Here is a 57,671-nt window from a genome sequence, read left to right as displayed (position 1 = left end):
AAAAACACGTTCTCCAATAACAGGCTGAAAAACATTTTCGATTGCATTGTCAAAAACTCCCAATCCCAGATTGGCTTTATATCCTATCCTGTGTTTTATACCATCAATACAAATGAGATTCATTTCGTCGCTAAAATCATAATGTATAATAAACAAGTTATTATCTGATTTAAGTCTCCTTAAATGTATGCTTTCATTAAATGTTATATCTAAAAGTACTACCGAAAGTCCGGGCGTTATTGTTGTGAAGAAAAATCCTCCGTCTCCCAGTTCTTTTGGTACAATCAGTAAATTTTCATCAATTAATTCTACCCCAAATTGTTCCGCGATTTCCTTTATCCAATCTGAGGACAAAGAATAGGTGTGGCTAATTTCAATCATCATTCTAAATGTTTAAGCTGGATTTTTGAAAAGGTTTCAAGAATCCGGCGACTCCTCTATAAATGGAATCTGTCTTTGTAAATTAAAGTATGAGAAAGCAGAACAATAGTCTGTCTGTCCCTCTCTACAGGTTAATTATTTAGAAATAAAAAAGTAAGAAGTCAGACATCAAAATGGTTTATTATTGATGGAAATAAACATAAACCCATTTTTAAAATTTGAAATTTCAGTAAATTGCCAGAGCAAAATAATTTCAATAAAACATTCTGTAATAATACAATCGCGGGTACGTTCTCAGAAGGTATTTCCGACCTTACTCTTAATTAAATAATCAACATACAAATAGACGCAATTTTTTAGCCTGAATACGTCATATAACTAATAGAATAAGGTTTTTTTAAGGGTATTGCAAAGGACTAAGAAAGTTTTATTACTAAAATTAAAGGTGGAAGTAAACACTAAAAATACCTGAACAGGTTTTAATAAAATTACTGATTAAAAGCTATTTATAGAAAGGAAAAGATTTTATTGCTGATTTAAAGCGCTGATTTTAAAAAATCGTCAGCTGGTTTTCTGCCAAATTGCTGAGAATAGGCCAAAGAGAACTTGCTAACTTTGGTATAATTTAGTTTACGGGCAACTTCTGATAGCTCATTAAAATTTTCGCTTTTAAGAAGCTCATTGGCTAAAATCATTTTTTGTCTGATAAAAAAATGATTTGGGGTTGTTGTAAACATTTTTCTAAATAAGGTCTTATACTTTGTAACGGACATTCCTGACATCTCTGCGAGCATATCGACACCGGGAAATCCTACAAGCAAATTGTTGAGCATATATTCCTTTGTAAGCTGCAAAGTCTCGACTTCTTTTTCAGGTATATGGTGCAGCATTTGGGCGAGATTAGAATACCTATCGATAAAGTTGGCCAACAATCTTAAACTTACTCCCTGTAAATAAATTTCGAACGCGGGATCTGAAAAAGATTTGTTTTTTATGGCATGCATGATTACTTTGCTTTCACTATCGATATGATCGTAAAAAAACAAGGTCTTTTTATCACCTTTTATTTTACGCTTATTCGTGTTTTTTAAATTTCTATTGGCAATCGAAGTGCTTAATAAATCTTTACTCACCAGTAAACGCATCGCAAAAATGCGTTCCCCGACAACAGGCTGAAAAATGTTTTCTATCGCATTATCTATAACTCCCAATCCCAGATTTGCCTTATAGCCTATTTTGTGTTTTACGCCATCGATATGAATTAGATTTATTTCATCGCTAAAATCATAATGTATGATATATAAATCATTGTCTGACCGAAGCCTTCTTATACGAATAGGTTTACTGAACGTTAAATCTAAAAGTACCACCGAAAGACCACGCGAAACCTGTGTAAAATAAAAACCACCCTGAGCCAGCTCCGGCAACACCGTTAGTTTTCCGTCAATTACCTGCGCACCTTTTCCAAGCTGTTTTACATTATCATATAGCCATTCAGAAGTTAACGTATATATATGACTTACCTCTTTCATTATTCAAGTTGTTTAACAAAATCCTTTGGTGACATTCCGAAAAGCTCCCTAAACTTTACAGCAAAGTAGGAACTATTGGTAAAACTTAAACTATCAGAAACCTCTGCAATATTAAGTTGTCTCTCTTGCAAAAGTCGTTTTGCTTCTACAAGTTTATTGTTCAAAAAGAAAGAATTGGGCGTCATTCCTGTAATCTTTCTAAACAATTTTTTATACTTAGACTCTGACATCCCTGCTTGCTGCGCCAGAAATTCAATACTCGGAAATAGGTTATTCAGATTTTCTATTAAGTAAGATTGAGACTTTATAATAAGCGATAAATCATTTTCATTAATCTTATCGATTACGAGCTCTTCAAAGGTCATTTTTTCGATATACTCTGCTAACAAATTTTGAACAGTACCTCGTAAATATAAGTCAAAAACAGTACCTCCAACTTCGTGACTTCGCAAATTCGCTAAAAGATTATAACTGTCATTGCTCATTCTGGTAAACTTAACTATCGTATTTAATTCCGGGTTAAGAATTACATCAGCATGTTCTTTTAATGAGGGATTGTTTTGAAAATATTCTTTTATCAGATCCTTTTTTATAAAAATGCAAAGGGCAAAAGTTTTACTGCCTTCTTTAACAATATAATCAGAATATAAAGTACTGTCTAATATAGCCAAATTATAATTCCATCTTCCAATTGGATTGGCTACGTCATCTGATAATAAAACGGCTTCTCCTTCGGTAAGATTATAATAAAGACCAACAAAATCATTCGTATTATTTTCCTGTCTTAAGTGAATTTCTGAATTGTATACAACATCTATATACATCACTGAGATGTGTGGACCCAGACTTAAAAAATATCTTTGTCCGGTATGAATATGATCCGGGACTACAATAAAATTGCCATGAACCTCTCCTTCAAATGCTAAAGCCAAAGGTTCAACCCAGTCCAATTCTACTCCATAATGGTGCGTAATTTTTTTCATCCCTAAATTAAAATGTTTTTTTGGTATAATTCTTACTAACAAAAATAAATGTTTTTTTATACACTTCTTCTATACATCTGTTATTATCGCCAATTAAATAAAATTTAGATTTAGAATAAAAATGGCATTGTACAATCAAAATAATTAATTAGGCTGCGCTATTTTCTTATAAGTATTTAGCATTATCCTTTTCATAAAATATACAATCCTATAATGGGTTTACTTTATTTTCTTTTCGATAACCTAACGGATTTATAGCTGTATGTTTTTGAAAAAATTTATTAAAATGACTTGAATCCGTAAAACCAAATTCTAATGCAATTTCAGATAATGAACACTCACTGTTCCTGATTCTGTTTTTGATCATTTCAATCTTCAGAGAACTGATATAGGTACCAAGAGACATTTCCATATTCTTTTTAAAAATCCCCCTTAAACCTGATTCAGAAAGTCTAAAAGTATTGCTTAAATTTTTCACCGTTAATTTTTCCGGAAAATGAATATGTGAATGAATATAATTTTGGATTCTCTCGATCTGCGTCATGCCATATTGAGCCGTCGTATCGTTGGCATTTTTCATTCTTTTATCAATCAGTAACAACAAACTTCTCAAAAGGTTAGTATGAATTTCTGTCACTTGCTGATTGTTATCCTGCCATTCAGAAATCATAAGTTGCATAATAGTACTGATCTTGTTTAAAAACTGTACGTCATTATTGATCTCCACAGCATATAAATGCCACTTTCTCGTTAAACTGGTTAAGAGATTATCCCAATAATCTGTAGTACTCGAATTAATACCTGCTTTTAATACACCTGGCAGGAATTTGATCACGCTAAATTGGCATTCTTCTGCAATATAAAAATCGTGATGATCTTCAGGAGCCAGAAAAAACATTGTATCTCCCTTATATTCAGTGCTTATTTTATTCAGTTCATGCGTACCGCTTCCTCCTGCTACAAACATAAACTCATAATGATTGTGATTGTGCAAAGGAAAAGGCCATACTGATGTGCTGAAATACCTTATAAAGAGCGGCTCAAACTGAACTAATTTCATTTTGCAAATATCGGCAAAATATACAAATTGTTTATCGCATTATACCATTTTGTACATTTTCAACTACCTAAGTTTGCATTATTAATACAAGAATAAATATGTTAATCAAAGATAAAAGTAAATACGCCATTCCGGTTATGGCTTTTTCAGCCGGCACAATTGTCGCAAATGTTTATTACAGTCAGCCCATTCTCCAAAATATCGCAGGAGCATTGCACAAGTCAGAAAATGCTGTTGGCAAGATTGCCATGCTTGCTCAGATTGGTTATGGTGTAGGAATGTTTTTTTTGTTGCCGTTAGGAGATAAAATGAACAGAAAACGATTAATTATCGGAATCTGTTTTTTATTAGTACTTACATTAATACTCATCGCCAATACCTCTCACCTTGAATCCCTATTGGTCCTTAGTTTCTTTGCCGGTATTTTTTCTACTCCCGCACAAATTATTCTTCCAATGGCAGCCTCTTTAAATAAAGAAAACCGTGGGAAAAACGTAGGCGTTGTGTTTAGCGGTATTTTATGTGGTATCCTTGGATCACGTTTAATAAGCGGTTGGCTTACTGATATTTGGGGGTGGCAAAGTGTTTATTGGTTCTCTGCTTTGCTAGTCACAATCAGTATTGTATTGTTATGGTTATTCCTGCCCGAAGTACCCGTTAAATTTAAAGGAAGTTATCTCAACCTCTTACGCTCAACCATGCAATTGGTAAAGCGGTATAAAATATTAAGACAAGCAGCATTATTGGGTGCTTTTTCTTTTGGAATATTCTGCTCGTTCTGGACCACCTTGACATTTCATTTAAGCGGTACTCCGTTTAAGTATTCATCGTCAACTATTGGGCTTTTTGGAGTCATCGCAATTGGCGGCGCTTTAGTTGCTCCTTATTTTGGAAAATTAGCGGACAAAGGACAAATTTTCAAAAATCTCGCCCTTACTATTGGCCTTATTATGGGCAGCATTATTGCCATGATCCTGTTTCCTGAATCTGTTGCGGTATTAATTGGCGCAATCTTCTTTTTGGATATTGGTGTTCAGGCAACACAAATCACAAACTTTACAAGAATTTATGCCTTAGACGAAGAAGCACATAGTCGTTTGAATACTGTATATATGACCACCTACTTTATTGGTGCAGGAATAGGAACATTTTTCGGATTAATTAGCTGGACTTTAGGCGGCTGGCACTTTGCATTGCTGCAAATGTTATTATGGAGTATAATCGCAGCTGCAATTGTATGGCTTTCCAGTAAAAATAAACTTTAAAAATAAACAGATCTAAAATCAACATTAGATGCTGTTTTGATCTCTTATTAAAAACTTAAAACAAATGATACAAATTGCAATAATAAGTGATATTCACGCCAATCTTATCGCGCTGAACGAGGTATTAAATGATATTAAAAACAGGTCAATACACCAGACTTATTGCCTTGGCGACCTGGTTGATTTTGCCCCATGGGGAAATGAAGTTATTGAAAAAATTAAAAATAAAGGAATCCCCTGTTTATTAGGGAATCACGACGAAAGAATCGCTTTTGATATTCCTATCGTGCCGTTAGTTCATCACGACCAAAAAGAAACCGCCAACAGACTCATCGCTATTAATCACAGTAAAACCGAAATTGCTGCAGCAAATAAAAATTGGCTGGCTTCATTGCCTTATAATTTAGAACTGACATACAGGATCAATGAGGTAACAAAAAAAATACTTCTCGTACATGCAGGTCTGCTCAGTAATGATACTTATATTTATGAATCAGATTTAAAAAATGATACTGCAAAAGAATTAAAGGATAAAGGTATAGATGCAGTTATAATGGGGCACACACATCTTTCTTACATACAAAACCATTCGAATGTATTATTTGTTAATTCAGGTTCTGTAGGACGAAGCAGAGAAACCGACAGAAAAGCCACCTATTGTATATTGACTATTACCGAAAAAGGAATTGAAGCAGAAATAGTAAAAGTAGACTACAATATAAACGAAGTGGCCCAACAGATTTACAAAAGTGATATCCCTGATTTCTATGGTGATTTTTTATTAAACAAGTAATTTTAGCATTGCCTGAGTTTATTTTCCATTCAATTTCTGTATTCAATTAAAAATGGCTGGATAATTTATAAATTTGTACTTTAATTAAAATCCACACTTATATAAAAATAAGATAATTAAAATTATGTATACACATTCCAAAGAAACTCAAAGCAACTTAACCCCAACAGCTGCCCTCGATTTTTTAAAACTGGGTAACGAAAGATTTGTAAACAATCTAAAAGCAAACCGTAATTTATTACAGCAGGTAAATGAAACTTCTAACGGGCAATTTCCTTTTGCTACTATTTTAAGCTGTATCGACAGCAGGACTTCTGCCGAACTTATTTTTGATCAGGGATTAGGGGATATTTTCAGCATTCGTATCGCAGGAAACATCCTCAACGAAGACATTTTGGGCAGTATGGAATTTGCCACAAAAATGGCAGGTACTAAGGTTTTAATAATACTGGGCCATACTAATTGTGGTGCTATTACCGGCGCTTGTAATCATGTTGAAATGGGAAATTTAACGACTTTACTCCATAAGATACAACCAGCCATTTTAAACGAAAAAACTACAAAAGAAAACAGAGATGGTTCGAATGCAGATTTTGTAAAAAATGTTACTGAAATCAACGTACATCTTACTATCGAAAGAGTAAGAAAAGAAAGTCCTATTATTGCTGAATTAGAGCAACAGGAAAAAATTAAAATAATTGGGGCACTTTATGACGTAGAAACAGGAAAAGTGAAGTTTTACGAATAGTTCAAAAAGAACCAAATCTCTTTTGGAGCTAGTGATTTTGGTGTTTTTAATAACCTGTTCCCTTTATTTTAACCTTACTTTGTATTTATAATATAAAGAGAGCAGGATTATGAATAAATTAATTGGATCGCCAAAGAAAAAAGCTAAAATAAACGAATGGCTGATACTTGCAATTATTATTCTTGCGCTTATTCCCGTAACCATAGATGCAACTATTTTGCATATAGCGATTCCTTCACTTACGCTTTCTTTAGGCGCAACAGGCAATGAAGTAATCTGGATTATAGATACATATCCCTTAATAATGGCAGGTTTACTTTTGCCAATGGGTGTATTGGGAGATAAAATTGGTCATAAAAAAATCTTGATTTTTGGAGTCAGTATATTTGCTTTAGCCTCTTTATTTGCCGGCTTATCTACCCAGCCTCTCTATTTAATTTTATCCCGCGCATTACTAGCATTGGGAGGTTCAATGATTATGCCCGTAACACTCGCTATTATCCGTCAGACTTTTCCGGACCAGGAAAAATGTGGCCGTGCTTTAGGAATTTGGGCTGCTGTAGGAACTATGGGAGCCGCAATAGGACCGTTAATTGGCGGGATACTTGTAGAGTATTATTCATGGGAAGCCGTATTTCTTATTAATATTCCGTTATTGTTAATCGTTATTCCGTTAATTTGGTTTGGTGTTCCCAATGGCATTTCAGATCCTAAAAAACCCTGGATTTTTAAAGATGCCTGTTTGTTATTAATTGGCGTGATTGTTTTCGTGTACGCACTAAAAAGTATTTTTAAAGAAAATCAGTCTTTATATGTTTCTGCGATAGCCGGATTATTTGGTTTTTTATTATTAAGATGGTTCTTCAAAAAACAAAAGAATACAGATACCGCAATGATCGATATATCCTTACTGCAAAACAAGCAGATTTTGTTTGCTATGTTATTGTGTTTTGTACCGATGGCTGTTATTGTTGGATTCGAATTTTTATTAGCACAAGAATTGCAGTTTGTACATAAGTTTAGCCCCATAAACGCAGGATTATTCATGATTCCTTTTGCTTTTTCTTCAGCTTTGGCAGGACCCTTAACCGGTTATTTAATTGGTAAAATAGGTTTTCGAAAACTAATTATTACGGTGCTTTTCATATCCTCATTTTCGTTTTTTATGCTGAGTACTCTAAATTTCAGCTCTTTGACCATTCCCGTATTTGGCTGGCTGGTTGTTTTAGGTTTTAGTCTGGGAATGATTTTAATGGCCGCTACAAATTCAATCATGGCGACTGCACCAATAGACAAAGCCGGAACTGCAGGTTCTATGGAATCAATTGCATATGAGCTGGGTACAGGTTTAGGAATTGCCTTTTTTGGAATCGTACTATCACAGGTTTTTATTAGAAAATTCTCTATAAGCAAAGATTTATTATCAGAGATTGGTAATAAGTCATATAATTCAATTAGCGATGTACTTATTATAGCCAATAACCTTGACGCTGCCAAACAACAGGAAATGAAAAATGCGGCAATGATCGCTTTCCAGGGCGCGCACAATATAGTATTAATTGTAGCAGGATCAATTTTAGGAATATTAGCACTTGCAATTATATTCTCCGGATCAAAGAAGACAACAAAACTAAATCTGTAACAAATTCAAAGCATCTGCAGTTCGTACCGCTTCAATAGAATTATTTACCTGAAGTTTTTCTAATATATTCTGTCTGTGCCTGTTTACAGTATTGATACTTATATTCAACTGAGCCGCAATTTCCTTGCTGATTTCGCCTTTACTAATCAATGATAAAATTTCTTTTTCACGCAGTGTCAGCAAATTAATACAGTTTATATACGTGTCAACATGAAAACTTTCCCCTGTTTTGGTATTCACGATCTTCCCGTCAATGCCGGTTGCAGATCCATTTTTTTCAAATAAATAATTGTAGAGACAAACCGCAAGCCACAAACCGCCTTCTGAACTGTTTTTTAGATAAAAACTACGATGCAAAATACGCTGGTATTCCTTTTTTGCATTCAAAGTCCTGATTTTACATTTAGTAGCATAAGCCAATCTCTCTTCAGGCGCTACCGTTTTTAAGAAATTAAAAAACTCCAATTCTAAAAGATGTCTCTCAAAAAGATCTTCAGGATGAATGCGCTGATAAATATCCTCTTCCCAAATAGAATCAATAGTTAAAAATCCCGAAGTATCCATTTCAAAAAAACTTCCAAAATCACCCGTAAAAATGTAACTTTTGTTATCTGCCAAATCAGATAGTACAGCTACTGAATGATCTATTTTTACATATTCCTTCATTGTATTAATAGCTTCTTCCAGCGCTTCTCTTCGCGTATCCGGGCTGTCAATAAATTCAAAAGAAAAATTATCTTCTAATTTCGAGATGGGATTCATAATAGTAATTCATTTATTTTCTAATAGTATCGAATTACTATAAAGATCGTTAAAAATAGAAAAATATTTCGTTCTGACGTAAAATGGTTATAAATAACTATTGTTAGAAAAATAACGAATCCCCTACTTTGTAAATTATTAATAAAATTCAAATTTAAGAAATCATGAACAGAATGCACTTAGTTTTAATCTTTATAGGCATTATGGCTGTAAAAGTAAATGCTCAAAAATTAAATTCAATGAACTGGCTCAATGAGCCGGCTGAGTGGGAAATAAAAGACAATAAGCTTACCATGCAGGTTACGCCGCAATCTGATTACTGGAACAAAAGCCATTACGGATTCACAGTTTACGACGGACCATTTCGTTATACAGAAAGAAGCGGCGAATTTGAAGTAGTTGTAAAAATGAGCGGCGTTTATAAAACCAGATTCGACCAGGTTTGCCTGATGTTACGAATAGATGAAAACAATTATATCAAAACAGGGGTCGAATATGTAGACGGTGTTTATAATATCAGTACCGTTCATACGATCGATAAAAGTTCCTGGAGTGTAATGGGATTAAAAGAAAAACCTAAAAACGTATGGATGAAAGCGGTACGCCGACTTGATGCGGTTGAAATTTTTTATTCAATCGACGGAATCAACTATACGATGACAAACACAGTATATTTTCCGGAATATAAAACCGTACAAGTTGGTATGATGGCGGCAAGCCCTGACGGAAAAGGTTTTACTGCTATTTTTGAAGATTTTAAAATTACCCATCTTCCGGACCAAAGACGTTTAGAATGGTTAAAGAATAATCAATAATTATTCGGGCAATATTTACAACGATATACAGTCTCTCCTTCAGTATTCATAATAATGATTCTTAACTAAGCATTTAATAAACTCTAATTATGATCACAAAATTTTTATTATACCTTTTATTAATAATCCTTGCCATTTGTCAAAAAGCTTTTTGCCAACAAACACAAGGCAGCGTAATTCGTGAATCTGTAAAAGAGGAAACAAATAGCATGTGGAGCAAGTTTGTTGATATTAGGAGAGATGAGCATCACAATCCGGAATTAGTATACGAAAATATTTTTCCTGTAAATGGCAATTCATAAAATATCAACCATGAACGGTAAACATTTAATGTATAGTTTTGTAAAAATAACAACTGCATTTCAAAAAAAAATAAAACGGATGAGAGATAAGGATAAATTTCTGGAAGCTTTAATAAAAAGTAACGGACATCATAATGTTATTGATCTTGGTATACAAATTGGTCTGGATGAAAATGCTACAATGGAAATAATTACGCAACTTCTGTCCGAATACAAAATAGAATATACTGTAAACGGGGTTTGTGATTACAGCTTAATGAGAAGTCAAAACCGAATGAAAGGGTCTGGAAAGTAAGTGACCTGAATTGGCAATTATACAGTTATAAAACTGATATAAGACCAAGTATTTTTTATTAACTATTTGTATGCTTTTTAGAAAATATCCGCATCACTTTTTATTTCTATCTATTGCTAAAAATAAGATTCTTAATTGCTGCTTTTCAAGTGACAAAAAAGAATTGCTACAGCTATTGCTAAATAATCAATGTACAATGCATTAATTATTTAGCAATATTTTTGCTTATTTTTGTACCAATACAAATCCCATCAGATGAAACGTTCCGGTACAGCAGATCTTCCCTTACATTATGGACACGTTCCGTTATGGCTTGCTGAGCGTATGTCTAAACTTGGTTTGGCTATTGTAGAAACAATTGCTATGGAATTTTCTACTTCTGAGGTAATCAGCAAACTAAGTAATCCCTTCTGGTTTCAGAGTTTTGGTGCTGTAATGGGCATGGACTGGCATTCGTCCGGGATTACAACATCTGTACTTGGAGCACTAAAAAAATCAGTAAATCCACATTCAAAAGAACTTGGAATATACATTTGCGGGGGCAAAGGCAAAAATTCTCTGCTAACACCTCAGGAACTTTTATTTGTAGGCGAAAAAACCGGACTTGATGGTAATAATCTCGCAAATTGCAGCAGGTTAACTGCCAAAGTTGATAATACAGCCATTCAGGACGGATTTCAATTGTACCAGCATAATTTTATTGTCGACAATAAAGGGCAATGGGCCGTTATTCAGCAAGGAATGAATCCCAACTCACAAACAGCCAGGAGATACCATTGGCATTCGCAAGATTTAAAATCTTTTATAAATGAACCACATACCTTTATTTATGGCGAAAATCAAGGCACTATTTTAAATCTTACTGCTCATGCTGCCACAAAATCCAGAGAAGGTATCTTAGAATTATCAAAAGAATCTCCAACAAAAATTATCAAGGAGATGCAATATCTTTCTATGCCGGCGCATCACGATGTCAGGATGGAAGATGTAAATATGAAAAGACTTGGTGCCATGCTTTGGGCAACACATGAAAATAAACCGGAGGATTTTGAAGAACTATTACTTTTAAAAGGAATGGGACCAAGAGCCTTGCAGTCATTAGCATTGGTTAGTGAAATAATTTACGGTACTCCTACCCGATTTGATGATCCTGCTCGTTTTTCATTTGCGCACGGAGGAAAAGACGGACATCCGTTTCCTGTTCCTGTAAAAATCTATGATGAAACAATAGACACTTTACAAAGAGCAATTAATCGTGCTAAAATAGGAAACAGTGACAAAATACAAGCCATTCAGAAACTATCTGAAATATCAAGAAAAGCAGAAGAAAGCTTTACGCCCAACACTAACTTTGATGCATTGATTCAGAGAGAACGCGATGAATCGCACAAATATGGCGGAAGAACTATTTTTGGAGATGCTAAACCTCCCAAAAAGAAACCTGCAAACCCTAATAATCAACTGGAATTATTCTAGATATTCTTTAAAACAAAAAAACCTCCTAATCAAATGACTTTGGAGATTTGTTTATTTTGATGTTCTTTATCTTCTAAATCGATCTCAATTTTCCTTACCGTTATTTATAAATACCGGCATAAAAATCCAGAATCAATTAATTGTGCAATTGATTTTTAAGTGCGTACAGCTTGCTTCTAAGATTATTTAATAATAAAGGATCAAACGCTTTACCTTTTCCTTCATTTAAAAAAATCTTTTCGCCTATTGTAATTTTCAAAATATGCCCTTGCTTATTAAAAAGTTCAGAGATTAGTTTTGAAGTCTGCAGCATAGGATGAATTGACTTTAGCATACTAAAGAAAAAACCATTGTTACCATGAAAGTATATAGGTAAAATGGGCACATTGGCTTTACTTATAATTTTACCAACTACAGGATGCCATTCCGGATCTGTAATCTGACTCGTTTTAAAATTATACGAAGAAACTTCTCCCGCAGGAAATATGGCAACCGGAGTTCCTTCTCCAAGAGCTTTCAGTGTCATTTTAAGTCCTGTAATACTTGCAGAATTTTGCACGTTTTCAAACGGATTTACTGCAATAATACATTTTTCAAGATTTGGAATTTTCTTCAATAAGAAATTCCCCATGTACATTGTGTCAGGACGTATTTTTGCAAGAGTACTTAATAATGCCAATGATTCTATACCTCCGTAAGGATGGTTTGCAACTACTATAAAAGCTCCTTCGGTGGGAATATTTAATAATTCGGTGGCATCTAACTGCACTTCTACACCAATTTTCTCTAAGACATGATTAGCAAAATCTGCACCTTCAAGATTTCCTGCCTCTTTTACAATCGTATTTAGATTGTTTATTTTCATTACTTTCATTAAATAAGAAGGTAATCCCGGAATAGGAATTTTAGAGAGACCAGCAATTTCAGAAAATTTTTCTTTGGATATCAATGTCATATAGTGTACAGTTGTTAAGGTTGAGTGTGGAACTAATTAAAGCCTAATAAGGGGTTTGAACTAATAATGAAGATTATTAATTCATTAAATTTTGTTTATGATAATATGTTGAATCAAAATGAAAATTCTGAATTGTAAAAAGAAGAGCCGGTAATATTCTTATTTTAATCATGCCCAAAGATACTCGGATTTTATATGCAAACATCTGAATATAAAAATAAAACAAATATCAGAAAAAATGGCTGTCAGGCTTAAATACACGATTGTATCTTATTAATTATGAACTAACAAAAGGAATAACGGATTCAGGGTTTATTTATTATATAAAAGCAAAAATCCCATTTCAAACGAAATGGGATTTTTGTTTTTCTTTTATTTCTATTGCTTAATTACATTTCATTCAATTCATTGAACTCGTGCAAAGATTTTAATGTATTTTCATAAAATAAGATGGCTGCGATAAGATTTCCTTTATCAGAATATGGCATCATCTTTCTCTGAAATTCTACTGTAGTATCTAAGAAAGTCGTAGTTCCGGCTGCCTGAGATTCTAATATCTTTTTGTGTACACCATCGTCCGGAATACCTAAGTCTGCCATTGTAACACCCGGTTTAGTAACCAAAGCAATATAAGGCAGGGTTTTTACTAAAACTTTAATACGCTCAATGTATAATTCTAAAAGTTCTCCTTTTTGCATACCACTCAATTCTTTTTGATCATGATATTTGCGAATTAGAGCTGTTGTACTGATAATACTTCTTGGAGCATTTTTTGCTTGTGCTGAAATAGCGCCAGTTGTCAGGAAGAAAAGGACACCTAGTAAAATAATCTTACTCTTCATTTTTTTTGTGTAATTGGTTGTTGATAAAAACAAAAATATATAAATTAACTTAAAATACAACTGTATTAAATTCTTTTTTTTTAAATTTAAAGAATTGCTATTCCCCTATTCCGTCAGCCTGCGTAAATAAGATACGATCTACAGGTTTAAAAAATGATTGCTAGGACTTGATTATTCTAAAACGTCCCGGATATTTTATCCATATACTTTTTTTGTTTCCATAATAATCCATAAACTCTTCACAAACAAAAACTGCGTGTGCTGTAGACCAGGCAACAACGCCGCAAAACTCACTGCCTGATTGTCGTTTTAGTTTTTCTATTTGTTTGCCTATTTTAAATCCTAAATATTTATAAATAGTTGGTGTATATACTGCACCATCCTCAAGATCCTCTAATGCCTTATTAAAAGTAGCCTCCTTGTCGATAATTTGCTTATATTTTGCCATCACAGCATAAGTCAATATTGCATAATCTGTTATTTTTTCACTTTCGCAATTGTCCTTTATAAATACAAAACCGGCAGAAATTTTAGCTTTATTGATTTCATCATTTTTCAAATTAAATGATGCATCATTCTTTAGTGTTATTTTATTTAAGCTGTCGTTTACCTTTTCAACTATAAAAAGATCGTTTAATCCGTAAACATTTAGAGCAGCCTTGATAAAAGCAATCGACGAACAGTTTGTGCGTTCTCCTTGTTTAAAGCTTTCGAATATTTTATCTGAACTCAGTTGTGCATATGAATTTGAATGGACAAACATTAAAAATAAAAAAATTGAAGTAACAGATTTCATTGTCTTTAAATTTTATAATTGTTTCCCAATCGGTTTTTGGGAATGTACAGATTTTACAAATCTATAAAAATCAACCGATAATTGTTTTTTCAGTTCTTAACTTTTTTCAAAAATAGCTAATAAGCACAATAATATTAAAAAACAGCAGCTGATCCGGCTGGTAAAAATAAAGCCTTACTGTTTTTTGAAAGATAAATACATGTTAAGTTTTTCCTTTACAGGCCATTTCATGCGAGATTTAAAGAAAATATCAATATTATTTCTATTTTTGTATTTTACCGCCCCAAATAATGAATAATCCTGAAAGTCCCCTACCGCATAATGAGTCAGAACGTCTGGCAGCATTAAAGCGATACAATATCCTTGATACGCTTCCTGAATATGCTTTTGATGATGCAACTAAACTGGTTGCCTACATCTGTAATGTTCCTATTGCGCATATTTCTTTTATAGATAAAAACAGACAATGGTTTAAATCTGAAATTGGACTTGGTGCATCAGAAGTACCACGCGAAATTACTTTCTGCCGATATACCATTATGGAATCAAAAACGGTTGAAATTCGTGATACGTATTTAAACGAACGTTTTAAAAATGATCCAAATGTTGTTGACGGTCTCAAAGTCAGATTCTATGCAGGTATTCCGCTAACCACGCCTGATGGCTATAACATCGGAACTATTTGTGCTATCGACCATGTTTCTAAAGAGCTGAGCGAAAACCAGCTCAATGCGCTCTCTATTGTTGCAAAGCATGTGATCAACCAACTGGAACTAAGAACTAAGAACCTTGAATTAGCTGCTCAGAAAAAAATTGTCCAGCGTGCTGTATTGGCAAAAGATAGTTTTTTAGCTAATATGAGTCACGAGATCAGGACGCCACTTAATGCGATAATGGGTTTTACAGATCTTTTAGACCAAACAAATCTAAATGCTGTTCAGCGCGATTATATTGAAAGTATGCAAATTGCACAGGAAAACTTACTCTTAATCGTAAATGATATTCTTGATCTTTCGAAAATCGAATCTGGTAATTTAACGATTGATGAACAGCCCTTTAATCTAAAAAACTCGCTTAAACACATCTATAATTTACTAAAAGTAAAAGTGCCTGCAGCGGTCGAATTTAATCTCTTTCTTGATGCTGATATGCCTGAAATCGTTATTGGTGATCAGGGAAGACTTAACCAGATTTTAGTAAACCTAACCGGCAATGCCCTTAAATTTACTGAAGAAGGCGAAGTAACTGTTTCCGTAAAAAATATCGAAGAAACTGCCGAACATTATTCGCTTAAATTCTCTATAAAAGATACCGGTATTGGAATACCAGAGCAAAAGCTTGAGCATATTTTTGAACGATTTACCCAGGCAGAAGAAAGTACTACCAGAAGATTTGGCGGTACGGGACTTGGCCTTAATATTGTAAAACAATTAATTGAATTGCAAAATGGCGAAATTCAGGTAAAAAGTAAACCTGGACGCGGTTCTGAATTTTTCTTTGTGCTTAACTATAAAAAAGCAAATTATATTGAGACAGTAAACCTGCCGTTATCAGATTATAATTTAGGAAAACTAAAAATCCTTCTTTGCGAAGACAATTTTCTTAATCAAAAACTGGTAAAAAACGTTATCCGTAATTTTGGTTTTGAATTGGATATTGCAGGAAATGGAGAAATAGGAATAGAATTTTTATCAAAAAATAAATATGATCTAATTCTAATGGATCTTCAGATGCCTGTCAAAGATGGTTATCAAACTACACAGTACATCAGGAATACAATGAAATTAAACATTCCTATTATTGCCATGACCGCGCACTCTCTTGTTGGCGAACAGGAACGCTGTTATAATGAAGGAATGAATGCTTATGTACCAAAACCTTTTAAACAGGAAGCACTTTTAGAGGCTATAAAAATGGCGTTGAGCAAAGATGTTACCCTTGTATTGAAAAGGAAAATAGATCTTTCTTTCTTAGAAGAAGTATCTTTTGGTGATTTAGGTTTTAGACAAGATATGATTGACCTTTTTTTAGAAAAAATCCCCAATGAAATAACCCTTTTAGGATTGGCAATTAATAATAATGATATAGATACCGTTAAAAGACTTTCGCATAACATGAAGTCAAGTCTTGATATATTCCTGCTTAAGGATTTAAGTAATTATGTATCTATTATTGAGAAAGAAGCCTTCCGCGGACAATTTAGTTCTGAAACCCTGGATAAGATTAATATTTTGCATAATGAAATCATTGAAGTCACTACAATTCTAAAAAAAATTCGATAAAATAAATATACCAATAGAAATCATCTGTTCAGGATTTTAATTTCCCAGAATAGATTTCAAATTCTAAAAAGTCCGTCTTTTTACAAATTTTCCAATCAGGATTTCGTAAAAAAACGGACTTTTTTATGCCTTCTGAATTTTATTCTCTCACTCCGACACAAAATTCAATGAATAACCAGCAAATCAAAGAGCAGCAATCCTGAATATTTGTGTCTTCAATTTGTTCCTTTCGTCTTAGATAGTATGTTTAGGATTATAAACCATCGCTGTACACAAACAGTTTTTTCTCTCTTTACTCATTAATATCGGGCAATTGATACAAGACTTACATCCTTCCCAAAAAACATCATCAGTAGTTAACTCTGAATAAGTAGCGGGTTCAAAACCCAGTTCATGGTTCATTTTCATAACTGCCAGCCCGGTAGTCAGACTAAATATCCTTGCGTCAGGATATTTCTGGCGGCTTAACTCAAAAATCTTTCTTTTAATCTTTTTTGCCAGACCTGTGTGTCTAAATTCAGGCGCTACAATCAATCCGGAATTAGAAACAAACTGACCATTATCCCAGGAAGAGATAAAAGAGAAACCTGCCCATCGCCCATCTGTTGCAAAAGCGATAATTGCTTCGCCTTTTTTAATTTTTTCCTCAAGCAATTCCGGAGAACGGCCGGAGATACCAGTTCCGCGAGCTAAAGCAGATGCTAATGTCATATCGCTTATTTCTTTGATCCACAAAACGTGGCTCGCATTCGTTGCTTCAATCGTAAAATCGAGCAGCTTTTCAGCAATCTGATTGTTGCTTAGTAAAGTTGTTTTATTTTGAAATGGCTCTGATAGCAGGAAATCCTTTCCTGCAAAATCTATAATATTCTGTTGGGTTTTCATATTTGGTTTAACGTATTTCCCGTTTTATTAATAATGTTAAGTATTGAATTTATTAGAAATACAGCATCTTATATTCAAATTAGATACCAAATACAACATCCTAAACAAGTCACACAAATTAACTACTGATTATCAAACACTTAAAAAAAACACAGTATTTTATAGACGATTAATACAGCTATCAAAATGATAAAATCTTCTCATTTTGATAACAAAACAATTATTGCTCAATAACTGGGATTTCGTCTCTTAAAATCCTCCGGAGACAATATTTACACAAATTCAAAACATTTATAATAAAAACTGAAAGTCCTTTTTCAACCTCCCGTTTAACTTCGCTTTATAAAATATTCAAACAAAAAGAGTACAGATATAAACGATTCAACTATGAAAAAAACCTTTAACCTATTTCTTGCCATTTTCACCGTTACCTTAAGTGCTTTTGCCCAGCCCAATCCTGATGATACTTCTTTGGCTTGGTTTAAAAAAACAACTGGGGTAATTCAGTTTCAATTAAACAAAGCGGCACAAACTTATAAACCGGGGAAAAATCCGCGTTCTGTAAATCCCGACGGAACGGTAAGATTAGCCGGCTTAACCGATTGGACAACGGGTTTCTTTCCCGGAAGTCTTTGGTACGGATATGAACTTACAGGAGACAAAACATTAGAAAACGAAGCAAAAAAGTTTACGCTCGCATTGGATTCTATTCGAAATATAAAAAATACTCACGATGTGGGTTTCATGCTTTTTTGTTCTTACGGAAATGCATACAGAATTACGGGAGACAAAATTTACCTTCCCGTTTTGGCAGATGGCGCTGCAAATCTTTATGCCCGTTTTAGTCCAACAGTGGGTACAATTCGTTCCTGGGACTTTGCATGGTGGCATTATCCTGTAATTATCGATAATATGATGAACCTCGAATATTTATATTGGAGTGCCAATCAATTTAACAAACCCGAATATACTGATGCCGCTACTACGCACGCTTTAACCACTATGAAAAACCATTTTAGAAAAGATTACAGTTCTTATCATTTGGTTGATTATGATCCAAAAACAGGCAAAGTATTGCGCAAAGCAACACATCAGGGTGTTACAGACGAATCGGCTTGGGCGCGTGGTCAGGCTTGGGGATTATATGGGTATACCTTGTGTTATGCCAATACTAAAAATCCAAAGTTTCTGGAACAAGCAGAACATATTGCCTCTTTTATTATGAACCATCCACGAATGCCAAAAGATAAAGTACCGGTTTGGGATTTTGATGTACATAATGCCTTAGATACTGCTGAACGTGCGCCAAGAGATGCGTCTGCAGCTGCCGTAATAGCATCGGCTTTATTAGATTTGAGCACTCAGGCAAAAGACGGAAAAAAGTACTTAAACTATGCCGAGGATATATTAAAATCGCTATCATCAGATGCTTATTTAGCAAAACCGGGCGAAAATAGCTTCTTTTTACTAAAACATAGCGTAGGTGCTTTTTTATACAATTCAGAGATTGATACGCCACTTGATTACGCTGATTATTACTATCTGGAAGCTTTAAAAAGATACGCTACAATCAAAAAAATTGATTTCTCGCAGAAATCGTAATTTAGCCAACTGAGATGAAAATTATAAAAACCACATTTATTTTTGTATTTATCATACTTCTTGCTCAAAACACTTTTGCGCAGGAAGCAAAAATCGATAAATCAAGTTTTGCCGCTATTAACTTAGAAAGTAAAGGGCTTGAAAAAGTAAAAGAATTAGTAGCAGCCAAAAAATATGACGAGGCTGCCAAAAAACTTTTGCAATATTACCGCACTCGAACCAATGTAAAACACTTGGATTTTAATCTTGAAGACAACGCCAAATTTGCCGGTAAAAAAGTGAATGAAAATACGCTGCAACTTGCCAATGATATTTTAGAACACAAATTCAAGCCCCATAAAGGTTATCCTGCGTATGATTATGGCAAGGATATCAACTGGCAATATCGTCCTGTACAAGATCAGTTGTTGACTACTTTTTTGCACAGAACTGCTTTTTGGGAATCTTTAGGAGTTGTATATCGCAGTACAGGCGACGAAAAATACGCCAAAGAATGGATATTTGAAATGCGTGACTGGATCAGCAAAAATAAACAAGGTGCTTACCCAGATGATAAAGACTATGCCTGGAAAGCGTTTGTAGTCTCGTTCAGGCTGAATCACTGGTCAGGATTTTTTAATTTATTCGTTAATTCTCCCAACTTTACTCCTGCTTTTTTAATGGAATTTTTAAATTCTTATAATGAACAGGCCAATTATGTAATGAACAATTATACAGATGTTGGCAATCATCGTTTGTATGAAGCGCTTCATTTAATGTATGCCGGAAGCTCATTTCCTGAAATGCCGGAAGCTACAGCGTGGCGTAAAAGCGGCATTACCGTTTTAAACGAAGAGATTAAAAAACAAGTATTGCCAGATGGTGTTCAGTTTGAGTTATCTACTTCTTACCATATTGGAACCATCAAAATATTTTTGGATGCCTTGCAAATTGCACAATTAAACGGATCAGAAAAAGAATTTCCTGAAACGTATCACAATCTGGTTGAAAAAATGGTACTGGCTGTGGGCAAATATTCCTTTCCGGATTATACATTTCCGTTGTACGGGAATTCGTTTTTAACCAATAAACCGCTTATGCTCAAAAATTATCAGCTTTGGGCAACCGTTTTTCCTCAAAACAAAGTGATCGAATATTACGCAACAGATGGCAAGTCAGGCAAACAACCTGATTATTTTTCGAGCAGTTTACCAAACGCAGGATTTTATGCTTTTAGAAACGGTTGGGATACAAAATCTACCGTAATGCAAATAAAAGCTGGGCCGCCAGCCGAGTTTCACTCTCATCCTGACAACGGCAATTTTGTCCTTTGGGTAAATGGCCGTGATTTTACTCCGGATTCCGGCAGTTTTATCTATGCCAATGTTGGCAATCAGGAAAATTCAAAAAGAGACTGGTACCGTTCTACTCAGGCACACCAAACCCTGACTCTTGATAATAAAAACATCAATAACGATGCAAAAGTAAATAAATGGCAACCGGATGGTGATGTTCAGCAATTTACTTACACAAATCCGAGTTACAAAGATTTAAACCATCAGCGAACTTTTCTTTTTATTGATAAAACTTTTTTTGTAATTATCGACAGAGCAATAGGAACCGCCAAAGGCAATCTGGGCATTCATTATAATTTAAAAGAAGACAGCAAAGCAACTGTAGATATTGGCAACAATAGCATTACAACCAATTATAGCGATGGCAATAACCTCCTGATACAAGTTGTAAACAAGGACAAAGTAAATGCAAAAGCAGAACCCGGTTTTGTATCCTATCAATACCAAAAAGAAACTGCACGTCCTGCTTTTGTTTTCGAAAAAGGTAAAAATGATGACATTACACAAGGCTTTATTTCGATATTATATCCTTACAATGACACTACTCCGCCCGTGATAAAAACAACGGAAAATGCAGGACATAATCTGGCCAAAGGAATAATTGATATCACGATAACAATAAATAATAAAACCAGTAACATAAAACAAAATTTAACTTTTAAAAAACATTTCAGGTTGCAAAATTAATTATGTTTAGTCCCTATGGGACAATTATTCTACTTCTAATGATTTGTTACCAATATATAATCTCTCCGAGATATAATTTTTAGATATTTATCTATTTTGAAAAAGAGTTCCAGAAAAATAGGACTTAAAAAGACAATCCGTTAGGATTTAAATATTGGTAACAAGACATCGACCGGATAAAATATCCCGTAGGGATTATATTTAAATATATTTTAAAACCAGTTCATTTGCTGAATTGTTAGATTAATTTAAAAAAACTACCACTAACCACATTTATATTAATTAGAAATATGATGAATAATTTAAAAAAAATCACAGCATTATTTTTCATGCTATTAGCAGGATATATAACCCACGCTCAGGAAATGCCTATTACCAAGGCAAGTTTTGATAATATCAACCTATTCTATCCGGGTTTAGAGAAAACAAAGCAGTTGTATACCGAAGGTAAATATGATGCCGCCGCAAATGAATTACTAAGTTATTACCGCAACCGTAAAACGATCAGACATCCTGATTTTAATGTAGGAGATGAAGCGCGTTTTAGAGGAAAAGATATTGGAAATGCCAATAAGGAAAAAGCAGATAATGCATTATTGCATAAATTTCAACCGCATAAAGGATACGGTTTTTTTGATTACGGAACAGATATCAACTGGGATTACTGGCCTATAAAAGACAATGAAGTGCGTTGGCAGCTGCACCGTGTTGCGTGGTGGACTTCTATGGGATTGGCATACAGAAGTTCTGCTGATGAAAAATACGCCAAAGAATGGGTTTTTCAGTTTAGAGATTGGGAAAAGAAAAATTATCTTGGACGTTCTGAAGAAAATGACCGTTTCGCCTGGCGTCCGCTAGAAGTATCAGAACGCATACAAAGTCTTCCGGGAATCTTTAATTTGTTTGTAGTTTCTCCAAATTTTACACCATCATTTTTGTTGGAGTTTTTAAACAGTTTCAACAAACAAACAGCTTATATTCCTCAAAATTACAGTAAGGAAGGCAATCACCTATTATTTGAAGCGCAACGTGTTTTGGGCGCAGGAGCATTTTTTCCGGAATTTAAACAAGCTACTGAATGGCGCAAAAGCGGAATCGAAATCCTGAACCGCGAAATAAAACTACAAGTTCTTGCCGATGGTGTGCAATGGGAACTTTCGCCAACTTATCATGTAGGTTGTATCGAAATTTTTACGAAAGCCTATAATGCTGCAAAAATGGCAGGTGTAGCAAAAGAATTTCCCGAATCTTATATTAAAACAATTGAGAAAATGATACTGGTTACAGCCAATATCTCTTTTCCCGATTACAATTGCCCTATGTTTGGCGATACTTGGGTTGTCGATAAAAATGTTAGAATAAAACAATTTGCTGCATGGTCCAAAATGTTTCCAGATGATGGACTTATTCAATATTATGCTACAGAAGGAAAATCAGGAAAATTACCCGATTATTTATCAAATGGATTCCCAAATGGAGGGTTTTATACTTTTAGAAACGGATGGAATGATAAAGCTACCATAATGGTTGTAAAAGCGGGTCCACCGGCAGAATTTCACGCTCAGCCAGACAACGGAACTTTTGAGCTTTGGATAAAAGGACGCAATTTTACTCCGGATAGCGGCTGTTATATTTACAGCGGTGACGCCGAAGTGACTAAAATGAGAAACTGGTACCGACAAACAAGAGTACATTCTACTCTGACATTGAATAATGAGAATATGATCATTACCAAAGCCGAACAAAACAAGTGGAAAACCAGTAAAAACCTGGACATCTTAACCTACACAAATCCTAGTTACAAAGATTTAAACCACCAACGTACAGTACTTTTTGTTGATCAAAAATATTTTATAATTATTGATAAAGCCATTGGCAAAGCCACCGGAAATTTAGGAGCTCATTTTCAATTAAAAGAAGACAGCAAACCTGTTTTTGATAAAACAAATAATAAAGTCTATACCACTTATGAAGATGGAAACAACCTTTTGATTCAATCTTTAAACACAGACAAAGTAACGCTGAATGAAGAAGAAGGAAAAGTATCTTACTCCTACGCAAAAGAAATTGCCAGACCTGCGTTTGTTTTTGAGAAGGCAAAAAAAGATGCTGCAACACAACAATTTATAAATATCTTATATCCGTTTGAGGGTAATAAAACTCCCGAAATTAGTATAAAACCAAATACTGGCAATGATTTCGAGAAAGGAATTATTAACCTGAGCATTAGTATTGATGGCAAAAAAAGCGATGTAAAAGCCAATTTACAGGATTAAAAAAAATTAAGAATTTATGTTTTCGCAGACGTCTAAGAGTTATTTTAGACGTCTTTTTTTTGCTCTTATTCAAACATTCCCTAATCTATAATTTATTGTTTTTCAAAGAATTATAACCTACCACAACCGCAATCTTTCATTTCGATCCCGAAGCTTCGGTAGAGAAATCTCCGTTTGAAGCTCGGCAAAGATCAGCGACACTCATTACGTCCCGAGGTTTCGGGATAGTGTGATTGCTTCGTTCCTCGCAATGACAAAAATTCGCGATTATCCGTGTTTTCGCTTGCGATCCGTGTCATCCGCGTACCATTTTTCACTCGTTAAAACATTAAGCTTTCCTATGCAAGAAAAATAATAAATCCCAGAGGGATGCCATATTTATAGAAAATTATAACAGTATTTGAATAGAACCCCAGCGGGGTGACATATAATAATATTAATTGAAACCGTTGGGTGTAATTATTTTTAACACATAGAAACATAGAATCATTGAACTTAAAAAAGGCGTTTCACTAGCATTAACAAACATGGCTATGTGTGAGAAACGAGTTTCTTTTTATTTTACTTTTTTCACAATCATAAATGCTATGTTTCTATGGGTGCCAATTAAAACATTTAGACATTTCACCAAACGGGGTAATTGAACTAATATATCGCTCCGCTGGAGCTCTTTTCCCTTATCCTTTTATGATTTCTATAAATATATCGCTCCTCCGGAGCTTACCTCATTTAAAAAAAACTAAGAATATCACAGAGGAAATCCGTGATCATCCAAGTTTTCGCTTGCAAATCCGTGTCATCCGTGTGCCATTTTTCACCCGTTAAAACATTCAGCTTTACTACAGAATAAAAGAAATAAAATCCGCGATTATCCGTGTTTTCGCGATAGCAAATTCGTGTCATCCGTGTGCCATTCTGCAATATGTTTTTATGAATTCTAAACTAATTATTCAAAATAAAAACCATTTTTAAAATTTAAATTTCATTTCCTAAAGAATAAAACATTCTGCCAATTTTAAATTAATAAGTTTTATCTGAAACATCAAAATAAATCAACAAACCATACCATAAAAAGGTCCTTAAAAGACAACTATTAAACTTAACAATTTCCTGTATTTCGCTTAACTTTTAATCCTACTACCCTATTTCAAAATTGATTAGTAAATACGGTACTTCTTTAGAAAAATATTTCAAAAAAACAACATCAAAACCTGATTTCTCCTTTGTTTTCGGGCAACTAAAACGTTGTATTAATCAAAATCAATAGCTTTTTGGACGTATTCAAAACTGTCATGTATACCCGATTTCTATATTTGTTTTAATTAAATCCGAAAAAAACATGACCAATCAAAAAAAAACCAACCGACCGCTTCAAAATCTATTTTTATTTACCCGTCGCAAAATTCCCCAGCCCCTTTCTCAAGTTAATTATTTGTTATATTTTTCTCCACAACATCAAAAATAGTGGCTGATTTATTACACAAAACCAAAACCAATTTAAATAACACCAATAGGAAATAAGCATAAAACTTATTCCGGTTTAAACAAAAATTATGAAAAGGACTATATTTTTATTTTTGTTACTTATAACTTGTAAAGTTACTTACGGACAAAATATTACCGTAAATGGTACCGTTACCGATGGGCTAAAATTGCCTTTACCGGGAGCATCTGTTTATGAAAAAGGAACCAAAAATAGTACGACAACATCAATTGATGGTGCTTATCAAATTAAAGTAAAACCCGATGCTATATTGGTTTTTACTTTTATGGGAACAAAAACTACCGAAATACCAGTTAAAAACAGAACTACTATCAATACCAAATTAATAGACGATACCAACAATCTCGATGAAGTAGTTGTTGTAGGTTACGGAACAAAGTCAAGAAAAAACATTACCGGAGCCATATCTTCTGTAAAAGGAGAAGAAATTGCAAAGATGCCGGTGCAAAACGTGGCGCAAGCCTTGCAAGGCCGTATCGCAGGTATGCAGGTTACTATGCCTGACGGAACTCCCGGAGCTGAACCTACGCTAAGAATTAGAGGCGGTACTTCTATCACACAAAGCAACGAGCCTTTGTATGTAGTTGACGGAGTGGCGCAAACAGGTGGATTGGGCTTCTTAGACACCATGGATATTGAATCTATGGATGTATTAAAAGATGCCTCATCAACCTCTATTTATGGTGCTCAGGGTGCAAACGGAGTTGTTTTGGTTACGACCAAGAAAACAAAAAGCGGTAAACTAACTATTGGTTACGATACTTACGGGGGCATTAAAACAATTGCCAAAAAACTTGACGTAATGAATCCGTATCAATACACCCAATTAATGTATGAAGGCGCTACAGATGATGTAAGATTACAGAAATTTATAAAAAACTATGGTACCTGGGATGAATTAGCTTCTCTTTATCAAAACAGACCCGGAATTAACTGGCAGGATGAAATTTTTGGAAACGCAGTTCAGTCTCAATATCACAAGATAAGCATGAGCGCCGGTGGAAACGAAACCAGATTCAATGCATTTTATTCTGTTAACAATGATCAGGGAATTATGCTTGGCAGCGAATCTGTAAAACATATCGCAAAATTAAATGTAACTCATAATGTAACCGATAAACTTTCTGTTAATGCCATCGTCAATTATTCTAATCAAAAAATAACAGGCTTAGATACAGGTGAAGGCGGAAATGCCAGATTGAGCATGTTACAGACTTTGCTGCAATACCGACCAACCATTGGAAAAAATGGCGTAGATGAAGACCTAAAAACCCTTGTCGTTGACCCATTAGACAATCAGGATTCACCTATCTTTCAAAGTCCGTCGATTACGATCGACAGTCAAAAAAGAGAAGCCATTACCAGATCGATCAATATGAGTTTGCAGCTTCAATATAACATTACACCTGAATTAGTCTATCGTGGATTGGTAAGCTATACAGATAACAATAATAACAGTAAATATTTTAATGATGCCCGAGGTATTCAGGCGATCAGAAGCGGCGGTCCTAATGGCGGAGTTACCAATAATATAGCTACACGCTTAAATTACAATAATGTACTGACCTATAGTAAAACATTTTCTGCAAATCATAAATTTGATGTTACCGCCGGTCAGGAATATATTTACAATTATTCCGAAGGAATTACAGCAACTGCAAGTGCTTTTCCTGATGTAAATTTAGGTTGGGACAAGCTGCAATTGGGTACCATTGCAGGTATTCCAACAACATTTGCTGAAGATGATAAAATGCTGTCGTTTTTTGCTAAGACCAGTTATTCGTTTAAAAATAAATATCTATTTGCTGCAAGTATAAGAGCAGATGGTTCTTCAAAATTTGGCGCTGATAGCAGATGGGGATATTTCCCGTCAGTATCTGCCGCTTATCGAATTATTGAAGAAGATTTCATGAGAAACCTTCCGGTATTTTCAGACTTAAAATTTCGTTTAAGTTATGGTGAGGCAGGAAATAACCGAATCGCCAATTATGCTGCATTAGGGGTTTTTAATTCCGGATCTTATCCTATTAACAATCAAACCAATATCACAGCGTATCAAAACAATATTCCTAACCCGCTATTAAAATGGGAAGCTACTAAATCGACCAATATCGGTTTAGATTTAGGATTTTTTAAACAAAGAATCTCGCTTACTACTGAGTTATATGAAAATCGTTCTAAAGATTTACTTTACAACACCCGTGTACCGGCAAGTTCAGGCTTTAAAAAACAATTTCAGAATATTGGTGCCACATCAAACCGTGGTATAGAATTTACGCTGAATACCATAAACGTAAAAAAGGCCGATTTTAATTGGAGTACCAATTTTAATATTGCTTTTAATAAAACCAAAGTACTGGCTTTAAGCGAAGGAGAAAATTCATTAATAACCAATAGTTACACAACTTCAAACGACTACATACTACAAGTAGGAAAACCGGTTGGCGTAATGTATGGCTATGTTCGCGATGGTTTGTATCAGGTAAGCGATTTTGATTATAATGCAACTAACAGTACTTATGCCTTAAAATCAGGAGTAGTTAGTGATAATGTCGCAGTACAGCCGGGATTTATTAAATTTAAGGATATTAGCGGTCCAAATGGCAAACCAGACGGAGTAATCAATGACTTAGACAGAACTATCATAGGAGATTCTAATCCTAAATATACAGGAGGTTTAAACAATACTTTTAGTTATAAAGGATTAGATCTTAGTATCTTCCTGGATTTCTCCGTAGGCAATGATATCTATAATGCCAATGTACTTAACAATTCAAAACTGAATCAGGAAAACCTAAACACATTTGCCATTTATGCTGACAGATGGACAACGATTAATGCAAGCGGACAACGTGTAATAGATCCTACAGAATTAGCAGCTTTAAATGTTGGAAAAACCAATCCTGCCTTCAATGGTAATACAACAGGCCGTTTGTACAGTGATATTATAGAAGACGGTTCGTTCTTACGTATTAATAACATAAGTTTAGGATATACACTGCCAAAAAAATGGCTAAGCAATACTAAAATTTCAAACCTGAGAATCTATTTTACAGCTAATAATGTATATGTATTTACCAAGTATTCCGGGTACGATCCGGAAGTAAGTGTAATTAATAGTGCCATCACCAGAGGAGTTGATTTTAGTGCTTACCCAAGAAGCAAATCCTTTCTTACGGGTTTAAATATTTCGCTATAATTTAAAGTTTAAAAAAATGAAAAAATATATATTTTCCTTTAAAGCAATTGCAATAGTTGGAATAACTTGCCTGCTATTACCGCTAAATTCATGTGAAAAAGAACTGGAAGTAACACCTTACTCCTACTTTACAACTGCTAATTTTTTTACCAATGCCAAAGAAGCCAATATGGCTGCATTAGGTGTTTATGAACCTATGTCGTCTCTGGATAGTTATGGGTGGAATATTTCGTTGGTTTTTGATGCTGATACTGATATTAGCCAGATCAGCGGTTTAAGTTCTGATGACTGGCGAACAGTAGCACATTATCAGGGAATTTCGCAAACGACTGCTTTTTATAGCGCATGGAGTAAATTGTACGAAGGTATCGATAGAGCCAATGTCGTAATTGAGAGAATCCCCCAAATGGATTTGTACGCAAATGGAACCCAAGCCGAAAAAGATCAGTTAAACAGATATATTGGCGAAGCTAAATTCCTGCGTGGTTTTTATTATTCAGATTTAGTACGCTTATGGGGTGATGTTCCTTTTAAAATAAAAAGCTCACAAGCCGGAGATAATCTTAAAGGAGCGCTTGTTGACCGCTATGAAATTTATACCCAAATAATAAAAGACATGCAGGAAGCAGCTGTCCTTTTGCCCGAACAAATACCTACAGACGAACGTGTTAATAAATGGGCTGCAAAATCGATGCTTGCCAGAGTAGCGCTGTTTGCGGGAGGATACTCATTAAGTGCTGACGGAACTATCAAACGTCCGGCTAATTATAGAGAATATTACACGATAGCACAAAAAGAAATCAATGATGTTATGGCACAAAATCCATATAAATTAAATCCTTCTTTTTCTAAGGTATTTAAAAACCAATGTCAGCATGTTTTAGAACCTACAGAAAATATTTTTCAAATTGCTTTTTACAATTCTGCCGGAGCTAAAGAAAACGGATCTTATGTGGGGTATTTCAACGGGGCATTAACATCAAACGGACTTTATGCCACAACTGTAGGAAGATGTCTGGTACCAAAACCATTCTATACTAGTTTTACAGAAGGAGATCAGCGAAGAGATTTCTCGATAGCAACTTATACCATTAATGCACTTGGTAATAAAGTAGCACTTTTAACTACCAAACAAGACGAAAGCTGGACAGTAGCAAAATGGAACAGGGAATATCAGACTAATGCTGTTCAGGAAAGACAGTATACACATATCAATTGGGTTGTTATGCGTTATTCTGATTTACTTTTAATGCGCGCTGAAGTAGAAAATGAATTAAACGATGGCCCTAATACTATCGCTTATGATGCCATTAATCAAGTTCGAAAAAGAGCATTTGGTGCAGACATTCAAGGAAGTAGAATTGCCATTGATATAAAAACCAAAGGAACAGGATACACAACGCCAGCCAATACTATTATTCAAATTACAGGTGGCGGCGGTAGTGATGCTGCGGCAGCGGTGATAACACTCACAAGCGGCGGAATTGGCACAATTGGAATGTTACGTTCCGGTGACGGTTATAGTTCTGCGCCAACTGTAAACATTACAAGCACGGACGGAAAAGGTACAGGAGCAACAGCAACAGCCAGACTTTTGCCAAAACCAACAGCGACAGAAATAAATTTGCCAACAGGTCTTAGCAAAGAAAATTTCCTAAAAGCTTTGCAACAGGAAAGAGCCTGGGAACTTTCAGGTGAAGGTATGCGAAGAGCAGATTTAATAAGATGGGGAATTTTAGGAGATAAATTAACAGAAACAAGTACAGCTGTCAAAGCAATCAGAACTACTTACTTCTACCCTTCTATTACCAATTTTGTGGCAGGAAAACATGAATTATATCCTTTTCCACAAAACGAAACTGATGTAAACAAAAGCATTACACGCCAGAATCCGAAGTATTAAAAAATAAAATTAATACCTTTTTGATTGCTTATAAAACCAGCTGCTTTTTATAACCAATCAAAAGAAAAATCGAAAATTTAAGAGCAAAAAACACAAGAGTAAAGCAATCCTAATAGCGGAAAAAATTGAGATTTAAAGAGATTTTGCAAAATCTGTAAATAAACCTCAGTCATAATAGGGATTAGGTTAAAATAAGTGATTATTATTTTTAGAAAATCAATCAATTTTTGGACATTAATGCAGAACTTGCCGTTCTGCATTAATTGTTTTTAAGAGAAGATAAAATAATAAATTAAAGTTAAGATTATGAATACCTTAAACGATACACAAATATCAAAATCCTATGCAATCGGAATTGATATTGGTGGTACTTCACTTAAATGTGGCGTTGTGAATGAACTTGGAGAAATCCTGTTTTCTTTTTTAGTTTCTCTAAGCGGAGCAAAAACCGAAGCCGAAATTATAACCTCAATTGTCAATGCAATTACACAATGTACGGATCAGCTAAACGAACCTATTGTAGGTGTTGGTATTGGTTTTCCCGGACTTATTGAAGACAATGTAATTGTGGGCGGTGGCGTTAATTTGCCTGGTTTTGAACAATTGCCATTGGGTAAAATTCTAAAAGAACGAACGGGACATGATATTGTAATTGATAACGATGCCAATTTAATGGGGCTTGCCGAAGTAATGTACGGCGCAGCCAAAGATAACGATGATGCTGTTTTTCTAACCATAGGTACCGGAATTGGTGGTGCTATCCTTATCAACAAAAAACTTTTTGGAGGCTACAAAAATCGTGGCGCCGAATTAGGACATACGGTAATTCATCATAACGGAATACAATGTCCTTGTGGCGGACGTGGCTGCTTAGAAACCTACGCTTCTGTTACCGCTTTGATTGAATATTATAAATCTCAAAACAAAACCGCAGAGGAAAATACGGACGGCAAAGCTATTATCGAAAAATATCTTGCTGGTGAAGATCATGCTCTAAAAACAATGCAGCACCACTTTGATTATCTCGCATCAGGAATTGTCAATTATGTAAACATATTCAGTCCGCAAAAAGTGATTATTGGCGGAGGAATCAGCGAAGCAGGTCAGTTTTATATCGATGAACTAACAAAAAGGGTAAAAAAACATGCCCTTCCTGTTTCATTTTCAAATACAAAAATTGTAGCCGCAACCTTAGGCAACAAAGCAGGATTATTAGGTGCGTGTGCCAACGCCTTTCAGAAATTTCAAAAGACAGAATACGCGATATAAAAAAACGTTGTGTCTTCCTTATCTCCCAAACTAAACCCGACAGGTTTTAAAAACCTGTCGGGTTTGATAAGTATTGTTTCAGAACATTATTGAATAGCCTCCAGCTTTAGCGGGATGTAAAAAGATACGACGTAAACAGGCTTTAGCCAAACCAATACCATTTTGGCTAAATTTTTTTTTTAAAACATAAATCCCCCTAGCTGAAGCTAGGCGCTATGCAAAAAAACTTTGCGGCTTTGCGACTTTGCGCGAGAAAAACTTCAGCGGCCTTAGCGCAAAATTTTGCCACCCTTACGGTTAAATACGCCATGAATCTACTTTGTGTCTTCCTTATCTCCCAAACTAAACCCGACAGGTTTTAAAAACCTGTCGGGTTTGCTAAGTATTGTTTCAGATGATAATTGAATAGCCTCCAGCTTTAGCTGGAGGTAAAAAGATACGACGTAAACAGGCTCTAGCCAAACCAATACTATTTTGACTAAAGCCTGTTTTTTAAACCTAAATTCCCCTAGCTGAAGCTAGGGGCTATGCAAAAAAAACTTTGCGACTTTGCGACTTTGCGCGAGAAAAACTCTAACCTTGCCATTAAAATCACCACAAATCAATAAATAATAAATCTTTTAACCTACAGTCGACAATTATTAAAGGTTTTAGATAATTTTAATATCATTTTGCACAAATTCAAAACCTAATTACAACATTGATTACTAAATTCGTTTTGCATTTAAGACTGTACAAAACAAAGAATAATCTATTAAAATAGGCAAATATGATGTTTCAAAAAAACATAATGTTTATATGGCTTTTCGTGGTATTGAACATCCCGTTTTTGAGCGATGCCCAAACCACACAACGCCCCAACATACTCATTATCATCACCGATCAGCAAACTGCCGATGCTATGAGTATTGCCGGAAACAAAGATTTGCACACACCTGCAATGGATAAACTGGCACAAAACGGAGTCCGTTTTACCAAAGCTTATTGTGCCCAGCCATTATGTTCACCATCACGATCTGCAATAATGAGTGGAAAAATGCCTTTTGAAAATGGTTTTATTGGCAACGCTCCCGAAAAAGACGGTCAATGGCCTGATGATCTTTTGATGATGGGAAAAATATTCCAAAACGGAGGTTATAAAACCGGTTATGTAGGCAAATGGCATTTACCGGTTCCTACCACCAAAAAAAGTCAGCATGGTTTTGAATATATCGAAAACACCAATTTTCAGGATTACAATGATGCGGCAACACCATCTTTCTGCGCACGTTTTATTAAAGAAAATAAAAACACCCCTTTTTTACTTGTTGCTTCTTTTTTAAATCCACATGATATTTGTGAATGGGCTCGCGACGAAGATTTAAAAATGGATATCTTAGAAAAAGCACCACCAGCAGATCAATGTCCGGCTTTGCCTGCCAATTGGAAAATCCCCGACAACGAACCTAAAATTGTTCGCGATCAGCAAAAAGTAAGTTTCAGAACTTATCCAACCGTAAACTGGACACCTGATCAATGGCGTCAATACCGCTGGGCGTACAACCGTTTAGTCGAAAAAGTAGACGGTTATATCGAAATGGTTCTGGCATCATTAAAAAAATACGGCATAGAAAAAAATACCATTATTATTTTTACAGCTGATCACGGTGATGGCTACGCAGGCCACAGTTGGAATCAGAAACAAATTCTATACGAAGAATCAGCTAAAATTCCTTTTATCATTTCGAAATTAGGCGAATGGAAACCTCGCACCGATGATATGCTGGTTTGCAATGGAATCGATATTATCCCAACAATCTGCGGTTTTACAGGAGTTCCAAAACCAGCGTATTTAAAAGGAATAGATATCAGTAAAAAAATAGAAAATCCAAATCAAATGCTTCGTGACACTTTGGTAATTGAGACTGATTTTGCAGACAATGAAGAACTTTTAAACATTAGCGGACGTGCTGTAATTAGCAAAGATTTTAAATATATTGTTTACAATAAAGGCGATTTAAAAGAACAGCTTTTCAATCTCACAACAGATCCTGGTGAAATCACCAATCTGGCAGTAAATAAATCATATAAGAAAGAATTAATCGCCATGCGCCTCTATTTGAAACAATGGTGCAAAAAGAACGGAGATCAATTTGCATCAGGATTGTAAACACAAAATGTCGCAAACCTGCTCCATTGCAAATCGTTGATAAAACAGTACAATCAGTAGTAAGTTATTGTAGTTTACTATTAAATTTGAAGAAGAAAATTAAAGACACAAAACATCTTTAAAAATACCAGTACCTGCAAAATCAGAAAAAGACATTGCAGGATAAAAGATAAACATGAGAAAAAAGACTGTTATACTAACCCTTTTATGTATGTTGTTTTTTACAATAAAAAGCAACGCGCAAGCACAAGACCGTTATTTTCGGAACATATCCGTAGATAAAGGTTTGTCGCAAAGTTCGGTTTTTGCCATTCAGCAAGATACTTTAGGTTTTATCTGGATTGGAACTCAGGACGGACTAAATCGCTACGACAGTAAAGGTTTTAAAGTATATCGCCCCGTAAAAAATGTAAAAACGAGTTTGCAATCTTATTATATCCGAAGCTTGTTTACAGATCATAAAGGGCAATTATGGGTTGGCGGAAATCAAGGAATAAGTGTTTATAATTACAACACAGACAGCTTTACCAATTATGCGCTTCCGCGAAGTATTGGCGAATGGTATATCTCATCAATAACCGAAGATACGCAGCATAAAATCTGGGCAACCTCTATTACAGGAGAAGTTTTTGTGCTTGCTCCGGATGCTAAAAATTTTACTGCAATTAAGTTTAATGCATCTTCACACGAAATTAAAAAAATTGCCTACATAGGGGTTTGGCAAAAGCAAATTATTCTGGGTACAGATGTTGGTCTTTTTATATTAAAAGCCAATACGCATCAATTACTTAAAATTAATTTAGGTGCAAAAAAACCATATATCAATGATGTTTTTATTGACGGAAAAAAATTATGGGTTGCCACTGAAGGCGATGGCTTAATTCGATATAATCCCGAAAACGGACAAGCTTCTGCCCTGCTTCATAATACCAGTACAAATAGTATTGCTGATAATAACATAAGATGTGTGGGAAAAGATACAGAAGGAAATATTTGGTTAGGAACCTTCAAAGGGCTTTCTATTTTTAACCCAAATAATAATTCTTTCAACAATTATTACCATCAAATATCGCAGCCTTATACGATTAGTCAAAACTCCGTACGTTGTTTTTTTAAAGACAAACAAAACGGAATCTGGCTTGGAACGTATTATGGAGGCATCAATTATTATCATAAAAATGATATCAAGTTCAATCTGTTAAGTCAAAATTCAGGGAAACCCTCCTTAAATGATGAAGTCATTGGTGTTATCAAACAAGATGCGAAAGGCAATTTCTGGATAGGAAGCAATGACAAAGGTTTAAATTATTGGAATAAAAATACCAATACGATTACCTATTTTTCGAATAGCGAAAACAATCCCAACAGTTTAAGTTCAAACAACATCAAAGCTATTGAATTTGATGATAATGGAAATGTCTTAATTGGTACACACAATGGCGGATTGAATTTGCTGAATCCTACTACTGGTTTGGTTCAGCGTTTTCGCCATGACGAGAATAATTCAAACTCAATTGCAGGTGATCTGGTTTATGGTCTTCTAAAAGATTCAAAAGGGCGAATTTGGGTGGGAACAAGATCAGGATTAGATCAGTTTCATCCGGAAACCAAAACATTTACACACATTCATCTGGACAAAGCCGGAAAACGCCCGACATCAGACGATATTACTTTTCTTTTTGAAGACAGCAAACAACGCATCTGGATTGGAACAACAAATGGCGTAACGCTTTTTTATCCTGATACAATGTTATTTGGAAATATCGGACACGGAAAACTAAGTGATGATATTGTAAATTGTATTACAGAAGACCCAAAAAACAGAATCTGGATTGGTACCAGAGAAGGTTTGCGATTGTACAACGAAAGCCAGGAATCCTTCATTAGTTTTAATGCCAGAAAAGACTTTGTTAAAGAAACCATTTACGGAATAATTCCTGACAATGATGGCAATCTATGGATTTCGACCAATAGCGGGTTAATTAAATTTAATCCGGACAAAGGTTCCGTACAAACTTTTGACGAGAGCGATGGTTTGCAAAACAAGCAATTTAATGATTATGCCTTTTGCAAAGCTCAGGATGGCATGTTGCTTTTTGGCGGTATCAAAGGGATTTCGTATTTCTATCCTTCGATGATAAAACAGCGACCGCTTCCTTTAAAATTGAGTTTTACTGCATTAGAAGTGCTTAATAAAAATGTAGCTGTAAATGATGAAACAGACATTCTCGAAGAACATATTGACCAGACAAATGAATTGGAAATTGGACCTGAATACAAACAATTCAGTATCTTTTTTAATACTTTCAATTATATCTCTTCCAATCGTACTTACTATTATTATAAGTTAGAAGGAATCGATAAAGATTGGCAGCGTACTGACGAACTAAAAGTGAGTTACAGTAATTTGTCCGCCGGAAAATACAATTTCCAAATCAAAGCAATTGGTCCAAATGGTGAAATGAGTGCCATTAGAAACATAAAAATTACAATACTTCCACCCTGGTACAAAACGATTTGGTTTTCCTTATTATTATTCGCAATAATTAGCGGCGCTATATACATTGGTTTTGAAATTATAAAAGGCAGAATACAAGCTGTTCAGCAATTAAAATTAGAGAGAATCGACAAAGAAAGAGTGAGTTACATCAATCAAATCAAAATGGATTTTTTTACTAATGTTTCACATGAACTCAGAACACCTTTGACCCTGATATTAGCGCCTTTAGAAGAATTATTAAAAATGCCGTTTGCAGATAAAACAACCAAAAAGAAACATGAACTGATGTTTATCAATGCCAAAAGACTTTACAACTTAGTCGATCAGCTTTTTGAGTTTAGAAAAACCGAAATGGGAACGCGACAACTTAAAGTAGGCAAAGGCGATATCGTAAGTTTTACACAGGAAATTTTCGAATCATTTAAACCCCTTTCAGAGAAAAATGGTATTCAATATAGTTATCATTCCGAAGAATCGCAATTGCTTTCTTATTTTGATAAAGATGCAATGGAGAAAATCTTATTCAATCTTTTATCCAATGCTTTTAAATATACTAAAACCGCTCAAAGTATTCATGTTGAATTAGTCAAGAAAAATGACAGCATACAAGTAAAGGTTACTGATACAGGAGTAGGAATTAGCGAGGAAGATTTGTCTAAGGTTTTCGACCGTTTTTATCAGGTAAACAATCGCGAAATGAATTTGGGTTCCGGCGTTGGCTTAGCATTTACAAAACGTTTGGTCGAATTGCATCATGGCGAAATTACGGCAGAAAGCATTATGCAAAAAGGAAGCACTTTTACCGTAACGATTCCGACCTCAGATCAGGTTTACAAAAATGATCAGCAAGTTGAAGAATCTGCCTACGACTTGTCTATTATATCTGATAACGAACTCGAAACAGATGATTCGCTATTGCCTGAAGAAAATGAACTTGTTGAAAGAAATCAGCCTGTAAAACTTTTAATTGTAGACGATAACAAAGAGATATTAGATTATTTACAGGATTATTTTAGTAAAGTATACGACGTTACTGTGGCTTATGATGGTCAAATGGCATTAGATTTATTAGAAATTCAGCCCTTTGATCTTATTATAAGCGATGTTATGATGCCGGAATTAGACGGTTTACACTTTTGCAAAAAAGTAAAACAAAACATCAATACTTCGCACATTCCGTTGATGCTGTTAACGGCAAGAAACGAAACCAGTCAGCAGATAAAAGGACTGGAAATGGGCGCTGATGATTATATTACAAAACCATTTTCGACACCATTATTGGCGGCAAAAATCACCAATTTGCTTCGTTCACGTAAACGATTAAAAGAGTATTATTCAGTTGGTAAAGAAATGGTTCCGGAGAATATTGCTTTTAATACGCTTGATGAGGAATTTCTAAAACAAGCTATTCAGATTGTCGAAGACCACTTGGCCGATTCTGAGTTTTCGGTAGATCTGTTTAGCAGGAAAATAGGAATGAGCAGATCAAACCTTTACTTGAAACTAAAGGCCATAACAGGCGAATCTGCAATGGATTTCATAAAAAGAATCCGATTTAAAAAAGCAGTAGAACTGATGCAAAGCAAACGATATACTATTGCACAAATCACGTATATGTGTGGTTTCAACTCGCCATCGTATTTCTCTACCGCATTCAAACAGCATTATGGTTGTATGCCGAGCGAATATTTGGCAAAATTAGAAGATTCAAAAGAATAACTCATCTTAACCAACACAAACTACTATACAATGAAAAACTACATTAGTCCGACTTAAATAAGATTCTATAAATCAAACTTTTAAACAACCTGAATTAATCCCACATTTCGATTTTTTAAATAATAATCTCACCTAAATAGTAAAGCCATTTAGAATTGAGAAGGGACAATCATGTCTTTTGAGAAAAGATTTACAAGACCTATTTACATAAAAAAACAGCAACAATTAAAATAAAAAACAACTCTTATGAAATTAATAAAACGTCTCTTTTTACTCGTTTTCATTTTGCCCATAGCTGCAATTGCGCAGACAAAAGCAACTATAACCATTCAGAACAATTCGGCTTTAGACCGAAAAGAAACCATAGCAGAAATAAAATGGGCAACTGTACTTTCCTCCTATCCGCAACTCGATACTGCGAATTTTGTCGTGATTAATTCGAATACTAAAAAACAAGTTCCTTTTCAGTTAGAACATCGGGGAAATAAAGCTATTCAGAATTTACTAATTCAATTAGATGTAAAAGCCAAATCGTCTGTAGTTCTTTCTATTCAAAAAGGAAAACCGGAAGCATTCACGGCCAAAACATACACTCGTTACGTGCCGGAACGAATGGACGATTTTGCATGGGAAAACGATAAAATTGCTTTTCGTGCTTACGGAAAAGCTTTAGAAAAAACCGAAGGAGATGCTTATGGTTTTGATGTTTGGGTAAAAAGAACCGATAAATTAGTCCTGAACGATCGTTATAAACGTAATGAATACCATATCGATCACGGCGACGGATTAGACTATTATCACGTTGGCTACACGTTAGGCGCTGGAAATATTGCACCTTATATAAAGGATACTATTCGTTATTCGGCAAATTATCATCAATGGAAAGTTTTAGATAATGGTCCTTTACGCTCTACATTTCAACTGACTTATGATTCCTGGAATGCAGGCGGAATCAAAGTTACCGCTGTAAAAACCATTTCATTAGACGCAGGTTCTCAACTCAACAAAATTGAAAACACTTATACTTTCAACGAAAACAAACCTATACCTGTTGTAGTTGGCATCATCAGACGAGAAAAACCCGGAGTTATTACGTTAAACGAACAACAAGGTATTTTAGGTTATTGGGAACCTACTTTTGATAAAGACGGAACTACAGGAGTTGGTGCAATACTAAGTACTCCGGCAAAAAAAATGTGGGTTGATAAAGAACAATTATTAGCCCAAACAGAGGTTAAAAACAACGAACCTCTTGTCTATTACACCGGAGCAGCCTGGGATAAAGCAGGAAAAATTACCAATGCTAAACAATGGCAGGATTATTTAGACCATTTTAATCAGGAATTACAAAATCCTTTGATTGTAAAAGTGCAATAATAATATCCTGCAAGGTTTTTTCAACCTTGTAGGTATAATATCGTTTTGAAGATAAATACCTATGTTCTTATGCGTTAATTTTTTTAAATATTCCAATAAAGAAATTACCAAAAAATATTAATTAATTCAAGTTGCTAATTTAACAATGTAGTAAAAGAAATAGTTTTAAAAGGTATTTAAGTGTAATCTCTACGGGATATTTTTTATCTGGCAGCTGTCTTGTTACCAATATTTAAATCCTAATGGATTATCTCTTATTGGTCTTATTTACAGGAGCTTTTACAGATAAATACTTAAAAATTATATCTCGTAGAGATTATATATTGGTAACAAATAATTAGTAGTATAAGATTGTCCCGTAGGGACTACACATAATTAACTAGGTACTTGAATTAATTACAACTACTACAAAAATACCTAACAGGTTTTTAAAACCTGTTAGGATAAAAAACAACAAATCAAGATTACTATTAACCAAAAACTTAAAAAAAATGTCAATTAACTTATTCGATTTAACGGGAAAAACAGCGCTTATTACAGGAGGAGTTCATGGTCTGGGAATGGCTATGGCCAAAGGACTTGGAAATGCAGGAGCAAAAATTGTGGTCAACGACCATTCTTCGCAAGAAGCTGTTGATAATGCAATTGCCGAATACAAATCTGAAGGAATCGAAGCTTACGGATATTTATTTGATGTAACAGACGAAACTGCTGTAATCGCAGCAATCCATAAAATAGAAAATGAAGTTGGTCCAATCGATATTTTAATCAACAATGCCGGAATTATCAAAAGAACGCCAATTATAGAAATGGAAGTTGCCGATTTTGAAGCGGTAATAAAAGTAGATTTAACAGGTCCTTTTATTGTTTCTAAAAATGTAGCCAAAGGAATGATCGAACGTGGTGGAGGAAAAATCATCAACATGTGCTCGATGATGAGCGAATTAGGAAGAGATTCTGTAAGTGCTTACGCATCAGCAAAAGGCGGACTCAAAATGCTGACCAAAAATATGGCAACGGAATGGGCGAAATTCAACATTCAGATTAACGGAATTGGTCCGGGGTATTTCGCAACAAGCCAAACCGCTCCTATCAGGGTAAACGGACATCCTTTTAATGAATTTATTATAGGAAGAACTCCGGCCGGACGTTGGGGAAATCCTGAAGATTTGCAAGGGGCGGCCATTTTTTTAAGTTCTAAAGCAAGCGATTTTGTAAACGGACATATCGTGTATGTCGATGGCGGAATTCTGGCTACAATAGGAAAACCATCTAACGAAGAATAGTTTTTAACCCATACGATAATTAATACTTAAACACATAGAAAAATAGCTTTAGTAAACTCAAAATAGACGTTTCGCTTATTCGAAACACATATAAGTAAGCTATGCGAAAGAAACTTATTTCTTTTTAAATTCCTTTTTTTAGAATTAGAAATCTATGTGTCTATGTGTTTAAAAATACCCCCACCGTAAGTTTATATAAATTTCATAAAGAGATTAAATTAAAATAAAAATGATAAAAAGTACCATCGATAAAGCAACAGGGTTTGAGAAACGATTTGAGAATATCAATACCGTTGTTTTCGAAAATTCGACTGAAGCTTCTAAAGCTGTTGCCAAAGAAATAGCAGCACTTATCCTATCAAAGCAAAAAGAAAATAAATCCTGCATTTTAGGTTTGGCAACGGGTTCTTCTCCAAAAGGATTATATACTGAACTGGTTCGTTTACACAAAGACGAAGGTTTGAGTTTTAAGAATGTAATTACCTTCAACTTAGATGAATATTATCCCATGGAGCCGGATTCTATCAATAGTTATGTGCGATTCATTAAAGAACTATTATTGGATCAGGTCGATATTTTACCAGAAAACTATCATATTCCAGACGGAACTTTAACCAAAGAAGAAATTGCACAATACTGTCACGATTATGAAGCAAAAATTGAAGCTTTGGGTGGAATTGATCTTCAGATTCTCGGAATTGGAGGAAACGGTCATATTGGGTTTAACGAATCAGGTTCGCTGCAAAACTCAAAAACAAGATTAGTCGCTTTAGATCATATTACAAGAGTGGCGGCAAGTGGAGATTTTTCGGGTTTGAGCAATACGCCCAGAACTGCAATTACGCTTGGGGTAAAAAAAATTATGGAAGCCAAACAAGTTATTTTGATGGCTTGGGGAGAAGGAAAATCGAATATCATTAAAAAATCGGTTGAAGGAGAAGTTACAAATCAAATTCCAGCTTCGTTTTTACAGGAACACAATAATGCTGTTTTTGTTTTGGATAAAGAAGCGTCTTCAAAACTAACCCGAATCAACAGACCGTGGTTGGTGGAGAAAATTGTCTGGACGGATAAATTGATCCGAAAAGCAGTTCTGGGATTGGCATTAGACTTAAAAAAGCCAATTTTGATGCTGACAGATGCGGATTATATCGAAAACGGAATGAGTGATTTATTAGCTGATTCTGGACCTGCGTACGACATCAATATCAAAATCTTCAATAAACTTCAAAACACAATCACGGGCTGGCCGGGCGGAAAACCAAATGCAGATGATGCTAATCGCCCTGAAAGAGCTGAACCAGCCAGAAAACGTGTATTGATTTTTAGTCCGCATCCTGATGATGACATTATAAGTATGGGAGGAACTTTTATACGTTTGCAGGAACAAGGTCATGAAGTGCATGTTGCCTATCAAACCTCAGGAAATATTGCGGTTGCTGATGATGAGGCATTACGTTTTGCTAGTTTTGTTTGTGATTACAACGATAAGTTTGGGATAAAAAGTACTGAAGCCGAAGACATTTATAAAAAAGCTTTAACATTTTTAAAGAACAAAAAAGCCAGTGAAATTGATATTGCTGAAGTTCGATATTTAAAAGGTTTAATTAGAAAGGGAGAAGCTCGCTCTACAAGTCATTTTGTAGGTTTGCCAGATGAGCAAATCCATTTTATGGAACTCCCTTTTTATGAAACCGGAACTATTGAGAAAAAACCCTTATGTCAGGACGACATTCAATTGACGATGGATTTAATCGAGAAAATAAAACCACACCAAATCTATGCAGCCGGAGATTTGGCAGATCCGCACGGAACGCACAAAGTTTGTCTGGATGCAATTTTTGAAGCCGTAAAAACGTTAAAACCAAAACCATTTATGAATGATTGCTGGGTTTGGTTGTATCGCGGTGCCTGGCAGGAATGGGGAATTGACGAGGTTGAAATGGCGGTACCAATGAGTCCGGATCAGGTTCTGGCAAAACGTCACGGAATTTTCAAACATCAATCGCAAAAAGATGGTGTCGTTTTTCAGGGAACAGATGCAAGGGAATTTTGGCAAAGAGCCGAAGACAGAAACAGCGAAACTGCTGAACTCTACAATCAATTGGGTTTATCCCGTTATGCTGCTATGGAAGCTTTTGTGAGATGGGAATTTTAATTAGAATGATTTTCCCGGGATTAATCAATGAAATCCCTTCGCATAATTAAAAAAAGAGCTTTGAAAACCCAGTCTGTGTGCACAAATATTAGAGAACAATTTTGAACACAAATTTCACTAATTGACACTAATTCATTTTGCGAAATTAATTTTGAAAACTAAATTAACCACTTACAATTTGTGCTAATTAGTGAAATTCGTGTTTCTTTTATACTAGTATTCACAAACTGGTTTTTCAAAACTCTTTTTAAATTTATAATGGCTTGACATTCATAAAAATAATCATTCGTTTATAGCTTTACCTTCTATGAACAGTTTTATCAGCATCAAAAAACTGTACTTCTCCTGTTTGCATATTGTAAACAGCGCCAACTATTAATATTTCGCCTTTTTGTTCCATTTCCTTTAGAATACTGCTTCTCTCACGAATTTGATCGATATCCAATAAAACATTTGCATCACATACCGCTTCTACAAACGCAAAGTAGTTATATTACCTAATTTCACATCACTTATAGCAGAGTTGATAGCACCGCAATATTCATGGCCTAAAACTAAAACTACTTTTGCTCCTGAAACTTTGCACGCATATTCCAAACTTCCTAAAATATCATCGTTTACGATATTTCCTGCTACTCTCGCAACAAATAGATTTCCGATACCGCTATGAAAAACATCTTCGACAGGAACACGAGAATCCAGACAAGAAAGAATTACCGCTTTTGGATACTGCCCTAAAGATGCTTTCCTGACTCTTTCTGTAGTATTACGAATCGTAAGATTATCTTCGACAAAAGCTTTGTTACCGCTTTTTAATCGTTCCAATACTTCAATGGGAGTAAGTTTTGCCTGTTGTTCAGACGTTAAGATATCTGAAGAAATAATATCTTTCTTATCAATCGACATGATTTCATTTGTCTTTTCCTGACTTCCTACTGCAGAATGATAGTTTTGGCAGCCAATAACAAAAAGAAAAGATAACTACACTTTTTTTCATGAGATAATCATTAAAATTAAATAATGGTCTTGGTATTAATTCACTTTTTAGATTCTTAAAAAAAATCACCACAACATTATTGCTATTTATTCTTTAAAGGTAAAAACAAACATTTAAATTATAATAAAATAAATTCACTTTTAAATAGTGAAAAGTATCCCTGTCAACCGCTTTTTCATTAATTACAACTCATAAAAAATCCATCACCTATAAAAAACAGATGATGGATTTTTTTCTAAAATAGTAAGCTTACTCTACCCCGCCGCCTAAAGCACGATATAAATTTATTGCTGCATTCAATTTTTCTAATTTGATGGTCACAACATCAAGATCATTTTGCAAAGCACCATTTTGTGCTACAATAACATCCAGATAAGTTACCATTCCGCTCTTATAAAGTAAATTGGCATCGCTGGTTGCCTTATCTAATGAAACTGATTTTTCTGTAGCAAGTCCTATACGTTCATCAGCATTTTTTAATCTTGACATCGCGTCTGAAACTTCTCCTACAGCTACAATAAATGATTGTTTGAACTGAACAACGGCTTTCTCTTGTTCTAAAACAGCAATTTCATAAGCTGTTCTTAAAGCACGTTTTTTAAAGATAGGCTGTACCAAATTTGCCGCAATGGTTTTTGTAACTGAACCCGGGAAATTAAACCATGTATCAAATTCAAAAGAATTCACTCCAATAGATGGACTGAGACTCAACGTTGGATACATGGTTGCTTTTGCCAAACCTGTTTTAGCATTGGCAGACATAACGGCATACTCAGCAGCCTTGACATCTGGTCTTCGGCTTAAAAGTGATACGGGAATTCCTGACGGCAAAGCAACAGCAAATTCTGCTACATCAAGATTTCCTGTTCGTGTAATACTGTTAGGATATTCACCACATAAAATTTGCAATGCATTTTCCTGAACCGCTATATTTGCCTTTGCTAAAGGAACCAACAATTCCGCTGTTTTCTTTTGTGCCTCCGTTTGGTAAACTGCCAATGAACTTATCATACCAGATTTATATTGCATTTGCATCATACTTAAAGTATTATTACTCAAATCAATATTTTTCTGCGCTATTTTAAGCTGTTCGTCTAATCCTAAAAGGTTATAATAAGATTGGGCAACCTGCACTATAATTCTTGTTTTTAGGGCCGAAAGATTTTCTTTCTGAGCAAAATAACCTGCTTTGGCATCTCTTTTTTGCATGGCCGCTTTTCCCCATATATCAGCTTCCCAGGATAATCTAAGATTTGCACTATAATCGTCCATATAATCCTTGCCAATAAATTGGGCACTCAAAGAACCATTAAGCGAATTTTTAGACTGATAACTACGGCTCGCACCTGCATCAAAATCAAGCGTTGGCAATAACGATAATTTTGCCTGTTTGTAAGTAAGATCAAGCTGTTCCATACTTTTCATGGCGATAAGCACCTCGTTGTTTTTAACGAGGGCTTTTTCGATCAAATCAACCAGTAGCGGATCTTTATAATAACTTTTCCAGGGATGCAAAACTGTATCTCCGGTTACTGCGACTTCTTCACGATATTTTTCAGGTGAATTTAAATCTGTGCGAGCATATTTTTTCCCTACCACACATGATGTTAGCAAAACACCCGTAAATAAAGAAACTCCAATTTTAAATAGTACTCTCATTATTCTTCTTTTATAGGTTGAATTACACTCTTTTTACCGGATACTTTTTCTTGTAGATATTGGAAGAGTATAAAAAGTAACGGAATTACAAAAACTCCCAAAACTACTCCGCTAAACATTCCAATAGCGGCACTTACACTAATAGATCTGTTTCCAATTGCTGTACCTCCAGAGGCAAACATCAAAGGAATCATACCTGCAATAAATGCCAGGGATGTCATTATAATAGGTCTTAATCTTGACTTTGCTCCTTCTATGGCGGCTTCGCTTATTGATAAACCGGCGTTACGCCTCTGAAGGGCAAACTCTACAATAAGAATGGCATTCTTTGCCAGAAGACCTACAAGCATGATTAATCCTACCTGAACATAAATATTATTGTCAAGTCCCACCGCTTTGACTCCTGCAAAAGCACCTAATATTCCGGTTGGGATAGAAAGTAAAACTGCAAGCGGCAGTAAATAACTTTCGTACTGGGCTGCCAGTAAAAAGAACACAAAAAGAAGACATAATCCAAAAATGGCAATAGTCTGGTTTCCTCCTGCTTTTTCTTCAAGACTCAATCCTGTCCATTCGTAGCTGTAATCAGATGGAAGTTTATCCAGAACCGTTTCAAGATTTCCCATAATTTGTCCGTTACTAAATCCCGGTAATGCTACCGCCGTAATATTAACCGAATTATAAAGATTATAACGATTAACAGATTCCGGTCCGTAAACTTTACGAAGTTTTACCAGGGATTTTACAGGAACCATTTCCATTTTGGCATTACGAACAAAGATTTCGTTAAAGGCATCCTGATCAGTTCTAAAAACACCATCGGCCTTAACATTTACTCTGTAAAATTTTCCAAATCTTGAAAAATCTGCTGACTGGTCTCCGGCAAAATAAGTCTGAATATTATTCAGGAGATCTCGAACATTGATTCCCATTTGGCTCGCTTTTTCCTCATCTACTTCAAGTTCAAACTGCGGATAATCTGCCCTGAAAGTCGTATAAGCATATTGCACTCCGGGTTGTTGCATTATTTGCCCTATTACTTTATCAGCCATCGCTTTTAATGTTGCCGGATCACGTGCTGTTCTATCCTGAAGCACTATTTCTGCTCCACTTGTAACACCAAATCCTTCAACGGGAGGCATTCTAAGTACCATTATAGAACCTTCTTTTATCTTCGATAATTTACCGCTTACGTTATTCAGGATCGTTTCGATATCCTTTACTTCTCCTCTTTCTTTTTTAGGTTTTAGTTTTATAAATCCTAATCCGTAGGCAGTACTGGCACTATTACTCAAAATATTAAAACCTGTAATACTGGTATTATTCGCAATTGCTTCTACTGTAGAAAGTTCTTTCTCCATTTTCTTTACCACTTCTGTAGTACGATCTAATGCTGTACCAGGTGGCATCGATAAACTGTAAATCATAAAACCATCATCTTCAAGAGGTACAAAACTTTTAGGAGTAGATATCATCATCATGATAGCAATCGCACTGATTCCTACAACTAATCCTCCTGCAAGCCATTTTCTGCCAATTAGAAAACGAACTCCTTTGATATACTTTCCTGTTAAGTTATTGAAGCTTGTATTAAAACCTATAAAAAAACGTTCTTTAAATCCTGTTTTATGACTATTGTCTTTATGTTCTCCATTATGATTGTTCTTTAGCAAAAGCGCACATAATGCCGGCGTAAGGGTAAGTGCATTTACTGCCGAAATAATAATTGCAATCGCAAGTGTATAGGCAAATTGTTTATAGAAAATACCTGATGATCCTGTCATAAAACCAATTGGAATAAATACAGCTGACATTACTAAGGTTATCGAGATAACTGCTCCTGTAATTTCTGTCATCGCGCTATGAGTCGCCTCTTTAGCAGTGAGACCGGAATCTTCTTCCATTTTACTGTGCACGGCTTCGACGACCACAATAGCATCATCGACGACAATCCCAATAGCAAGTACCAAGGCAAAAAGCGTTAGGATATTTATGGTAAATCCAAATACGAGCAGGAAGAAAAATGTTCCAATAATAGCAACCGGAACTGCAATTGCCGGAATAATTGTAGATCGAATGTCCTGAAGGAAAATAAAAACTACTATAAAAACCAGAACGAATGCTTCCATCAAAGTAGATTTTACCTGTCCCGTGGCTTCATCAAGCCGTTCTTTGGTACTCATTACGTTAACGTACTTGATACCGGGAGGAAAAGATTTAGACAATCTTTCTACTTCCTGATTAATACCTATCTCGATATCATTTGCATTCGAACCTGAAGTTTGTAAAATTGCCATTGTTACGGCATTTTTACCGCTGGATTTATTATCTCCACTGTATGAAATAGAACCAAACTCTACTCTTGCAACATCTTTAAGCCTTAAGATATTATTACCATCGTTTTTAACAACAATGTTTTCATATTGTTCCGGTTTGTTTTTCTTTCCTTTATATCGGATAACGTACTCTAATGCTGCTTTTGATTCTTCGCCCAGTTTTCCCGGAGCTGACTCTAAACTTTGACTGGCAATTGCCTGCGTTACATCTAAAGGTACAAGTCCGGCATTGGCCATTTTTCGAGGATCAAGCCATACTCGCATTGCATAATCTTTCTGTCCAAAAATTTGTACCTGTCCTACACCCGGAACACGCTTAATTTGGGGAACAAGATTGATATTGGCATAATTTTGCAAAAACAACTCATCGTATTTATTGTTGTCATCTGTATAAAGATTAAAAACAACAATCATACTATTTTGCTGCTTCGAAGTTGTAAGTCCCATTCTTACAACTTCCTGAGGTAGTTTTGGCGTCGCTTGCTGTACTCTGTTCTGAACGTTTACCGCAGCCTGATCCGGATCTACACCTTGTTTAAAAATGACACTGATCGAAAAAGATCCGTCATTACTGGCTGTAGATTTTATATACTGCATGTTTTCAACACCATTAATCTGCTCCTCGAGAGGTGTTACCACAGAACGAATAACAGTTTCACTATTTCCTCCGGGATAAGAACCACTTACCATTACGGTTGGCGGCGAAATATCAGGAAACCTCGTTACCGATAATCTTGTAAGACCTATGATACCTAATATCACCAAAACAATGGAGATAACCGTAGCCAATACAGGCCTGTCTATTATTTTTTTTAACATGGAAAATGTTATTTAATATTAAAACCAAAAAATTATTTATTGCTGAGTGCTTTCGCAGCAATTTTAGGAACTACTTCGACATTATCGTACAGCAAATCAATACTGTTCAATGCGATCTTGTCACCTGATTTTACACCACTTTTTACAAAATAATCCGTTCCGGTGCTACCGGCAATTTCAATAGGAACCATCCCTACTTTGTTGCCCGTTTTTAGAACGTAAACAAAAAATTTGTCCTGAATATCCTTTACACTTGCCATTGGAACTGTAATTACTGAGTTCAGACTATTGTTTAATACTACTCGCGCTGAACCTCCTGAACGCAATTGTTTTTTAGGGTTTGGAAAAATGGCTTTTAAAGCTATGGTTCCTGTCGTACGATCAATATTACCACTCGCAACTTCTAATTTTCCCTGATGCTCGTATACACTATCGTCAGCCAGAATCAGACTAACTGTTTGGTTTGATTTTGAGTCTTTTAAGAAAGACAGATAATCGGCTTCACTTAATGAGAAATAAACAAATACAGTATTAATCTCAGAAAGAATAGTCAACGGAACAGGATCTGTTGGCGTAACAAGATTACCTACGCGATTAGGAATTCTGCTGATATAACCGCTTACGGGAGCTTTTATCAAAGAAAAATCGGCATTGATCTGTGATGATCCCAGTGCTGCTTTTGCTTGTGCTGCCTGTGCAGATGCTGCTTCATAATTTGCCTGTGCCGTTTTTAGCTGCATGTCAGAATATACTTTTGCATCAACAAGCGGTTTGATCTTTTCGATTTCTAACTTGGCATTTGCAAGATTTGCCAGGGCATTTTTATAAGCTGCCTGACTGTTGTTTACTTGCTCTTTAAAAACATCTGCCTTGATTTTAAACAACGATTGCCCTTTGTTGACATAATCGCCCTCTTTTACATAAATTGCTTCAAGATATCCTGACACCTGAGGTTTGATGTCAACGTTTACTGAACCTTCAATAATTCCCGGATATTTTTTTTCTACTTCACCTGTAATGATTGCAGCCTGAAAAAAATCTACTTCTGGTTTTGGAGGTGCAAAAGCTTCTGCGCCTGGTCCGCTTTTGCCACATGAAGAAAAGCTAATTATAATTAATAAAACTACCATATTGCTAAGTGTCTTATTATTCTGGAAAAACTGTTTTGTCATTTTATTTCATTTTAATGAATACATCGAATTTGACGGCAAAATAACAACTCAAATGCCTTTTTAATTTTTGGAACTTTACCCAAACGTATTATTTTGATACTGAAACGAACAATAGCACAACTGAGAAAAACAGCACACTTGCCTCTATTTAAGAAGTAGAATTATATTTTTTATCCGTTGGATTTATAGATAACAACGGGTCTTTTTTTGCCGCGTAAAACAGTTGTTTCAATCTCCGTGAAGTTATCCTGCTCCAAAAATGATAATTGTTTAAAAAATGCCTGCGTAATGAGAAGATTTCCCTGATCGCGGCACAAATCACGAACACTTGCTGTCGTACTTAATACATCACCATGATAAGCAATTTCTGTTTTTATCTGGCCTATTTCGGCAACAGTTACAAGCCCCTCATTAATTGAAGCTTTGAATTTGGGAACTAAACCAAATTTCTTTTGATATAAATCTTTCTTTTCTAATAGTCTGGAAGAAAAAATAGTATAGAGGGCTATGCATTGCTTTCTTTCAAATCCTTGTTTGACTTTCCATGTCAGGATTACTCCATCATTAACATATTGATATACTTCTGCATTCTGTTCTGTCACTATTTCGGATAAATCAATAAAACATTCCTGCAATAAGTGACTGTATTGATAATGTTCAACTTCTGCTATTGTTCTTGAAGGATACATATCGAGGAACATAAAAATCCGATATTCTATAACCGGACTCATATAATTGCCGTGCAGCAGACTTTTACAGTAATTACCGCCTAACCTTTGGCGAAAAGCCTGTACCAGTGTAATGAAGAGGTGAACTATCAAACAATAAATGGTAAAACATGTGAGCCACTTTGCATTAAACCGTAATGCAATTAAATTATTGATTCTGATATAATGCACTTTACTAAGCTGAAGAACAATTATAAATACAATATAACAGACCATTATAAACAAGAGACTTTGGAGTAAACTGGCCATCAGAATACCGTAACCATGAAAAAAACGAGGATAGATATATTCTTGTAAAAGATAAAAAACAAACCCCATGAATACTCCTGTCGATAAAGCTCTGGAAAGTTCTGATACTAAAAAATCTGCCGTAGTAAGCTGTTGATTTAGAAAATAAGAATCATCGATTATGCTATAGCTGATAAAGACATAGAAAAAAAAAGCAGTGACCCAAAGCGCAATAAATTGCAAGCACTGTTTAAGTCTTAAAAATGTCCTGACGGAGTATTTCATTATTAATAATTTTGATGCAATCAATCCTGAACAATAAACATTAGGTCAGAAAATGATATAACAACAAAATTAAAACGAGTGTATCTGTAAATTCAGGTAAGTCTTACCCAAACAGCGATTATATGAACCCAATAGTAGGTTACGTCTTCTAAAATGAATTTTAATCACTGTTTTAGCGATCCATCCATTGCTTAAAAAAAGGGGCTTTTTCTCTGCTTATAATAACCTCGCGCTCGGGATCTGCCTGAAGCTGAATTTTAAGTTTGGCATTAAAATAATTGGCAATTGATTTTATGCTTTCGGCGCGAATAAAAAATTGTCTGTTGGCTCGAAAAAAAACATCGGGATCAAGTTCTTCTTCAAGTTCCTCCATGGTTTGAGGAATTGGTATTATGGTTTCATTTTTCAGAAAAAGGTGCGAGGTTTTAAATTCTGAATATACAAAATCAATATCTGCAACATCAACGCTTTTATAACCATCACGATAGGTTACTAAAAAACGCAATCTAAAAGAAGGTTTATTCATGAAACCTTTTAATATTCCGGCAATATCATCAGTATCATTTTTAACTTTTGCTAAAGATTTAAATTTGGTAAGTGCCTGTTCGAGTTCATTTTTCTCGATTGGTTTCATCAAATAATCAATACTGTTTACCTTAAAAGCCCTTACCGCATACTCGTCATACGCTGTAGTAAATATTACAGGACAGCTGATCTTTGTTTCTTCAAAAATCGAAAAGCTTATACCATCTGCCAGCCTGATATCCATTGTGATTAAATCCGGCATTTCATTGCTGTTCAGCCATTTTACTGTTTCGTGAACAGTATCTATTATTCCTAAGATCTCGCACTCAGGCTCTAGTTCTTCCAACAGTCTTTTAAGACGGTTGGCGTTGATACTTTCATCTTCTACAATTAAAATTTTCATAGTATTATATTAAGGGCAGACGTACACAATAAAAACCATTGGACTCAGAAAAAACAGGCATTCTGTCGAATAAAATTTTATATCTAAACTCTATATTTTTATTACCAACTCCAGTAGAAACAAAGCTTTTTCCGGATGTTGATTGCAAATTATTACGAACAACAAGATCTCCAACATCTGAATAAATCGCAATAATAAGTGGATTTGACAATGTTGCACTATTGTGTTTTACAGCATTTTCTACCAGCAATTGCAATGTTAAAGGCGGCAAATGAAAATCTAAACATCCCATATCTACTTGTAGTTTCAATTCTACCTTTTCGCCAAGACGCTTTTTTAGAAGATAAAAATATGCATTCAAAAATTCTATTTCTTCCCTTACGGTAATGGTATCCTTATCAAGATTTGAAATCATATAACGGTAAACCCGTGTAATATTCTCGAGAAATGAAGCTGCTGATTGCTGGTCTTCATGAATTAATTCTGTCAGGGTGCTGAAATTATTAAATACAAAATGCGGATCAAGCTGCAACTTCAAAGAATCTAATTCTGAGCGCATTACAGCTTGCTGTAATTGAGAGGCCTGAATTTTTAATTCAGCGGCTTCTTCAGAAGTAACGCGCCAACGATTAAGTAAAAATATACTGGTGTGGATAAAGCTTATAAAAAGAGACAATATAGCAGCCATTAAATTTGACTGCCATATTTGTACAAGTTCACTCTCTTTTAGTGGTGTCCAGGAATAGAAAAAATGCCACAACCATGAAAAGAAATAATTTAAAAGAATATTCCCTACAATAAGACATACAAATTGTGCAAAGGCCCTGAAAATAGGCTTTTGATCCCAACTTATCCAATGATTCAAACTACGGCCAACAAAAAGACTTAATTCCGTAAGTACCGCGCAATACATTAAAATTATAAAAATATCGACTGTCCAATCTAAAACTAACAAAGTATTCTGTTCAAAATCCTGATAAGGATTCAAAAAATAATACGAGGAGAGATAGAGCAAAAAGACAACCGGTATCACTATAATTCTATAATACTTATAGAAAAAATTCTTACCAGCAGTTTTATTTGGCGTATTTGAATTCATAGGCTACTATAATGACAGTTGGTAAATTAAGATGATCAAGGCAAAAATGCTTTTCTATTGATACATCAAATCGTGCTCTAGTAAGTTGTCATTTTTAGATTCTTTTACAGCTTTAAGTTCACGCATAACTCCCCATTTTACACAAGTTGCTCCCCATGAAAATCCAGCTCCAAAAGTAGTAATCAATACGTTTTGACCTTCCTTAAAATCAGCTGCAAAATCCCATAAACATAACGGAATAGTTGCTGATGTTGTATTCCCGTATTTTTCGATATTTACTTTTACCTTTTCAATACTAATATTCAAATGCTCGCTTACAGACTTGATAATTCTAAGATTAGCCTGATGTGGCACAACCCAGTCAACATCTTCTACACTTAAACCATTACTTAACAAAGCATCTTGTGAAACGCTTGTCATAGATTCAACTGCTTTTTTAAATACAAATGAACCTTCTTGTTTGATAAAATGCTCTCTATGCAAAATACTTTGCATACTGGATGGTACTTTAGAACCGCCTGCAGGCACTAATAGTGATGATGTACCACTACCGTCAGTTCTCAGGATGCTTTTCATTACCCCGTATTCAGATTCTGTTTTTTCTAAAAGAACTGCTCCTGCTCCGTCACCAAAAAGAATACAAGTATTTCTATCTTCATAATCTACGATAGAACTCATTGTATCTGCTCCCACAACGATAACCTTTTTGTAGCGTCCGCTTTCGATCATTGTAGTCGCCATTTCCAACGCATATAAAAATCCGCTGCAGGCACCGTTTAAGTCGAAACCAAATGCATTTGCAAATCCGTTCTTTTCACATACTTTACTGGCTGTTGGGGTAAGAAGATGATCAGGCGTTGCAGTAGCTAATACTAAGCCATCTATTTCTAAACGATCAACTTCATATGTATCTAATAAGTTTTCAATTGCTGCACTTGCAAGATCCGAAGTAGACAGATTTTCATCAGTAGCTATTCTTCGTTCCTTTATTCCGGTTCTTTTTTCAATCCATTCTCCGGTTGTATCAACCATTCTTGAAATCATCTCATTACTAAGTATAGAACTTGGTACGAAGCCACCTATAGCTGTAATTGTTGCCTTCATTGTTTTTGTTTTTGTTATTTTGATTTTCTTTTTTTGCTGTTTTTTATATAATAAAAAAGATACTGCAAAATAACGTCAGAAATTTGGAAAAGACAACAATGGAACGCTTAAACCTGCAGCCATAATTCTAGTTTTACTTTTATGCACCAAAGAATCCCAAAAACCATATTTTTGTGGCACCATTACTAAGATATCCGCATCATAATTGTTAATTTCTTTCTTTATCTCATTAATGACTGAATTCGATTTTACCGTCTTATACAGGTATTTGACCTCTTGAAACTCTTCTTCGAGTGTAGAATTCAATAATAAACGCTCTTGTTCCTGCTTTAGATCGTCTATTTTTTCATTTACACTAAAAAATTCTACCTCCGCTCCAATATTCCCAACCATGTCTCTTAACCAGCTAAATCTTTTAATAGAAGAAAAGCTTAAAGTGTCGCAGGCATATAGTATTTTTTTGATATTTTGAAAACGGGCATTCAAAGGAACAGCCAATACCGGTGTATGCAAATTCTTTATCACAGACGTAGTTGAATTACCCAGCAACTCCTGTTCAAAAGAGCGTTCTGCCATACCCATAACAATAAGTTCAGCTTTGGTAGTATCAATTAAAACAGCAAGCTCATCTTCTAAAAAAGAATAACTGCAAACACAGCTTACTTCGATATTAAAAAGTGCAGAAAGATCTTTTCCTAAAGCATTGAGCTTCTCTGTAGCCTGATCCAGCTGCTTTTGCAGACCGTGGGCTGTAATTTGCGAATTGGCACTGTGAACACTTAACGAAAAGGAATTGAAAAGTATAAGTTTAGCATTTGCGCTTTTTGCAAGTCCGGCAGCATAATTCACCGCATTATTTGCAATAGCAGAAAAATTAGTTGCTGCTATAATGGTAGGAGTTAAAGTCATAAAGTATCAATTAAGCAATTATTCTCGTAAAATTGATTAATTAATAATTTCGGTCTCTTATAAAAAGTACTGTAAGATCATTTTTTAATGCTCAACCGTAGTTTTAAGCTACCGAAAATAATACCGAACATCCTTTCTAAGTCTGAAAAAAGAGAATAATGTTTTATAATCTTCATTTGAGTTGAAAAATCTTAAAAACAGGTCTTAATGTTGTCAAATTATAAAAATCAACGCATTCCATTAAATTTGATTTTATAATGTTTTATGATGGTAAATATTATTATTTATTAATTTTCCCCTAATCTACTTTCAATATTATAACTTTGTATCGATGAAAATTTTAATAATAGAAGACGACCAAAGGGTAGCTGAATTAATACAACGGGGACTAAATGAGCACGGTTTTATTCCAACGATGGCCTATGACGGAGTCTCCGGAAAAAAATTGATTCTTAATAATCCGTATGATCTGGTTATTACTGATATTATTTTACCAAAGCTTGATGGTCTTGATTTGTGCAGGGAAATACGCCAGGTAAAACCGGACTTACCCATTATAATGTTGACTGCGCTAGGCACTACAGATGATAAAGTAGAAGGTTTTGATGCCGGTGCAGATGATTATCTTACCAAACCTTTTGAAATGCGTGAACTTTTGGTTCGCATCAGGGCTTTATTGAAACGAACGAATGGTGCTGTAAACAATACCGGATTCATTTTAAAATATGACGATCTTGAAATGAATATGCAAACCAAAAATGTAAAGAGAAACGATACTGAAATAAATCTTACTCCTAAAGAATTTAAACTTTTAGAGTATATGCTTCAAAACTCTGATCGTGTTTTATCACGAACTGAAATTGCAGAAAAAGTATGGGACACTCATTTTGATACCGGTACAAATTTTATCGACGTATATATTAATTACCTGAGAAAAAAAGTCGACAAAGATTTTGACAAAAAACTTATTCATACCCGATCTGGAATGGGATTTATTTTGAAAGCGGAATGAAAATAAGAACACGATTAACCATATTGTTTACACTTACAACAGCTACTATTTTACTAATATTTGCTGCTATTATCCTGATTTCTGCTAACAAAAACAGAGAAAAAGAGTTCTACACCTTACTCAAAAAAGAAGCCATTACTAAAGCGAATCTGTTTTTTAATGCCAAAGTAGACAGCAAAACTTTACAAAACATATACAGAAACAATCGCGCTACCTTAAATGAAGTTGAAGTCGCAATTTATACCAGTTCTTTTCAGTTATTATACCACGATGCTGTTGATATTGACGTTGTAAAGGAAACAAAATCAATGATTGATGAAATCGAGCAGAAAAATGAAATCAAATTTTATCAGGATGATTGGCAGGTTATAGGCATGAAATATAAATTTCAGGGCAAAGAATATGTGGTAACAGCAGCAGCTTACGATGGTTTTGGATACATAAAACTACATAACTTGCTCAAAACCTGTATTATTGTTTTTATTATCTCTATTTTATTTCTCTATATTGCAGGTTGGTTTTTTTCTAAAAAAACATTTGAACCTATTGTGAGAATGACGGATAAAGCAAAAACTATTTCGGCTACAAATCTTGATTTACGATTGTATACCAACGAAAGCAAAGACGAGATTTCTGAACTGGCAACTACTTTTAATAAAATGCTGAATCGATTAGAAAACTCTTTTGATTCGCAAAAACAATTTGTTTCTAATATTTCTCACGAATTGCGCACGCCGCTTTCTGCAATTATTACAGAACTGGAACTATCGACTAACAAGGAACGCAATAATGAAGAATATAAAGTTGCTATTCTTAACACTTTGCAAGATGCTAAAAAACTCGCAAAATTGTCGAATGGTTTACTTGATTTTGCCAAAGCTAATTATGATCCTTCGGAGATTGCATTCAAACAAGTTCGTGTCGACGAAATTTTGTTAGATGCCAGACAACAAGTTCAAAAGTCAAATGCAAATTATACCATCACAATACATTTTGAAGAGGATTTTGAAGACGATGATCAAATTACAATTAATGGGAATGAATATCTGCTAAAAGTCGCTTTTGTCAACTTGTTTGAAAATGGCTGTAAATTCTCAGAAAACAAACAGAGTAAAGTTATAGTATCATTAAAAAAAGAGAAAATTATTTTGCAATTTATCGATAATGGTATTGGTATACTGGAAGAGGATTTAAAACATATTTTCAGGCCATTCTACAGAGGATTAAATAGAATCTATGCTGACGGAAATGGCATTGGATTATCACTGACCCAAAAAATCATCTTTCTGCATCATGGAAACATTTCTGTTGCATCAGATAAAAAATTAGGAACCATATTTACGGTTGAACTTTATCATGGTATCAATAATACCATCGTATAAAACTCTTTTTTTTTGTTTTTTTAGCCACGAATTCCTCGAATTTTCACTAATTTATTCTGTTATATTATTACAATATCCTAACTGGTTTCTAAAACCTGTTAGGTATTTTTTTCTCCATTGATCAAAAGAATTGTTTTCATTTTTTTTAGCCACGAATTCCTCGAATTTTCACTAATTTATTCTGTTATATTATTACAATATCCTAACTGGTTTCTAAAACCTGTTAGGTATTTTTT

General features: G+C 34.8%; 41 protein-coding genes (1 of these 41 only partly in view). 22 read left to right on the top strand and 19 right to left on the bottom strand.

The genetic code is table 11. The annotated features are described in order from the left end of the window. The 4 genes from ACQKCJ_RS18880 to ACQKCJ_RS18865 all read right to left on the bottom strand — a co-directional run. Positions 1-384: the 5' end (the start) of a hypothetical protein gene (locus ACQKCJ_RS18880; protein WP_427402667.1), read on the bottom strand. The gene continues 624 nt to the left of window position 1, outside the view; 384 of the gene's 1,008 nt are visible here — the first part of the coding sequence; it begins with the start codon at positions 382-384; its stop codon lies beyond the left edge, outside the window. 533 nt (positions 385-917) lie between these two features. Further along, positions 918-1,913, bottom strand: a complete 996-nt coding sequence (locus ACQKCJ_RS18875; protein WP_427402666.1) for a helix-turn-helix domain-containing protein — start codon at positions 1,911-1,913, stop codon at positions 918-920. Then, the gene (locus ACQKCJ_RS18870; protein WP_427402665.1) at positions 1,913-2,896 is read right to left on the bottom strand and encodes a helix-turn-helix transcriptional regulator; all 984 of its coding nucleotides are present in this window, start codon (positions 2,894-2,896) and stop codon (positions 1,913-1,915) included. Before ACQKCJ_RS18870 ends, ACQKCJ_RS18875 begins: the two co-directional genes overlap by 1 nt. A gap of 208 nt (positions 2,897-3,104) precedes the next feature. After that, a complete protein-coding gene (locus ACQKCJ_RS18865) occupies positions 3,105-3,956 on the bottom strand; it encodes a helix-turn-helix domain-containing protein (protein WP_427402664.1) in 852 nt (283 codons plus the stop codon). A 98-nt stretch (positions 3,957-4,054) separates the two neighbouring features. Between ACQKCJ_RS18865 and ACQKCJ_RS18860 the strand changes: the two genes are divergently transcribed. The 4 genes from ACQKCJ_RS18860 to ACQKCJ_RS18845 all read left to right on the top strand — a co-directional run bounded on the left by ACQKCJ_RS18860 (position 4,055) and on the right by ACQKCJ_RS18845 (position 8,404). Next, positions 4,055-5,221, top strand: coding sequence for an MFS transporter (locus tag ACQKCJ_RS18860; RefSeq protein ID WP_271336856.1), 1,167 nt, complete (start codon positions 4,055-4,057; stop codon positions 5,219-5,221). A gap of 64 nt (positions 5,222-5,285) precedes the next feature. After that, positions 5,286-6,014, top strand: coding sequence for a metallophosphoesterase family protein (locus ACQKCJ_RS18855; protein ID WP_271336855.1), 729 nt, complete (start codon positions 5,286-5,288; stop codon positions 6,012-6,014). A gap of 124 nt (positions 6,015-6,138) precedes the next feature. Then, positions 6,139-6,762, top strand: a complete 624-nt coding sequence (locus ACQKCJ_RS18850; protein WP_271336854.1) for a carbonic anhydrase family protein — start codon at positions 6,139-6,141, stop codon at positions 6,760-6,762. Between the two features lie 109 nt (positions 6,763-6,871). Beyond that, positions 6,872-8,404: an MFS transporter gene (locus tag ACQKCJ_RS18845; protein WP_271336853.1), complete on the top strand. Its 1,533-nt coding sequence runs from the start codon at positions 6,872-6,874 to the stop codon at positions 8,402-8,404. On the opposite strand, the gene ACQKCJ_RS18840 is transcribed toward ACQKCJ_RS18845, so the two are convergent. Beyond that, on the bottom strand, positions 8,393-9,166 hold the full coding sequence (locus ACQKCJ_RS18840) for a response regulator transcription factor (protein WP_271336852.1): 774 nt from the start codon (positions 9,164-9,166) through the stop codon (positions 8,393-8,395). The genes ACQKCJ_RS18845 and ACQKCJ_RS18840 overlap by 12 nt on opposite strands. Before the next feature lie 164 nt (positions 9,167-9,330). On the opposite strand from ACQKCJ_RS18840, the gene ACQKCJ_RS18835 reads away from it, so the two are divergent. The 4 genes from ACQKCJ_RS18835 (at position 9,331) to ACQKCJ_RS18820 (ending at position 12,054) form a co-directional block, all read left to right on the top strand. Then, on the top strand, positions 9,331-9,981 hold the full coding sequence (locus ACQKCJ_RS18835; protein ID WP_271336851.1) for a DUF1349 domain-containing protein: 651 nt from the start codon (positions 9,331-9,333) through the stop codon (positions 9,979-9,981). Between the two features lie 89 nt (positions 9,982-10,070). After that, the gene (locus ACQKCJ_RS18830; RefSeq protein WP_271336850.1) at positions 10,071-10,283 is read left to right on the top strand and encodes a hypothetical protein; all 213 of its coding nucleotides are present in this window, start codon (positions 10,071-10,073) and stop codon (positions 10,281-10,283) included. A 10-nt stretch (positions 10,284-10,293) separates the two neighbouring features. Further along, positions 10,294-10,578 (top strand): hypothetical protein, encoded by a 285-nt coding sequence (locus tag ACQKCJ_RS18825; RefSeq protein WP_271336849.1) that lies wholly within the window; start codon positions 10,294-10,296, stop codon positions 10,576-10,578. A gap of 255 nt (positions 10,579-10,833) precedes the next feature. Next, a complete protein-coding gene (locus ACQKCJ_RS18820; RefSeq protein WP_427402663.1) occupies positions 10,834-12,054 on the top strand; it encodes a DUF763 domain-containing protein in 1,221 nt (406 codons plus the stop codon). A 136-nt stretch (positions 12,055-12,190) separates the two neighbouring features. On the opposite strand, the gene ACQKCJ_RS18815 is transcribed toward ACQKCJ_RS18820, so the two are convergent. The 3 genes from ACQKCJ_RS18815 to ACQKCJ_RS18805 all read right to left on the bottom strand — a co-directional run bounded on the left by ACQKCJ_RS18815 (position 12,191) and on the right by ACQKCJ_RS18805 (position 14,647). Then, positions 12,191-13,009: a 1-acyl-sn-glycerol-3-phosphate acyltransferase gene (locus ACQKCJ_RS18815; RefSeq protein ID WP_271336847.1), complete on the bottom strand. Its 819-nt coding sequence runs from the start codon at positions 13,007-13,009 to the stop codon at positions 12,191-12,193. A gap of 389 nt (positions 13,010-13,398) precedes the next feature. Next, entirely contained in the window at positions 13,399-13,851 is a 453-nt protein-coding gene (locus tag ACQKCJ_RS18810; RefSeq protein ID WP_271336846.1) for a hypothetical protein, read from the bottom strand. A gap of 160 nt (positions 13,852-14,011) precedes the next feature. Then, on the bottom strand, positions 14,012-14,647 hold the full coding sequence (locus ACQKCJ_RS18805) for a hypothetical protein (protein ID WP_271336845.1): 636 nt from the start codon (positions 14,645-14,647) through the stop codon (positions 14,012-14,014). Positions 14,648-14,937: 290 nt separating this feature from the next. On the opposite strand from ACQKCJ_RS18805, the gene ACQKCJ_RS18800 reads away from it, so the two are divergent. Beyond that, positions 14,938-16,929, top strand: a complete 1,992-nt coding sequence (locus ACQKCJ_RS18800; RefSeq protein WP_271336844.1) for an ATP-binding protein — start codon at positions 14,938-14,940, stop codon at positions 16,927-16,929. A 234-nt stretch (positions 16,930-17,163) separates the two neighbouring features. Here the strand turns inward: ACQKCJ_RS18800 and ACQKCJ_RS18795 are convergent, their stop codons facing one another. Further along, positions 17,164-17,814 (bottom strand): GNAT family N-acetyltransferase, encoded by a 651-nt coding sequence (locus tag ACQKCJ_RS18795; protein WP_427402662.1) that lies wholly within the window; start codon positions 17,812-17,814, stop codon positions 17,164-17,166. A gap of 387 nt (positions 17,815-18,201) precedes the next feature. Here ACQKCJ_RS18795 and ACQKCJ_RS18790 point away from each other — a divergent pair, with 387 nt between their 5' ends. The 11 genes from ACQKCJ_RS18790 (at position 18,202) to nagB (ending at position 42,777) form a co-directional block, all read left to right on the top strand. After that, positions 18,202-19,416 (top strand): glycoside hydrolase family 88 protein, encoded by a 1,215-nt coding sequence (locus ACQKCJ_RS18790; RefSeq protein ID WP_427402661.1) that lies wholly within the window; start codon positions 18,202-18,204, stop codon positions 19,414-19,416. A gap of 14 nt (positions 19,417-19,430) precedes the next feature. Next, positions 19,431-21,437, top strand: a complete 2,007-nt coding sequence (gene hepC / locus ACQKCJ_RS18785; RefSeq protein ID WP_427402660.1) for a heparin-sulfate lyase HepC — start codon at positions 19,431-19,433, stop codon at positions 21,435-21,437. Positions 21,438-21,727: 290 nt separating this feature from the next. Continuing rightward, positions 21,728-23,713: a heparin-sulfate lyase HepC gene (gene hepC, locus ACQKCJ_RS18780; RefSeq protein WP_427402659.1), complete on the top strand. Its 1,986-nt coding sequence runs from the start codon at positions 21,728-21,730 to the stop codon at positions 23,711-23,713. Between the two features lie 1,553 nt (positions 23,714-25,266). After that, the gene (locus tag ACQKCJ_RS18775) at positions 25,267-28,416 is read left to right on the top strand and encodes a SusC/RagA family TonB-linked outer membrane protein (protein WP_427402658.1); all 3,150 of its coding nucleotides are present in this window, start codon (positions 25,267-25,269) and stop codon (positions 28,414-28,416) included. A 16-nt stretch (positions 28,417-28,432) separates the two neighbouring features. Beyond that, positions 28,433-30,319 carry a RagB/SusD family nutrient uptake outer membrane protein gene (locus ACQKCJ_RS18770; RefSeq protein WP_427402657.1) on the top strand — a complete coding sequence of 629 codons (1,887 nt, stop codon included), beginning with the start codon at positions 28,433-28,435 and terminating at the stop codon, positions 30,317-30,319. A 306-nt stretch (positions 30,320-30,625) separates the two neighbouring features. Next, entirely contained in the window at positions 30,626-31,588 is a 963-nt protein-coding gene (locus ACQKCJ_RS18765; protein ID WP_427402656.1) for an ROK family protein, read from the top strand. 769 nt (positions 31,589-32,357) lie between these two features. Then, positions 32,358-33,737: a sulfatase family protein gene (locus ACQKCJ_RS18760; protein ID WP_427402655.1), complete on the top strand. Its 1,380-nt coding sequence runs from the start codon at positions 32,358-32,360 to the stop codon at positions 33,735-33,737. Between the two features lie 175 nt (positions 33,738-33,912). Continuing rightward, on the top strand, positions 33,913-37,956 hold the full coding sequence (locus ACQKCJ_RS18755; RefSeq protein WP_427402654.1) for a hybrid sensor histidine kinase/response regulator transcription factor: 4,044 nt from the start codon (positions 33,913-33,915) through the stop codon (positions 37,954-37,956). Positions 37,957-38,202: 246 nt separating this feature from the next. Next, entirely contained in the window at positions 38,203-39,333 is a 1,131-nt protein-coding gene (locus ACQKCJ_RS18750; RefSeq protein ID WP_427402653.1) for a DUF4861 family protein, read from the top strand. A gap of 491 nt (positions 39,334-39,824) precedes the next feature. Next, the gene (locus ACQKCJ_RS18745; RefSeq protein ID WP_427402652.1) at positions 39,825-40,619 is read left to right on the top strand and encodes a gluconate 5-dehydrogenase; all 795 of its coding nucleotides are present in this window, start codon (positions 39,825-39,827) and stop codon (positions 40,617-40,619) included. Positions 40,620-40,848: 229 nt separating this feature from the next. Continuing rightward, on the top strand, positions 40,849-42,777 hold the full coding sequence (nagB, locus tag ACQKCJ_RS18740) for a glucosamine-6-phosphate deaminase (RefSeq protein ID WP_427402651.1): 1,929 nt from the start codon (positions 40,849-40,851) through the stop codon (positions 42,775-42,777). Between the two features lie 298 nt (positions 42,778-43,075). On the opposite strand, the gene ACQKCJ_RS18735 is transcribed toward nagB, so the two are convergent. The 10 genes from ACQKCJ_RS18735 to ACQKCJ_RS18690 all read right to left on the bottom strand — a co-directional run bounded on the left by ACQKCJ_RS18735 (position 43,076) and on the right by ACQKCJ_RS18690 (position 55,041). After that, on the bottom strand, positions 43,076-43,222 hold the full coding sequence (locus ACQKCJ_RS18735) for a hypothetical protein (RefSeq protein WP_427402650.1): 147 nt from the start codon (positions 43,220-43,222) through the stop codon (positions 43,076-43,078). A 26-nt stretch (positions 43,223-43,248) separates the two neighbouring features. Further along, positions 43,249-43,683, bottom strand: a complete 435-nt coding sequence (locus ACQKCJ_RS18730) for a carbonic anhydrase (protein ID WP_427402649.1) — start codon at positions 43,681-43,683, stop codon at positions 43,249-43,251. Positions 43,684-44,023: 340 nt separating this feature from the next. Then, positions 44,024-45,433 (bottom strand): efflux transporter outer membrane subunit, encoded by a 1,410-nt coding sequence (locus ACQKCJ_RS18725; RefSeq protein ID WP_427402648.1) that lies wholly within the window; start codon positions 45,431-45,433, stop codon positions 44,024-44,026. Beyond that, on the bottom strand, positions 45,433-48,588 hold the full coding sequence (locus ACQKCJ_RS18720; protein WP_427402647.1) for an efflux RND transporter permease subunit: 3,156 nt from the start codon (positions 48,586-48,588) through the stop codon (positions 45,433-45,435). The genes ACQKCJ_RS18725 and ACQKCJ_RS18720 overlap by 1 nt, the downstream gene beginning before the upstream one ends. A gap of 32 nt (positions 48,589-48,620) precedes the next feature. Next, positions 48,621-49,760 carry an efflux RND transporter periplasmic adaptor subunit gene (locus ACQKCJ_RS18715; RefSeq protein WP_271336837.1) on the bottom strand — a complete coding sequence of 380 codons (1,140 nt, stop codon included), beginning with the start codon at positions 49,758-49,760 and terminating at the stop codon, positions 48,621-48,623. Positions 49,761-49,930: 170 nt separating this feature from the next. Further along, positions 49,931-51,001 carry a hypothetical protein gene (locus ACQKCJ_RS18710; protein ID WP_271336836.1) on the bottom strand — a complete coding sequence of 357 codons (1,071 nt, stop codon included), beginning with the start codon at positions 50,999-51,001 and terminating at the stop codon, positions 49,931-49,933. Between the two features lie 172 nt (positions 51,002-51,173). Further along, positions 51,174-51,929 carry a LytR/AlgR family response regulator transcription factor gene (locus ACQKCJ_RS18705; RefSeq protein ID WP_271336835.1) on the bottom strand — a complete coding sequence of 252 codons (756 nt, stop codon included), beginning with the start codon at positions 51,927-51,929 and terminating at the stop codon, positions 51,174-51,176. 4 nt (positions 51,930-51,933) lie between these two features. Next, positions 51,934-53,028 carry a sensor histidine kinase gene (locus ACQKCJ_RS18700; protein WP_271336833.1) on the bottom strand — a complete coding sequence of 365 codons (1,095 nt, stop codon included), beginning with the start codon at positions 53,026-53,028 and terminating at the stop codon, positions 51,934-51,936. Between the two features lie 54 nt (positions 53,029-53,082). Next, complete coding sequence (locus ACQKCJ_RS18695) at positions 53,083-54,132, bottom strand: beta-ketoacyl-ACP synthase III (RefSeq protein WP_271336832.1); 1,050 nt, start codon at positions 54,130-54,132, stop codon at positions 53,083-53,085. Positions 54,133-54,207: 75 nt separating this feature from the next. After that, positions 54,208-55,041, bottom strand: a complete 834-nt coding sequence (locus tag ACQKCJ_RS18690) for a universal stress protein (RefSeq protein ID WP_271336831.1) — start codon at positions 55,039-55,041, stop codon at positions 54,208-54,210. Between the two features lie 331 nt (positions 55,042-55,372). On the opposite strand from ACQKCJ_RS18690, the gene ACQKCJ_RS18685 reads away from it, so the two are divergent. Together ACQKCJ_RS18685 and ACQKCJ_RS18680 are read left to right on the top strand one after the other, a co-directional pair. Further along, positions 55,373-56,053, top strand: coding sequence for a response regulator transcription factor (locus tag ACQKCJ_RS18685; RefSeq protein ID WP_271336830.1), 681 nt, complete (start codon positions 55,373-55,375; stop codon positions 56,051-56,053). Then, positions 56,050-57,435, top strand: a complete 1,386-nt coding sequence (locus tag ACQKCJ_RS18680; protein ID WP_271336829.1) for a sensor histidine kinase — start codon at positions 56,050-56,052, stop codon at positions 57,433-57,435. Before ACQKCJ_RS18685 ends, ACQKCJ_RS18680 begins: the two co-directional genes overlap by 4 nt. Positions 57,436-57,671: the final 236 nt, after the last annotated feature.

Source organism: Flavobacterium sp. NPDC079362 (assembly GCF_050267765.1).
Lineage (GTDB): Bacteria > Bacteroidota > Bacteroidia > Flavobacteriales > Flavobacteriaceae > Flavobacterium > Flavobacterium azizsancarii.
This window is presented reverse-complemented; position numbering and strand designations above follow the sequence as displayed.

Coding starts and splice junctions, on each gene's coding strand:
- ACQKCJ_RS18875 (WP_427402666.1), bottom strand. CDS start 1,913: ATGAAAGAGGTAAGTCATATATATACGTTAACTTCTGAATGGCTATAT.
- ACQKCJ_RS18870 (WP_427402665.1), bottom strand. CDS start 2,896: ATGAAAAAAATTACGCACCATTATGGAGTAGAATTGGACTGGGTTGAA.
- ACQKCJ_RS18865 (WP_427402664.1), bottom strand. CDS start 3,956: ATGAAATTAGTTCAGTTTGAGCCGCTCTTTATAAGGTATTTCAGCACA.
- ACQKCJ_RS18860 (WP_271336856.1), top strand. CDS start 4,055: ATGTTAATCAAAGATAAAAGTAAATACGCCATTCCGGTTATGGCTTTT.
- ACQKCJ_RS18855 (WP_271336855.1), top strand. CDS start 5,286: ATGATACAAATTGCAATAATAAGTGATATTCACGCCAATCTTATCGCG.
- ACQKCJ_RS18850 (WP_271336854.1), top strand. CDS start 6,139: ATGTATACACATTCCAAAGAAACTCAAAGCAACTTAACCCCAACAGCT.
- ACQKCJ_RS18845 (WP_271336853.1), top strand. CDS start 6,872: ATGAATAAATTAATTGGATCGCCAAAGAAAAAAGCTAAAATAAACGAA.
- ACQKCJ_RS18840 (WP_271336852.1), bottom strand. CDS start 9,166: ATGAATCCCATCTCGAAATTAGAAGATAATTTTTCTTTTGAATTTATT.
- ACQKCJ_RS18835 (WP_271336851.1), top strand. CDS start 9,331: ATGAACAGAATGCACTTAGTTTTAATCTTTATAGGCATTATGGCTGTA.
- ACQKCJ_RS18830 (WP_271336850.1), top strand. CDS start 10,071: ATGATCACAAAATTTTTATTATACCTTTTATTAATAATCCTTGCCATT.
- ACQKCJ_RS18825 (WP_271336849.1), top strand. CDS start 10,294: ATGAACGGTAAACATTTAATGTATAGTTTTGTAAAAATAACAACTGCA.
- ACQKCJ_RS18820 (WP_427402663.1), top strand. CDS start 10,834: ATGAAACGTTCCGGTACAGCAGATCTTCCCTTACATTATGGACACGTT.
- ACQKCJ_RS18815 (WP_271336847.1), bottom strand. CDS start 13,009: ATGACATTGATATCCAAAGAAAAATTTTCTGAAATTGCTGGTCTCTCT.
- ACQKCJ_RS18810 (WP_271336846.1), bottom strand. CDS start 13,851: ATGAAGAGTAAGATTATTTTACTAGGTGTCCTTTTCTTCCTGACAACT.
- ACQKCJ_RS18805 (WP_271336845.1), bottom strand. CDS start 14,647: ATGAAATCTGTTACTTCAATTTTTTTATTTTTAATGTTTGTCCATTCA.
- ACQKCJ_RS18800 (WP_271336844.1), top strand. CDS start 14,938: ATGAATAATCCTGAAAGTCCCCTACCGCATAATGAGTCAGAACGTCTG.
- ACQKCJ_RS18795 (WP_427402662.1), bottom strand. CDS start 17,814: ATGAAAACCCAACAGAATATTATAGATTTTGCAGGAAAGGATTTCCTG.
- ACQKCJ_RS18790 (WP_427402661.1), top strand. CDS start 18,202: ATGAAAAAAACCTTTAACCTATTTCTTGCCATTTTCACCGTTACCTTA.
- hepC (WP_427402660.1), top strand. CDS start 19,431: ATGAAAATTATAAAAACCACATTTATTTTTGTATTTATCATACTTCTT.
- hepC (WP_427402659.1), top strand. CDS start 21,728: ATGATGAATAATTTAAAAAAAATCACAGCATTATTTTTCATGCTATTA.
- ACQKCJ_RS18775 (WP_427402658.1), top strand. CDS start 25,267: ATGAAAAGGACTATATTTTTATTTTTGTTACTTATAACTTGTAAAGTT.
- ACQKCJ_RS18770 (WP_427402657.1), top strand. CDS start 28,433: ATGAAAAAATATATATTTTCCTTTAAAGCAATTGCAATAGTTGGAATA.
- ACQKCJ_RS18765 (WP_427402656.1), top strand. CDS start 30,626: ATGAATACCTTAAACGATACACAAATATCAAAATCCTATGCAATCGGA.
- ACQKCJ_RS18760 (WP_427402655.1), top strand. CDS start 32,358: ATGATGTTTCAAAAAAACATAATGTTTATATGGCTTTTCGTGGTATTG.
- ACQKCJ_RS18755 (WP_427402654.1), top strand. CDS start 33,913: ATGAGAAAAAAGACTGTTATACTAACCCTTTTATGTATGTTGTTTTTT.
- ACQKCJ_RS18750 (WP_427402653.1), top strand. CDS start 38,203: ATGAAATTAATAAAACGTCTCTTTTTACTCGTTTTCATTTTGCCCATA.
- ACQKCJ_RS18745 (WP_427402652.1), top strand. CDS start 39,825: ATGTCAATTAACTTATTCGATTTAACGGGAAAAACAGCGCTTATTACA.
- nagB (WP_427402651.1), top strand. CDS start 40,849: ATGATAAAAAGTACCATCGATAAAGCAACAGGGTTTGAGAAACGATTT.
- ACQKCJ_RS18730 (WP_427402649.1), bottom strand. CDS start 43,683: ATGTCGATTGATAAGAAAGATATTATTTCTTCAGATATCTTAACGTCT.
- ACQKCJ_RS18725 (WP_427402648.1), bottom strand. CDS start 45,433: ATGAGAGTACTATTTAAAATTGGAGTTTCTTTATTTACGGGTGTTTTG.
- ACQKCJ_RS18720 (WP_427402647.1), bottom strand. CDS start 48,588: ATGTTAAAAAAAATAATAGACAGGCCTGTATTGGCTACGGTTATCTCC.
- ACQKCJ_RS18715 (WP_271336837.1), bottom strand. CDS start 49,760: ATGACAAAACAGTTTTTCCAGAATAATAAGACACTTAGCAATATGGTA.
- ACQKCJ_RS18710 (WP_271336836.1), bottom strand. CDS start 51,001: ATGAAATACTCCGTCAGGACATTTTTAAGACTTAAACAGTGCTTGCAA.
- ACQKCJ_RS18705 (WP_271336835.1), bottom strand. CDS start 51,929: ATGAAAATTTTAATTGTAGAAGATGAAAGTATCAACGCCAACCGTCTT.
- ACQKCJ_RS18700 (WP_271336833.1), bottom strand. CDS start 53,028: ATGAATTCAAATACGCCAAATAAAACTGCTGGTAAGAATTTTTTCTAT.
- ACQKCJ_RS18695 (WP_271336832.1), bottom strand. CDS start 54,132: ATGAAGGCAACAATTACAGCTATAGGTGGCTTCGTACCAAGTTCTATA.
- ACQKCJ_RS18690 (WP_271336831.1), bottom strand. CDS start 55,041: ATGACTTTAACTCCTACCATTATAGCAGCAACTAATTTTTCTGCTATT.
- ACQKCJ_RS18685 (WP_271336830.1), top strand. CDS start 55,373: ATGAAAATTTTAATAATAGAAGACGACCAAAGGGTAGCTGAATTAATA.
- ACQKCJ_RS18680 (WP_271336829.1), top strand. CDS start 56,050: ATGAAAATAAGAACACGATTAACCATATTGTTTACACTTACAACAGCT.